The following is a 57,671-nucleotide window of genomic DNA, read 5'->3' as shown; positions in this document are numbered from 1 at the left end:
GCTGGAGCCTACATTGGCCCTCTTAAATATTTTGGCAAAAGTAACAGATTGTAAGCCTTCTTCAGTAATTAAATCAAGGGTTGCCTGAAGAATATCATCGCGTTTACCCATCATTACACCTCACTAGCGGAAAAATCATTCTATAAAATAGTACAACCCCTGCAAGGAATTGTCAATTAACAGAATTTGTATTCCACTTCCAAGTATCAAAAAGATAGATTTTGTGGTGAATTAGACAATAGGAAAGCTATATTTTAGTCATTATTCTGCAAAAAGGAATTTCCATTCCGAACACACTTAAAGTTTAATTATTCTCTTTCTGAACTATCAATAGAATAAATATTCTATTTCTTAAGTTTATCTAAGGGCAATCAGTACTAGCGATCAAATTGACTTTCAGATCGTTAGGCTTTATCTTCAGTACAGGGTTTACCTAGAGTCAGCAGAAGAGAGACAGGGAGTGGGAGTGTGGTTATGGAACAGGCAATGTTTGCCGGAGGCTGCTTCTGGTGTATGGTTACACCGTTCGAAGAGCTTCCCGGTATTCACGGAATCGTATCAGGTTACGCCGGAGGTACGGTAGAGAACCCTACTTATGAGCAGGTGAAGACCGGTACAACCGGTCACTATGAGGTAGTGCAGATCACTTATGACCCTGAATTGTTCCCTTATGAACGCCTGCTTGCGCTATTCTGGCCGCAGATTGACCCGACGGATGACGGTGGACAGTTTCAGGACCGGGGAACGCAGTACCGCACGGCGGTATTCTATTATACGGAAGAGCAGCGGCTGGCTGCACTTGCTTCCCGGGAGCAGGTGGCAGTCAGCGGCAGATTCGAGCTCCCGGTGGTGACGGAGATTCTGCCTGCGCCGGTATTCTATCCGGCAGAAGACTATCATCAGGACTATCATAAGAAGAATCCAAAGCATTATAAAGAGGACCGTGAGCAATCCGGACGGGATACCTTTATTTCGCAGCACTGGCACAAGTGATTCGTGAATATCCGTTAGACAAAGCCTGTGATTACCCGGCATCTGGGAATTGCAGGCTTTTTACTATTTTCGCAGCATCCTGTGGGTTAAGCTATAGATCATTATGCCAAAAACCAAAATATGGGAACCTAAATCCGAAATTCCGTGCCTACTCAATTGCCGATTGTGCAACTATAATCATATTTGTAAACGGATACAAGCATTGGTAATTCTGGTTCTGATGCAGGCGGGAAGAGGGAAGAGAGAGGAGGGAACAGGGGATAGAATAAGCAGCTCAGCGAAATAAAGATTGTTCTATAGCTCCTGTAGTTGAAGGGAAGTGCTGCAATGCCAATATTATTCAGGAGGAATCTAAGAATGTCCAAAAAATGGCTAATGACGATGCTTGCGTTCGTGCTTCTGCTCTCTTGCCTGCCTTTGTTCAATTCCAAAGCAGCCGCAGCTGATTATACCCAAGGGGTAGATCTGTCGGGAACCTCAGCTACCATCTGGTTCAAATCTACGGTCAGTACCAGCTGGACCGATGTGCATTACAAGGTGAACTCGGGAACCCAGCTAAACTACCGAATGACTTATAACAACAGTAAATCGCGTTATGAGCAGGTGGTTACAGGCGTCGCCAGCGGCACAGCACTCTCGTACTTCTTCACCTACAACAATGGGACTCCGGCTTATGATACCGGCTGGTTCAACTACACTGCGGGAACTGCGCCCACTGCAGCGCCGACTACTCCGCCTTCCGGGTCTTCCGGTTCCATCTATTCTATCGCTGCCTCTTCTATTCCTACACCGCCGGGAGGCTCCGTGTCTGTCAAAGTCATGAACGGAACGGGAGGCGCTTACCCCGATAACCAGGTCTATTGGGGCGTCATCGGCATCAATCCGGCCAACGGTAAATGGAGTTATCTGGATCTTAGCGGCAATCTCATTCCGATCTCGAATGCGCTGAATAATGCTTCCGGCCATCTGACCAAGAACGGGGTCAACTATGCCAATATTTATCATACGGTTAGCCAGACCAACTGGGTAACGCTGCCCAAAATCACCTCCGGCCGCATGTTCCTAAGTGTCGGCACGCCGTTGTATATTAAGACCTATGACGACGGCTTCGCCGGACCGGATATTGATAATCCGACCGATCCTAACCGCAATCTCTATTTCGACTTCGTTGAATTCACGGTGGATGCTACAGGCTATCATGGTAATACCACCCGTGTAGATGCCTTCGGCTTCCCGATCCAGCACCGGCTGGTCGGCTTGTCCGGCGGTTATGACAAGACGGTAGGCGAGCTGGAATCGGAGACACGGGCCGGAATTTTCACCAAATACCAAAATGAAGTTCCCGCTGCCTTCAAATCACTTGCAACCGATCAGGCGCCTTACCGGATTATTGCTCCAGTCCATGGATCGTTCAAGGCCGGCGGTGCCAACGCGAATTACTTTGCAGGCTATTCCAGCTACAGCACCCAGGATATTCTGCGCAATGACGGTTCGTTAATCGATGCCGCCACTTCCGCTGCGATCAACCGCCATGTGTACACCACTAGTAACTGGAACAACGTAGCGAACTATTACAATGCGGCTCCCGCCAACTTTTATGCAAAATTCTGGCATGACCATAGCATCAGCGGACTGGCTTACGGCTTCCCGTATGATGATGTCAACGGCCAGGCAGCTTATCTGGAAGTCGGTGACCCTAAGGGCCTGATTATCCGCGTGGCCTGGTAAGCACGAAGCCGATGGCTTCAAGCAGCACAGCTTCCTCAATCATCAGCAAATGAGGGATATCGCATATAGAGCCGGTCCTGAATATAAGCAGGCAACCGGCTCTTTCACATGTCTATTCAATCCAAAGAGACTAAAAAGGCTAATCTATAGAAAATAAACAGGAAGAAAGGTATGATAGATAGCAATTGCACACGAAGGGAGCATCCGGGAGAGATGAAGGACAGCTTGAAGCACATCTTATTTGATCTGGACGGCACATTGACTGACCCAAAGGAAGGCATTACCAAAAGCGTGGAGTATGCGCTTAACCAATTCAGCATCGAGGTGGAGCACCCTGACCTGCTGATTCCTTACATAGGTCCGCCGCTATATGATTCTTTTATTGAAATTCAGGGCTTCACGGCGGAGGCAGCGGCACAGGCTGTGGAGTTCTACAGGGAGCGATACCGGACGCTGGGGATGTTCGAGAATCATGTGATTGCAGGCATTCCAGAGCTGCTGGAGAGCTTGAGGGCCAAGGGGTTCGAGCTGTATGTGGCGACCTCCAAGCCTATTGTATTCGCTGAGCAGATTCTGCGCCATTATGAGCTGGACGGATTCTTCAAGTATGCGGCAGGCAGTAATCTGGACGGGACACGCTCGAAGAAGCGCGAGGTCATTCAATACGTGCTGGACGAGAATAATCTTCTTGCTTCGCAGTCGCTGATGATCGGGGACCGGGAGCATGACATTATTGGGGCAAAAGCCTGCGGTGTAGCCTCTGTGGGCGTGTTGTTCGGCTATGGTTCCGAGGAGGAATTATCGGCGGCCGGAGCGGATTTTATTGCGCATACGGTGGAAGAAGTAGGGGATATTATTCTGCGGTTGCAGCGGACTGAGCTTAACGGATAAGGCCCGCGGGCTGAGGGATTAAGGGAGTTAAAGTTAAAAGGATTAAGCGGTCGAGCGGGAAGCGGATTTTAAGTTTTTTTCTGCGCGGTATTGACTTCTGACGAAGACCGTGCGTATTATGTAACCAGCAACACCATAACCAAGGCGATGACCAGAGACAGGATATCCCGTGAGGACTGACCAGAGAGAGAAGTGCAAGGTGAGAGCTTCTTACAGAGACCAGCCGGATGTTACCCCTCTATAGCCGTGACACTGAACCCTCCTGCTGTTAGCGAGGCTGTAAATGCCACCGACCCATCCCCGTTAACGGATGCCATGAGGATTGTACTGATCACGTTTCCGCCGAACAGCCGGGGGTGAAGTGACGTATAGTCGAATTAGGGTGGAACCACGAGCTTAAGACGCACTCGTCCCTTTCCGGGATGAGATGCGTTTTTTTGTGTTCACATATACGAATATACACTGAAGAAATGGAGGCCATAATCATGGAGATTCAAGCGCAGCTGCCGGATGGAGCAAATAGGAGGTATTCGCGTAACACCACAATTGCGCAGATTGCGGAGTCGATTAGCGTAAGTCTGAGGAAGAATGCAGTAGCCGGCAAAATCGATGGCAGACTCGTTGACCTTGATTGTCCGGTTGAAGGGGACAGCCTCGTGGAGATTGTGTTAGCAGACAGCAGCGACGGGCTGATGATTCACAGACACAGCACAGCCCATGTGTTGGCCCAGGCAATTAAACGGATCTATGGAGAACGGAACGTGAAGCTGGGCATTGGTCCGGTGATCCAGGACGGCTTCTATTACGACATAGATATTGACCAGCCTCTGTCCAGCGAGGATCTTGCTGCGATTGAGCGGGAGATGGGGAAGATCATCAAGGAGAACCTGCCGATCCGGCGCTGGGTGGTCAGCCGGGCGGAAGCGGTGCAGTTCTTTGAACAGCTGGAAGAGCCGCTGAAGCTGGAGCTGCTCCGGGATATGCCGGAGGACGCGGTCATCAGCCTGTATGAGCAAGGCGAATTCACGGATCTGTGCCGGGGGCCGCATCTGCCCTCCACTGGCCGGATTAAGGCGTTCAAGCTGCTTAGTGTAGCGGGTGCCTACTGGCGCGGGGATGCTGACAATCAGGTGCTTCAGCGGATATACGGCACGGCTTTCCTGAGCACAGCTCTACTTGAGGAGCATCTGCACCTGCTGGAGGAAGCGAAGAAACGGGATCACCGCAAGCTGGGCAAGGAGCTGGGCTTGTTCATGTTCTCCGAGGAAGCGCCGGGCATGCCGTTCTACCTGGCCAAAGGGATGCTCATCCGCACAGCGCTGGAGGATTTCTCCCGCAGGCTGCAGCGCGCAGACGGGTACGAGGAGGTCCGCTCGCCGCTGATGATGAACCGCCGTCTGTGGGAGCAATCCGGGCACTGGGATCATTACAAGGATGAGATGTATTTCACGAAGGTGGATGAGACAGACTTTGCGCTGAAGCCGATGAACTGTCCAGGACACATGCTGATCTACAAGAACAGCCTCCGTTCCTACCGGGATCTGCCGATCCGCATTGCGGAATACGGCCAGGTTCACCGCCATGAATCCTCAGGTGCGTTGAACGGGATGATGCGGGTCCGTACTTTTTGCCAGGATGATGCCCATTTGTTCGTGCTGCCGGAGCAGATTGAATCTGAGATATCGCGGGTGCTGGAGCTGATCGATCAGTTCTATTCGATCTTCGGATTCGAGTACAAGGTCGAGCTGTCTACACGCCCGGAGGACTATATGGGGTCCGAAGAGCTCTGGGATCAGGCGGAGGAGTCGCTGGAGCGTGTATTGAAGAAGAATGGAATAGAGTACCGCGTGAATGCGGGGGATGGCGCTTTTTACGGACCGAAGATTGATTTCCATGTCCTCGATGCCCTGAAGCGGAGCTGGCAATGCGGTACGATTCAACTGGATTTCCAGATGCCTGAGAAGTTCGACCTGACTTACATTGGCGAAGATAACAACAAGCATCGTCCGGTTGTCATCCATCGTGCGGTGTTCGGCTCTATTGACCGGTTCATGGGTATTCTTACAGAGCACTATAGCGGAGCATTTCCGCTGTGGCTGTCTCCGGTGCAGGTCAAGCTGCTGCCAGTCTCTGTGGTTCATGACGAGTACGCCGAGCAGGTCAGAAGACAGCTGGCAACAGCCGGACTGCGGGTGGAGGTAGATTCCCGGAATGAGAAGCTGGGCTACAGAATCCGTGAAGCTCAGCTGGAGAAAATCCCTTATATGCTGGTACTGGGAGATCAGGAGCAGAATGACGGAACAATCTCGGTACGAAGCCGTGCGGAGAACACATTATTCACACTGAGCGCCCAGGAGTTCATTCAGCAACTGACAGCTAAGATTGACGGTTGGGAATAAATCGCTTCATATATAATAGTTGAAAAGCATAACAGGTAAAAAGATATAGGGGGAAGTCAGTTGAGAGTAATAGAAGCAGGCCAGCTTGCAGGCAACGTAATCCGGCTTGTGCCTTTGGCGGAGGAGCATAAGCTTGAGCTTAAGAATTTGCTGCACAATCCGCTGATCTGGGAGTACACCTGGAGGCAGATCAGCTCAGAGGAAGAGGCAGGACAACTGGTGGATACGGCTCTGGAGAATCAGGCGGCAGGCAAGGATATGCCTTATGTCATGATAGAGCAGCCATCCGGCCGGATCGTAGGGACCACGCGGTTGATGCATCTGGACCGTACGCATCGCAATGCAGAGATCGGCTGCACCTGGATTTCACCGGAATACTGGAGAACTGCGGTGAATACAGAGTCGAAGCTGCTTTTACTGCAATATGCCTTCGAAGTGCTGGGCCTGATCCGCGTGGACTTCTCCATTGTCAGTCACAATCTGCGCTCCCAGCGGGCCATTGAGCGAATTGGAGCGGTCCGGGAGGGCATTCTGCGCAAGCATAGGATCACCGCTCAAGGCGCTGTTATGGACAATGTGCTGTACAGCATTATCGATGAAGAATGGCCTGCGGTGAAGAAGAATCTGCAATATCTGGTGAATGAGAAATACAAATAGCTGTGTGCTATGATGTGGTATGAAGTAGCTTTAAAATATAGAGGGGGCCCAGCGCGGGCGCCTCTATTTTTTTTGCAAATAGCCATATCTATGAAACATTGATATAATAGAATGACATGAGAATAGAAACATACATTCCCATTATCTCGGGGTTCTGAGCATGAACAAACCGTCAATAACTGTGTATGTTCCGGCCCAACCTTCACCCTTCGGTGCGGATATGGGTTTATGTTATGTTGTAGGGAAATTATGAAGTGATGGCGAGGTTGGCAAGAGCATGAACTGGAATGATTTCGGAGAACGGAACAAGCGGCTGAACCCCTTGTGGAGTCTCGGTGCAGGCATGAATCTGGGTGAGCTGCAGCCGTATAAGGAAATGATTGCGCTTAGTGTGCTGCTGCAGGTCTATTATCTGGAGCTGGAATCGAACGAACAGCGGGCCAGGGAGGACCTGGTGGATCTGGCCTGGAGCTCGTTGGAGCGCTTCGGCATAGAGAAGCTCGGCAGCCCGGAATCGGTTGAACGGCTGGTAGACGGACTGCTGTGGAGCGGCAGCGGCGGGGATTTCGAGTCCCATTATTACGATGATCACACCCGGCAGATCGGGGTCCAGAAATACAAGTATTTCACTGTGGACGAGGATGCTACGCGTATCAGCTGGGAGGAGAACGGGACGACCATTTACCGGCTCTCCGAGTATGCGATGGAGCTGATCTTCATGAGCCACGAGATTATCGATGAGTTCCAGGTCAGCATCAAGCTGCTGGAGATTCAGATGCACATCAAGCATGGACGGGTTACCCGGGCGATGCAGGATGTGAATGAGCTCATCTCCCGCGTGCGCAAAATGACTCAGCAGCAGCAGGAATACCGCAATGCCCTGCGCCGTAATCCGAAGCATATCTTCAGCGAATACGGCACTCAGCGGCACGAGCGGCTGGAGGAGATCCACCAGCAGTTTGACGAGGAACGTAAGCATTTCGATAATATCCACCGCTCGCTGGCCCGGCTGGCCAATGATGAGAAGGATGTCATTGATTTCAATGAGCTGCGTCAGCTCTCCGAGCGGGTGGAGCTGTCCCGGCGGGTGCATGACGAGCTGGCCGAGGTCGTGCTGAGCATCTTCGAAGCGGAGACGAATCTGCGGCTGAACTTCCCGGAATTATTCTGGGGAGCAGCGGGCTTTAACTTCCGCACCCATGTGTGGGAGGAATGGGTGAAGCCCGAAGGGCTGCGGGATGGGGATAGCCTGGAGACGCTGATCAGCGGGCTGTTCTCGCCCAGCCAGGATTTCATCTATCCGCTGGCCTGGGCCTGGGAAGAGCAGGAGGTTGGCTTCCTGCCGGAGGATACGCCGGATGTGACGGAGGAAGCTGGGGAAGACGAGGACATCCATTATGTGCCCAGAGGTATTCCCTGGACCGAGGTATGCGAGCTGTGGCTGCCGGTCATAGCCGGAGTGGCTGCGCACGGCAGCTTCACCTTCACTGCCGAGGTGTTCACGGAGCAGGAGCAACGGCGCTGGGCGGATTGCCCGGATGCCGTGGATTTGTGGGTGCAATTTTTCCATACCGTAATTACTGTCGAGGAACAGGAAGTAGAGGGCCACGGGGTGGCAGACGAATGCCAGAAGCTGCTTCAGCGGCTGATGCTGGACCACCCGGAGCTTGCGGTGCTGCGCGGCGCAAGGCTGCGGACCACCATCTCTTCACAGCAGCAGGACCGCATCCGTATCCCTGGTCTTGAGATCAGCCCTTATACCATTACTATAGTAGAGAGAAGTGAGATGATTCGGATATGAGTTATTCCCTAGAGCAAGTTCAGCAGGCTTCCCGGCTGTTCTTCGACCTGCTTAAGCGCAAGGTGATTCCGCTGGATGATCCCGCTGCCGCCGAATGTCTGCAGGATACCGCCGCTTATGATGCCTTGCAATACGTAGCCAAAGAAGCCGGCTGCCGGATTATGAATTCCGGTCACCGCCTGCACCTGCTCGTGAGTCCGATCGGCTCCGGATTCGCCAGCAACTTCACTCAGCTGCGCAATAAGTATTCACGGATTGAGCGCAAGACGCATCTACATATCATTAACGTTATTATCCTCGTCTTTCTGGCGGAGATGGACCAGGATGAGCAGCACTTCAAGCCGGGACAGGACAGCATGTCCTATATTCAGTTGTCGGATCAGGTATCCGAGCTGTTCCAAGGCTGGATCGGCATGGATGAAGACGGCAGCTTCAGCAAGCAGTGGCGGCTGGATATCCAGGCGATGCACAGAGTGTGGACCAGCCTCTATATGCAGACCCGCAGCCAGGAGGAGGGTGATTCGCTAACCCGCGGCGCAGGCTCACGGATTGGCCTCATCCACGAAGGGATGAAGCTGCTGGAGGAGGAGCATCTGGTGTTCATTTCCGAGAATGAGAAGCGGATTTTCCCAAGGGAAGAGCTGTACGAGCGGATGCGTTATCTCTACCACGATGTGGACCGGTACAAAGAGCTGAAGGCTCTGGTTGGCCGCACACTCAGCGAACAGGAAGGTGAAGCCCATGCCGCGCATTGAGCGAATCCGCATCGCCGGACTGAAATACGAGAAGATGCTGAAGAAATATGAGGATATGATCCTTGATCTCTGTAATGAAGAAGGTCCGGCCAATACCCTGATTACGCTGATGAACGGCGGGGGGAAGGGCGTGCTGCTGCAGTCGATTTTCCAGTTGCTGATGCCTAGAGCCGCCTGGGGTAAGGATAATGAGAACCAGGTCGAGGCCTTCTTCCATAATCACAAAAAACAGCTGAAGCCCTACACCTTCCACGTGGCGATCGAATGGCGGCTCGACGATAAGGAGCGGACGGAGTATGTCACCACCGGGATCGCGATGACTGCGCAGCATTCCATGGACCAGCTTGAGATCAAAGTGGATTATCTGCTATACGCGCTGCTGAAATATGAGGAGACGGCTGAGCTTACACTATCCACCCTGCCCTTATATGATCATGAGCTGAATACGCCTGCGAGCTTCGAAGCGATTCAGCAGTTTGTGCGGGAACGGCGGGGTGAGATTAATGTCTACGGCAGCAGCAGCTCCGATCTGAAGAAATACTATGCCTACCTGGCTGACCATGATATCCATATTGATGAATGGCGCAATATGCGCAGAATCAACGGGGAAGAGGGCGGCATCAAGGGCTATTTTCAGAAAAATGACGCCTTCACCAATCATAATCTTTTTGAGCGGCTGATTATTCCAGAGATTGGTTCCAGTCTTGGGGGAAGTATGCGCGAGGATGAAGGCTCTCTTCAGCGGATGTTCGTGGATACCGCTACGGTTGCACAGCGGCTGCCGATGCTGGAGCAGCGGGAGCGGGCTTTTGCCGAGTTCACCTCTCTTGCGGCTCCTCTGTATGAAGCGGTGAAACTCGGAACGGAGGCGGACCTCAGCTTCCGGGAGACCGAGAGGCTAGGAGCGCAGCTCTATACCGTTATTCATGATGAACTGAAGCAGGCGGAAGACAAGCGCCGCAGAACGGCGGATGAGCTGGCCGGACATTATCTGGAAGCGAAGACGCTCAGATTCGAGAGCGATAATCTGAAGTACCTGCGGCTGAAGGAAGAGCATGACGGCAAGCAGGAGCACTTCAGAGCGGTCTCGGACAATCAGACACGGGCCAAGCAGCGTCTGGAAGAATCCAAGCAGCGGGAGAAGTCGCTGGAGGTTGCCCATTATCTGGCCCGGCGCAAGCTGCAGCTCCGCCAGATGGAGCAGTGGCAGAAGGAGATTGAAGCCATCGAAGGGTCGCTTGCGATGAAGGAGCGCCAAGAGGTGATACAAGGGGCCAAGCAGGAGCTGCGGGTACAGTGGGAGCAGGTCTACCGGCTATGGCAGGCGAAGAGCCTGTTCTACAGCGGACAGCAGCATTCTCATGCAGCGGAAGAACAGATTCTACGCAAGGGCAGGGAGGAATTGTTGCTGGAGCTTGGCAGGCTGGATGGGAAGCTCCAGGAATTAACAGCCATGATCCGTCAATATACGGAGGAGCTGGGTGTGTTCGCTTCCCGCCACGGACAGGAAGCCGCCCACTCACCGGCAGCCGCCCTACAGCGGACGCTGATTGCGGCCAGAGGGCTGACTGAGCAGATTGAGGCCTTGAACGAACAGCGTAAGACCGCTGAAGACCAGAAGCTGCTCCTGCATACGCAGCATACCCGGCTGGCTGAGAAGCTGCTGGGGGCCGAGGCCCAGGCAGAGGAGCTGAGCGGACGCATCGAAGCCCAGATGAACAAGGAATCACAGCTCTGGTCACAGCTCGTAGTGCTGCTGGAGATGTATGAGGAGCATCAGCTGCTGGGCGCGACAGCTCTATTCGAAGCGAAGCCTCTAATCCAGGAGCGGTTCATTCGCAGGCTGGAGGATACCGAGCAGCAGACGAAGCGGCTGCGGCGGGATTATTATCAGCAGCTATTGGATGTCGAGCTGCAGCAGGAAACCTACTGGCTGCCTAACCATGATATCGTAACGGTGAAGGATACGCTGGATGCCCTCAAGATTAGCTCCATGACCGGCACCATGTATCTGAACGATCAGCCTTATCTGGTCCGCGAGGAGGAACTGGAACGTCATCCGCTGCTTCCTTACGGCCTGATTGTCACGAAGCGTGAAGCGGATAAGCTCCAGCCGGAGCTGCTTAAGGAGCTCCTGCTTAAGGCTCCGGTCCCGATCTTCGTGCGCGAGGAGATGGCGGAGGGCGGTACAGACGCCTTCCTGCTGCTGGCGCATCAAGGGCCGCAGATGGTCTTGCAGCCGGATCATTTCCAGGAGTGGAAGCGGGGGATGGCCTCCAGACTCCGTGAGCAGGAGGAGGAGCTTCAGGCGGAGGAAGCGTATCTTGCCAAGCTGAGATCCGCCCGGCAGGAATATGAACGCCTGCATCAGGGCGAGCATACCGCAAGTCTGCGGATTAGACAGAAGAGTGCAGAGACCCTGCTGCAGGAGCTTCGGAGCCAGCTGAATGAAATGAATGCAGAACAGGCACGCTATGAGGAGGTTCTGGCTGGAATTTCCAGAGACCTGTCAGCCTGTGAAGCGGAGAAGTCCGAGCAGGAGACCCGGGCGGCGGCGCTGCGGGAGTGGAGTGAGCGGAGCCGGAAGCACGAGCAGAACTATACAGACAAGCACAAGTCTGTGGAACAGAAGAATAATCTCAGCAAAGAGATTGCGGTGAAGGACCAGCAGCTCGACCGGCTGAAGGCGGAGATGGACAGTCTCGCCTTGCAGCGCGAGAAATGGATCGGGGATGCCCGCTATTCTGTATTCCCGCGGCTGCAGAACTGGTTCCCGGACATAGAGTTCCCCGGTGAATTTGCGGGTGCGAAGGTTCAGGGTGCTGATGCTGAGGCGGATGTTAAGGCAGATGAAGCTGCTGCCGATGAAGTACTAAATGAGGCGGTACAGGACAAGCTGCTGCAGCTGCTCAGTACGGTTGAGAGTCTTCAGCAGTCGCTAAGCCAGAATGAGCTGGAGATCCGCACAAGAACAGCCCAGATCAAGGCGGCCAGAGAACAGCTGGCTGAGCTGGAAGCTGCTGTGCAGCAGGTAGATGCCGGATGGCCGTCTGCCCCTGAGCCGCAGGAGTCACCGGATATGATTCAGTCCGCCAGAGTCCGACAGAAGAGCGACACGATGATTCTGGACGAGGACTATCAGCAGCTCCGTGATTCCTTCATCCGCTGCCAGACCGAGCTTGACAGCCTGCGCAAAGAGCTGGGCAAGTCCGAGAAGGCGATCAAGGAGAAGCATGAGCGGACGGTAGAGCTGTGGCATGAGCCGCTGGAACAGAAGGAAGAAGAGATCAGTCTGCGGGTCCGGGAGAATGAGCATCTGCTGAATACCAGTAAGCAGGTGCTGGCTTCTATGGATCAATGGCTGCTCGTTCTCGGCAATCAGAGCCGGATCATGGCTACCCATGTCGAGCACCGTGTGCCGCTCCGGGAGGTGCCGGAAGAATTGCCGCTGAATGTGCGGGAGAGCTGCGAGACGCTGGTGGAGGATTGGCTGCAGCGCAGCAAGACCAGCCGCAGCCAGCGGGCGGAGATCTCCCGTAAGGTGAAGGAAGAGAAGACTGAGCTAAGCGGCAAGGTGGCCAAGTCCGGCTGGAATGCGGAGCTTGAGACCAAGATTCAGGAACGCCTGAACAATGTTCACTGGGACGATTTCGCTATCGCCTTGCAGGTGCTGGATTCCATGCTTCAGAGCTCGCGTGATCAGATGGAGAGCATCCGCAGCGATAAAGAGGATATGGAGCTGTCCCGCAAGCTGTGGGTAGGCCGGGCAACCAAGCGTGTGGTGCAGATCGTTGATATTCTGAAGCGGATGGAACGCCGGATGATCATTCACAATGAGAACGGCCATGCCTTCCCGCTGGTTAAGCTGAATTACAGGAATATTAACGTTCCACGGACGACCGATGACATCGAACCGCTGGTCAGCGAGTACTTCAACCGCTGCATCAGCAGCCTGCTGGAGCGGTTCCCGAAGATGGAGCAGGTTCCGGCTTCAGCTGTCAGAGAGCTGATTAACGATGGACGCATGGTGTATGCTGCACTGCAGAACCGCTTCCCGGTGTTGCAGGTGTATAAGCCGGTGACGGAGAATTACTTCCTGTATGCCGCTCCCGAGGACTATCATTATTCCGATTGGGAGGTCATCAACCGCGGCGCGCTGGATGAGGCGGTGGGCAGCGGCGGACAGCGTCAGTCTGTTCAATTGCTAGTGGCGATGATGATTATGACTCACAAGCGCGTTAACCGGGAAAACAAAGGCTGGACGGTCTTCCTGTACGATAACCCGTTCGGTGAGATGGTCTCGAATAACGTGCTCGATCCGGTCTTCGAGATCTCGAAGGCGCTGAAGTTCCAGTGGCTGATCGTCACGCCGCCGGAGCTGGTCAAGAATGATGTCAGCATCCGCTTCGGCGTGTACTGGCAGCTGTATTTTGGCGGAGATAAAGGGGATGCCCTGGATTCGACCCTGATCAAAGGCGGGCGCAAGCTGATCCCTGCTTCATTATTCTAGTTAATCTAACCAATCCAATAGACAGGTGGTAGTGTGATTATGATGAACTTAAAATCGGCAACGAAATTAGCTAACGGTGTAGAAATGCCATGGTTCGGGCTGGGTGTCTTCAAGGTACAAGAGGGCCAGGAGGTTATGGATTCGGTCAAAGCAGCCATCAAGGCCGGTTATAGAAGTATTGATACGGCATCCGTCTATGGAAATGAAGAAGGGGTCGGACAGGCTATCCGTGAATCGGGAGTTGCGCGTGAGGAGCTGTTCATCACCACCAAGGTATGGAATACAGAGCAGGGCTATGATTCTACGCTGGCTGCATTTGACCAGAGCTTAAGCAAGCTGGGACTGGATTATGCCGATCTGTATCTGGTACACTGGCCGATCCGGGCCAAATACAAAGACACCTGGCGCGCACTTGAGAAGCTGTATGCGGACGGTAAAGTCCGTGCCATCGGAGTATCCAACTTCCAGATCGATCATCTGGAGGATCTGCTGGCCGACGCCACCGTGAAGCCGATGGTCAACCAGGTGGAGCTGCATCCGCTGCTTAACCAGCAGGAGCTCCGCGAATATTGCAAGGCACAGGGCATTCAGATTGAAGCCTGGGCCCCGCTGGCCCAAGGGCATCTGCTAGACAATGAGGTACTGGCTGATATTGCAGCCCGACACAACAAAACACTGCCGCAGATCATCCTGCGCTGGGATCTGCAGAACGGAATCGTGACGATTCCGAAGTCGGTCAAGGAGGAGCGGATTATTGCGAATGCCGATATTTTTGACTTCGAGCTGTCTGAAGAGGAGATCAGCCGGATCAACGGCCTGAACCGCGATCAGCGCTTCGGCTCTCACCCGGACCGGTTCAACAACGAGTAAAGGGCCCGGCGGTCTCTTTCGAATATTTGCTAGATTCGGACATACACATAAGAGAGATGGAACTATAAGTCCATCCTATGCGTAACCGATATAGTAATAGAAGAGAATTGAGAAGCCGGAGGGGTAACTATGAATCGTAAAAGTATACAAGCAGCACTTACCGCCATCCTGATGATTGTGCTTCTGCTGCCGCTGGCACCCGGGCGGGCGGAGGCTGCTGTTCCGAAACATTCAGAATCATTCTATGTGAATGACTTTGCAGGCGTAATTGATGAGAAGACAGAGAATTACATGGTCAACTATGGGGTGAAGCTCTATCAGGAGACCGGGGCACAGGTAGTGCTGGTCACCGTGGATTCGACGAACGGTGTCTCTATGGAGAAATATGCGACCTCGCTGTTCAATTCATGGGGAGTCGGCTCAGCAGACAAGAATAATGGACTGCTGCTGCTGCTCTCCATTAAGGACGATGATTACTGGGCGGTTCCCGGCAAGGGACTGGAGACAGAGCTGAACAGTGGTGTGATCTCGAAGATTCTCTCGGCATCGCTGGAGCCGGACTTCGCTGCCAAGAAGTATAGCGCCGGTGCTTATAAAACCTATGGCTCCTTCATTCAGAAGCTCGGCGGAAGCTACTCGGAAACGCTAGGCACCCGAAGCTATGTGTCGGACAATGCCGGAATCTTCCCGCAAGTTACCAAGGATTATCTGAACCAGTCGAGTAACCGTTACGCGGCTACCACCGGGAGCGGAATCTATGTGGTAACTGTTAAGAATACTGGCGGCAAGAGCCTGCAGGATTACACCTATGCGAAGTTCGCCGGGGTTGCTGCCGGTCCCAGAGATGTGATGCTGGTGCTGGATATCGGCGGGGATAACTATCATGTGCTACAGGGCAAGTCGATCGACAGAGTGCTGACGAATGAGCGGATCAGCGGGATTCTGAATACAGTGCTGGAGCCTAAATTCGCGGCAAAAGATTACGCTGGCGGTGCAACCGGGACGGCGAATGCCTTCTACAGCTTCTTCCTGGCCCGTGCAGATGCTGCTTCGGGACAAGCCGCAGGCAACTCCACATCTACAGCAGCCTCCACCGTCAGCAAAGCACCTGTGAAGGCAAAAGAACCTGTGGAGCTGGTGCCTGTCTCCAGATCGAAGGGGATGATGATTCTCGGGATTTTCCTGGTTGTTGTCGCGCTAATCAGTCTCGCGGCTGCCGCGCGCAACCGTTATGTTGCCCGTTACGGGATACGGCTGAATCCGCATAACCCTCGCAATATCCGGCGATATGGCGTCTGGACCGGCCAGCCCGGCTATGGCTACAGCCAGAGAAGAAGATACCGGCGGCCGCACCATCACTCCTCCTCGGGGAGCGGCTCATCCAGCTCCAGCAGCTTCTGGGGCAGTAACTCCGGGGGCGGCGGTTCTTCGAGCGGAGGGGGATCGGGGCGGTATTCCTCGCGTGACGATGATGATGATGACCGGAATCGTGGCGGTGGCGGATACTCGGGCGGCGGCGGAGCCGGCCGGTATTCCTCCAACGATGACGACGATGATAGCAATTCCGGCGGTGGCGGCAGTGCAAGCAGCGGCGGCGGTGTCGGGAGACATGGGTGAGCCTGGTACTCTGACCCGTTAAGGGTTAGGCATTGTTCGTCAACATTCTGAAGTGTAACACGCATAGTATGGACAAGAAGGGGAAGCCGTGCAGGGATGCGCGGCTTTTTTTCAAAAGCACAGTGCAACTGGAAAGGAAGGATTGACTTTATGAGTACTATAAGGGTCCGCCGGATGAAGTCCGAGGACATTACAAGGATACATGAAGGGCTGGCCCCGCATGATGTCAGCAAACCGTTAGCGTACATTGAACAGTGTTGGAAAGAAAACGAAGGGGAGAAGCGGCTTACGCTATTAGCCTTCCATGAGAATCTGTTTGCAGGCTGGGGACATATCGTGTATACCTCACACTATCCTCATTTTGCAGAGAATCACATCCCTGAGATCCAGAATCTTGATGTGATTCCTACCTTACGGAAATGCGGCATTGGCAGTGTGTTGATGGACGCTCTCGAAGCAGAAGTATTCGCCAGATTTGACACAATTGGCATTGGTTTCGGATTATATGACAGCTACGGTACGGCCCAAAGGCTGTACACCAAACGCGGCTACATTCCGGATGGCCGGGGACTCATGTATGACAACAAGCCTGTGGTTCCTGGAAGTCAGGTGCGGGTGGATGATGAGCTTACTCTATACTTGACAAAATCAAGGTAGAGCACAAATTACCATTACTATAGCGGCAGTCAGGGATATTAATGTCCGGGCTGCCGCTATTAGGTTTCTTTAGATTTCAGCATCATAGCGTGCCAAAAATTCAGAAACTATTTCAGGATTTGTCATAAGCGCCACCGATTCATTCTCTAATTCCTCAGCCAGCTCATCGTCGGTCATGGATACAAAGAAGGTAATGTCCTCTTTGGTTTGATTATATTTTGTGAATAAATCGTCCTTGGTTTCATTAACAACCTTGGCAATGATTTTGACCATTTCATCTTTATATTGGTATACATTATCCTCTGCATATAAAAAACGGCTGATATGATTGAAATGCGAATGCTCACCATATTGAAATTCGGAAATTGCCCATTTGTAATAAAGCTCTGTTTCAGCATCATCACATAAGCCTTCACTTGTCATATCGGCAATATGTCTGGCAAGTGATTGCTCAGTATTGACAGCAAGGAACAGAGTGACAAAGTCGCTATCGGTCCCGATTGCGCAGACATATACCTTCTCATGTGCTACTTCGGCCAATATAGCTTCAAGGTCAGCCACCAAGCCCTCGTGAATCCGTTGTTCAAATTCAGTAAGAAAAGCGTTCATTAAAACCCTCCTTATATTACGATTAAGTATGACTTCACTTATAGAATAGTGGCGTTGCGTATAGGAATGCAAGCACCTGTCCTTATTTCCGGTTTGCGTCCGTAAGCGCATTCTCCCGGATCGTATTCAACTCCTCCACACTGAACAATCCGGCCCGGTACAGATTAACGAACTCGTCCGACACACTCTGGTCAAAAATAATCATATCATCCGTATTCACCGTGACTGTGACGCCATAATCATAGAGCTTGCGGATGGTATGTGACCCATAATCAGCCACCCGGGAGAGCAGAATATTGCTGGTGGGGCAGATGTTAAGCTGGATATGATGGTCGGCAAGCCACTTCATCGTCTCTGGCGATTGTGCGGCTGCGATGCCATGCTGAACCTGATCCAGCTCCAGTTCCTCCACCGCTTTTTTTACCAGATCAGATGTACCAAATTCCCCTACATGCGCTTTGAGAATCAGCCCTTTCGCCTTCGCAATGCGGAACGCCTGCTTAAACCCCGGAACAGCAGACTCATCGCCAAAAATATCGAGCGATCTAAAGTAGTTATACTCCAGATATTGTTCGAGCCTCTCAATGGTTTCTTGGATTGGTGTATGAGTAAGAAAGGCAAGCTCCGGCACAAAATGAATCTCCGGCGCAACCCGCTGGTGAATGTCCTGAATGGTCTGAATCAGTGTTGCTATAGAGCCGTCAAACCACTCTTCTTCTCCCATCGTCACACTCATATGCAGCAATTGAACACCGTCGGTCTTCGCTTGGACAAAAGCGGCCTCAATCCGCTTCTCATACCCGATTCGTCCGGGCAGCAAAGGCTTGATATAGCGGGTATTCCAGCAGTTCATCTCCCCAAGATCCTTAAATGTTGGACATTCCGGTATAGCCGTATCGCACCAAGCACTTATATACCGTTTGTTGCCTCCCCGGGTGATATGGTTGTGCAGATCGCCTTTGGGTATTTGCCGTATCAACTCCCGATTGTTCTGCTCCAAGGCTGTGATGAATTGCTGTTTCATGCCGCTGTCCTCCTAGGTTTTAGGCAATAAGATTCTAACCAAGAGCGATATCCTCATAGGGCACATACCTGTCGGGCTGAATTTCCGTATACACCCGCAAATGCGTTGCTGTCCAAGTGGGAAATGGTGTTAATTCTGTTCTTGCCAGCTCTTGCATCTCTACTAATTCAGCAGCGTTCAGTCCCCACCAAGTTTGTCCCAAGGTTAGGTGAGGAAGGTAGCTGTCGAGCTCAAAATAACGGGCGATAAGCTCTGGTGGCGGTGAAACAGCTTTTACAATTCTAGTATGTAACTCTGATAAATGCTGCGAACGAACGCCTAAACCTATGACAGAATCTCCAATACATATCGGAGCAGTCAAAGATAACTCAAACGGCGAACATGAGGAACAAACCTTTTTCACATACTGCAACCACTCTAAGTCCGGATATAATCCGCCCTGAGCTTTCACTGTGATATGAGGCTCAACTACCTGTTGCAAGCGGTTATTGGACCAGCGGTTCTGAAACTGGATAATTCTTACGGTGAATTTCTGTGGCGGCACGATGCCTATGAAATACTGCATTCAAGCTCCTCTTTTCCTTTGTATCCTTTTGCTTAGGATATAACTTCAATCTACCATAATTTAGTCGTAACTTAACTATATAAATTGAACTGAAAATTTAAGTTGAAGGAAAAGTGGCGGAGGGGAATTTTGGAACTGGAGGAGCGGTAGCGACCGCCTGAAAGCTTTCCGCAGGAAAGCTCGCATCGGAAGCATAAGCAGTCTACGGATTTCAACCGCTAATAACGGTATAAAATCATGAAATCTGTAGACAACAGCGGCCGGAAGTCCAAAACTTCTCTGGAGTCACGGCTAATCCAAAACATAAAAACATAGTTCAATTTATATAGTTTACAGTTTCTGGACAGAGTTAAACAAACTGAAACTTTTAAAACAGAGATTTCGTCTATCATGGAAGTTGTGAGTTTATAGACTTAACCATTATCAGTTTGTTAGGGAGGATTTCAGAAGTGAGCTCTTTACCACAACGTTCTACTGTACGTAAGAAGAAGAAACCGGCGCCGAAGCGCAAAAAAAGAGGTTTCTTCCGCACACTCTTCAGGGTGTTCATGGTCTGTTTCATTCTGGTTATAGCAGCCGGAGGCTGGCTCTATTTTGCACCGTCGGCCCAGAATACGCGCTTCCTGATCGCAGATACGCTGATTACGACTCAACACCGGCACTGGGCCAAATATATTATCGGCGAAGAGGAATTGAAGCACCGCGTCAGCGATTATACCAAGCGCTTCGAGGAGATGGGCGACGAGGTAGATACCCATGAGATCAAGCCTGAGCCTGTAAAGGAAGCCGAACATACTCCGCTCGTCCAGATTGAAGAAGTCACGGGCAGCGGCTATAGCGGATATGTCATGATTGTGAACGATCCCAAGAAGGTGCGCCTGGGTGTGCCTAGCAAAATCGGCTCCGGGGAAAAGGTATCCAGCATGGTGGCGCGGACAGGGGCTATCGCCGGGGTGAACGGCGGCGGCTTCGCCGATCCGAACTGGAAGGGTAATGGCTTCAAGCCGATCGGGCTGGTGATCTCGCAAGGGAAGCTGTTCTACAATGGACTGGGCGGCAAGAAATCCACACAGATTGTCGGCATCGATAAGGAAGGCAAAATGGTCGCCGGTAACTACACTCTGGATCAGCTCAGCAAGATGGGGGTGCAGGAGGCGGTTTCTTTTCAGCCACGGATTATTGTGAACGGTAAAGGCCAGATTAAGAATGCCGCCGAAGGCTGGGGCATCGCGCCAAGAACGGCTATGGGCCAACGGGCGGACGGTGCGCTCATCTTCGTAGTGATTGACGGGCGGCAGCCGGGCTACAGCATCGGGGCGAACCTGTATGATGTGCAGCAGATTATGCTGAAGCATGGGGCGGTCATTGCGGCCAATCTGGACGGGGGATCTTCGACGGTGCTGGTGAAGGACAATGAGATTGTCAACAAGCCCTCTTCGCAGTATGGGGAGCGTTACTTGCCGACGGCATTCCTGGTATTCGATGACCCCGAGAACGCGAAGATCAAGAATATCTGGGAAGGGCTGGACCCGGCCAAGATCGACGCAGGCAAGAAGCGCACCCAGTAACATACGCTAGTTTCCCTGCTTCATAATCAATAGTAGATCAGACGCTGCAGGTGTGCTAGGATAACAAGTAAATTCTTATTTTGCTGAACCTGCCAGGTGAAGTCCATGATCGGAGGGGGAAAAGGTTTGACTTTGCAGCAGCTCCGCTACGCAATTGAGATTGCGAACAGCGGCTCTATGAATGAAGCGGCCAAACGGCTATTTGTGTCGCAGCCCAGCCTCTCGAATGCTATCAAGGAGCTGGAGAACGAGCTTGGCATCACGATTTTCGAACGGAATAACCGGGGGATCAGTATCTCGGCGGAAGGCATGGAATTCCTGGGCTATGCCCGGCAGATTATTGAGCAGACTGAATTCATGGAGAACCGCTATACCGGCAAGAAGCGCAGCCCGATCTATTTCTCGGTATCTACACAGCATTATGCGTTTGTTACGGATGCTTTTGTGAAGCTGATGAAGGAGAGCAAGGTGCAGGAATACAATTTCAGCCTGAGAGAGAAGCAGACCTATGAGATCATCGAGGATGTGCGCACCCTGCGCAGCGACATCGGGATTCTGTATATCAATGAGAGCAACTATAAGATCATGAACAAGCTGTTCAGTGACGGGAACCTGAAGTTCACCCCGTTGTTTAATACGAATCCGCATGTCTATGTGCGGGCAGGGCATGTATTGGCTGCAAAAGAGTGGATCACGGCGGAGGACATTCATCCGTATCCTTACATTACTTTTGAGCAGGGGGATAACAATTCGCTGCATTTCTCGGAGGAGATGCTTAGCTTCACACAGATTGAGAAGAATATTAAGGTGACCGACCGGGCCACACTGACTCATTTGCTGCTCGGAAGCGATTCGTATACCGTGGGGACCGGGATTATGGCCTCTGAGCTGGATGATGCGGGGCTGATCACGATTCCTTTTGACAGCAAGGAAGTGTTCTCTGTCGGCTGGATCGCCCACAAGGACCGCAAACCTAGTGAGATTATGTCTACATATATCGATATTCTGAATGATCTGGTGTCGGGTAATGTTTTCAAGCTTGAATCTTTCTTACTATAAGAGCAGGAGGGACGTATGAGCAGTCCAGTGATCGGATCGACAAGAAATGCACCGCCCTTCCGCTACGACATTGTCGGGAGCTTCCTGCGTACAGAGGAGATCAAGAATGCACGCAACCTGCATGTGGAAGGTGAACTAACCGCGGGACAGTTGGCGGAGATTGAGAATATAGAGATTGGCAAGCTGCTTCAGCAGGAGAAGGCGCTTGGGCTGAAGGCTGTGACCGATGGCGAATTCCGCCGCTCCTGGTGGCATCTGGACTTCTTCCTGGGGATTGAGGGTACTGGAAAGATCACTCTTGGCGGTACTCCCGGCGCTTCCAAGGAGCAGACGAACCGGGCGGAGAGCTTCAGAATTACCGGTAAAATCGCCTTCGGGGACCATCCCATGGTCGCGGAATTCCGTACCTTGCAGCAGATGGCCGGAGAGACGCTGGCCAAAATGACGATTCCTTCACCCTCTTTGTTCCATTTCGTGCAGGAGTATAACGGAAACGAGATTTATTCCGATACCGAAACGCTGTACGGAGATATCATTCAGGTGTACCGGACGGCGATTCAGGCCTTCTATGATGCCGGTTGCCGTTATCTGCAGCTGGACGATACCACCTGGGGGACGCTGTGCAGCGGCAGACATCGTGCTCATCTGCGCAGCAGGGGCGTTGACCCGGATCAGCTGGCAAAAGATTACGTCCGGCTGATTAATGAGAGCATTGCCGGCCGCCCGGCGGACATGACCATTGCCCTGCATGTATGCCGGGGCAATCTGCGCTCCACCTGGTTCGCCGCCGGCGGGTACGGGCCGGTCGCCGAGGAGCTTTTCTCGAATACGAACGTGGACGCGTTCTTCCTCGAATACGACAACGAACGCTCCGGCGACTTCGAGCCGCTGCGCTTCATCAAGGATCAGTTCGTCGTGCTGGGTCTGGTGACCACCAAGCATGGCGGGCTGGAGAGCAAGGAGCAGCTTATTGCGCGTATCGAAGAAGCTGCCCAGTACGTAGACATCAACAAGCTGTGCCTAAGCACACAATGCGGCTTCGCCTCCTCGGAGGAAGGCAACATTTTAACGGAAGAAGAGCAGTGGGATAAGCTGCGGCTGGTGATTGAGACGGCGAATGAGGTTTGGGTGTAACGTTGGATGGATCGGGATTAATTGGTGTGAATTGGGGAGGATTGCCCGGTGTGGCGATCCTCCTTTTTGCGGGGGGCGCTAGGCAGCGGGCTGTGGCGGATCATAGGTGGATTTCCTCCACTTGCTGATGAAGGAATGGACTTTGCCGGGACAACAGTTGGATAAAGGACACTTAATTTCTTCCACATTCCGCAGTAGCGGCATATCCCGATGCAGTAGTTGTTGTTTTTCCACTTGTTCACCTTAAAGGATTAGAAATCACGAAATTAGGATACATTATTCCACTTGTTTCGGAGCTGCGAAGGCTCAAGTGTTCTTGTGCTTGCTGTGATAGCCTTTTTCTTTAACCATTCTATACCAACCGTAGAGATTCCCTCCACAGTATAATGTTGGGAGAAGTTTGAATGCTGAAACTAGATCTTTGGAGGGAATATGATGGTTATTGAACTAAGGCCTGTAACGGCCGAGAACTGGTATGAATGCACATTGCTGAAGGTGAAGCCAGAACAACAAAGCGTTTTTCCTGCTCCGGTGGTTAATTGGATTGCTGAGGCAAAATTTGTGCAGGAGTTTGAACTTCTGGCTATTTATTCAGGAGCTGTGGTGGTAGGATTTATTGTTTTTTGTACAACTCCCGATGAGGAAGGTAACTGCTGGATACCTGCCCTTATGATTGATGAACATCATCAAGGACAGGGGTATGCCAGACAAGCCATGGTGAAATTAATACAGCATATGCGAAATGAAGGGTGTAGCCGATTAATGATCGGGCATAGACCCGACAACCGGATTGCCGGAATGTTGTATGAATCGCTTGGATTCCAAAAGGTCAGTGAAGAGTTATACGACGGTGAGGTTGTACGTTGTCTGGAGCTTAATCAATGCATTTGACCACAAATAGCCCTCCTGCAAAGAGGGCTGATCGTTTGGCCATAGGAGCCGGAACATTCGATTCTATTAGTCGCATAGACCTAAATCGCATTTTTTTTGCTATTCCTGTTACATACTGTTGAGAGCTTTTTCTATTTTTACTCCAAACTTTGTTTCGTTCAGCTTGGGTGTTCTAGTTTTTGAATCGACGAGGGCGTAATACAGAACTAAATATTTTCCAGATTGGTAGACAATTGGTGCGTGGGAACTAAGAAGCTGAATACTTTCTTCAAAGTGCTTTATTCCACTTTCTCGTTTCTCCTCCGATCCGAAAGCGTAAACTTTTATAATTTCCTCATTACTCAGTTTATAGCTAACAGGTTGAATACCCTCAAGAATATAGTCGTCAGGTGATTCAATTTTTGTAATGTTTTTTTCAAGGGACATTATTGCTTCATTCACGTTAGAATATTCTTGTTGAGAAGAACAAGCAATAAGAAATAAAAAGCTAATGAAGGTGAAGAATAGATTTTTTTTCATGAATAACCCTCCTTTTTTGTTCAGGACACAGATAAGAAGAGACGAGACCCACCTAATGCAGAAGTTACTAACAAAATTGAGCTTGCCATGTATTCCTTATGATTTTATCAAAAATAGCGAAGAAAAGTATGGCATGGGCTTAGGGTGATGAATTTTCTGGAGTTCTGTCTTTGGTTCCAGATGCTCAAGCGAAATACCTGACAGCTATTAAAGGTTATTTTAAACTTAATAATTGACACATTCTCCCTCCCGCAGTATTATTGCAAATAATAACGTACAACAACACAAGCAATGAAGAGAAGAGTAAGCAGGCGGCAGCGTTCACAGAGAGCTCCAGAGTGGTGAAAGGGAGCAGCGAAGCGCCTGATCTGAAAAAAGTCTCCGAGCTGCATAGGGAATTGGGCACAAGTGTCCAAGGATAGTATGCCGGGTTCTCCCGTTACAGAGATAGGGTATAAGCGTCATGGCCGTACCTGAAGAGGCGGATCAGGCAACTTGTCCGTGAACAGAGGTGGTACCACGAAGCTTATCCAAGCTCTCGTCCTCAAGATATTGATCTTGAGGGGCGGGAGCTTTTTTGCGTTCACAGGCGGGCAGCTCCGAGCGCAGTCAAGCAGGCTCCAAGTAAGATTCATACTATCAGTAGAGGTGATTCATTGTGCATTGGGCAGAAAAAATTTCAAACCGGTTAATCGCGGAGCATCCGCAGCGGCAGACGTATGTATGTGCATCCGGGATCAGTCCGTCCGGGTCCGTTCATATCGGGAATTTCCGCGAGGTGGTAACGACTGCATTTGTGGCGAAGGCACTGCGGCAGGCGGGGAAGGAGGTACGGTTTATTTTCTCGTGGGATGACTTCGACCGGTTCCGTAAAGTTCCGGCCCATATCGATCCCGGCTTCGCTCAGTATATTGGGCTGCCATATTCGAAGGTGCCTTGTCCGTATGGCTGTCATGCTTCGTATGCGGCACATTTCGAGTCGGAATTCGAGCAGGCGCTCCAGGTATTTGAGATCGAGCCGGAATTCATTTATCAGAGCCGGGAATACCAGTCAGGCCGTTATCATCCGCAGATCCTGCACGCTCTGCGCCGCCGGGGTGAGATATACGATATCCTGATGTCGTTCAAGACAGGTGAGAGTTCGGCGGATGAGCGGGCGGCATTCTATCCCATCCATCTCTATTGCGGGCAATGCGGCAAAGATTCTACAACCATTCTGGATTATGACGACACGGCGGAGACCGTGGCTTACCGCTGCGGATGTGGTCATTGCGATACCGTACATATTCCTCAGGCGGACAACATCAAGCTGCACTGGAAAATCGACTGGCCGATGCGCTGGCAGCAGGAACAGGTCGTGTTCGAGCCGGGCGGCCGGGACCATTCGTCAGAGACGGGAAGCTATAATGTGGCTGCAGTAATCGCAGAGCAGATCTTCGGGTATCCGCCGCCGGTGTATGAGCCATATGAATTCATCAGCATTAAAGGCAGCTTCGCCAAAATGTCCAGCTCCTCCGGGCACAATTACACTCCAGATGATCTGCTCCGAGTCTACGCCCCGGAGAACATTCTGTTCCTGTTCGCCAAATACCAGCCGAATGCCGCCTTTCATATCGGGCTGGATGAGGATGTGCTGCGCAACTATGCGGAGTTCGAGCGGTATGCTGCGGGAGCACGGGCAGGCACGCTAACGGGCGATCTTGCAGGTGCGCTGGAGCTGTCTCTGCGAAGCGACTCCCCGGTGAGTGCTGTAAGCAACGTTAGCTTCGGCCAGGTAGCCAGTCTGCTTCCCTTAATCAACTTCGACAGGGACAAGCTCCGGGAGATGTTCAACAGAAATAATGTGGAGATTGATGAACTCCGGCTTCAGAGGGTGGCGGACCGTGCGGAGTACTGGATCAGGAACTGGATGCCGCACAAGCTGGTGACGATCCAAGCTTCGCCCAACTATGCATATTATCACTCCCTTACTGGAGTGGAACTGAGATGGCTGCGGAGCTTGTGCAGTCTGCTGCGGAGCAGGGAGCTGGACGAGACGCAGCTGATGACCGAAATCTACGCCATTTGTCATCATGAAGACAAAAAGACGATGCGCATCCAACAAAAAAGACTGTTCACCATCATCTATCAGCTGGTGCTTGGTGCAGAGGAAGGCCCGCGTCTGCCTTGGCTAATCCAGGCAGCCGGGACGGAGCAGATGCTGAATTTGCTGGATTTGTGAAGGAGTGTGGACTGCCCTTTACGGGATCGATCGAACAGAGGTATAATATACAAGACTGTTTTTAATCAAATGTTGGAAAGCGAGCGGTAACGATATGGGTCGTAAATGGAATAATATTAAGGAAAAGAAAGCGTCCAAGGATGCGAATACAAGTAAGGTCTACGCCAAGTTCGGGGTAGAAATCTATGTGGCGGCGAAGAAGGGCGAGCCTGATCCGGAATCCAACCGGGCGCTGAAGGTCGTTCTGGAGCGTGCCAAGACCTACAATGTACCGAAGGCGATTATTGACCGTGCCCTGGAGAAAGCCAAAGGCAGTGGAGATGAGACCTACGTTGAGCTTCGCTATGAAGGCTTCGGTCCAAGCGGCTCGATGATTGTAGTCGATGCGCTGACGAATAACGTCAACCGCACGGCTCCGCTGGTCCGTTCCACGTTCAGCAAGAACGGCGGCAACATGGGCGTCAGCGGATCGGTTACGTATATGTTCGATCCGACAGCGGTCATCGGGGTGGAAGGTAAATCTGCGGATGAGGTGATGGAGCTGCTGATTGAAGCAGACCTGGATGTCCGCGATGTGCTGGAAGAGGACGAGGCGGTCATCGTGTATGCTGAGCCGGACCAGTTCCATGCGGTACAGGAAGCCTTCCGCGGCGCGGGAATCACGGAATTCACCGTAGCCGAGCTGACGCTGCTCCCGCAGAACTATGTAGCTATTCCTGAAGATGCGCAGGCTCAGTTCGAGAAGCTGATCGATGCGCTCGAAGAATTGGACGATGTGCAGCAGGTCTACCACAACGTGGATTCGGAAGAATAGAATAGCGGTAACTTGAATGAGCGGGCAAGCCGATTTCCAGGCTTGTCCGCTTATTCTTTCGTGTTGTTGTACAGGAAACTATAGTTTCCTCCTGTTGTGGACCCAATGTATGTGAAAAACAGCATACAATGGCCTATCAGCTGGCGCATGGCCCAAATGTATATGGAAAACAACATACAATGGCCTATCAGCTGGCGCATGGCCCAAATGTATATGAAAAACAACATACAATGGCCTATCACGCTGGCACATGGCCCAAATGTATGTGAAAAACAACATACATTGGCTACCAAGCTGGCGTATGGCCTAAATGTATGTGGAAAACAACATACACTGTATTAGCGCGCAGGTAATCCCTTTCATCCGTAAGGGTGGTTATGTGCAGCGAGAGTAGAGAGGAAGAATTGGAATGGAAGTCTTTCGATTAGTCAGTGTGGTTCATGTATTTCTGATTAAGGACGGGCAAGTCCTGCTGCTGAGACGGAAGAATACAGGACATCATGACGGGGAGTATGGATTGCCTGCCGGGAAGCTGGATGGCGGCGAGCCGCTTCATACCGCCGCCATCCGCGAGGTCCGGGAAGAATGCGGTGCGGTTATAGCTCCCGCCGAGCTTACCCTGATCGGAACGATGCACCTGCGTACCTCAGGGGATGAGCGGGTGGATTTCTTTTTCAGAGCGGAGCAGTGGAGCGGAGTGATCCACAACATGGAGCCGGACAAATGCGATGAGGTATGCTGGTTCCCGGTGGATGCGCTACCGGAGAATATCATCCCGTTCGTACAGGAGGCCTGGAATACATTTAGGGACGGCGTGTGGTATGCCGCTCACGGATGGAATTAGATTAGAGTAGCGGGGGGATGGCGCAGTAATGGAAGACTGGACGCTCAGTATGGTTCTTATATTGGTGGTATGCGGATTTTTGGCCGGATTAATTGATTCTGTAGTGGGCGGCGGCGGACTGATCGCGATTCCGGCGTTGCTGGCGGTAGGGATTCCGCTTCCGCTGCTGCTGGGCAGCAGTAAATTGGCCGGTTCGATGTGCTCGCTGACCAGCACCGCCTCGTTCGTGCGTTCCGGCAAAATCAATTTCAAGCTGGTGCGGACGCTGATCCCGCTGTCGATCATTGGAGCGATGGCCGGAACGCTGACTGTCCGTCAGGTGCCTTCCGAGTTCCTGAAGCCGCTGGTGATCGTGATGCTGGTGGTCATTACAATCTACACCTTGTTCAAAAAAGCCTGGGGAGACGTCTCCACCTTCTCTGCCAGCAACGGTAAATTACGTCTGGCCGGAAGCATGGCAGCGCTCATAATCGGTTTCTATGACGGGTTCTTTGGCCCGGGAACGGGGTCGTTTTTGATTTTCGCTTTTCTGATGATGGGGTTTGAATTTGTAACTGCCGCAGGGAACGCCAAAATCCTGAATTTCGCCAGCAATATCACAAGCCTGCTTACGTTCATTGCCCTGGGCTCTGTCAGCTACACCCATGGACTGATTCTGGGGATTCCTATGGTGATCGGAGCCATTGTCGGCTCCCGGATGGCGATCCGCAAAGGGGCAGCGTATATTCGGCCGTTATTCATTACAGTCACTGTCATATTGATCGGCAAGCAAATATGGGATACGATGCATTAAGCACAACTAATGGAGTGGATGAGATGGAGATCAAGCTTATACATAATGAAGAAGTATGGAAGCTTAGGCATGAAGTGATGTGGCCTGAGCGGGAGCCGGATTATATTAAGCTGGCAGATGACGATCAAGGCAAGCATTACGGGCTGTATGTGGGGGATCGTCTGGTTTCTGTGTTATCCCTCTTCGTCAACGGCACAGATGCACAGTTCCGCAAATTCGCTACCCTGGAGCTGGAGCAGGGCCAGGGCTATGGCAGCAAGCTGCTGAAGACGGTTCTTGCGGAAGCGGAGCTGGCGGGGGTGCGGCGGATTTTCTGTAATGCCAGAACGTACAAGGCAGGCTTTTACAAGAAATTCGGCATGAAGAGAACGGATGAAGTGTTCAGCAAAGGCGGCAAGGATTACGTGGTCATGGAGAAATTCTTCGGACCTGCAACGGATGCGAATGGGGGAGCTTAAGGGATGACCAAGAAGCTATATTATGATTCAGCATATATTCAAGAATGGAGTACCGTGATCACCTCTGTGATGGAGCGTGAAGACGGAATCTATGTAACGCTGGCAGAGACAGCCTTCTATCCCCATGGCGGTGGACAGCCGTGTGATACGGGAACCATCGGCGGGATTGCTGTACTGGATGTGGTGCTGGAGGATCAGGAGGTACTGCATAAAGTAGCGCAGCTTCCCGGGCAGACTGAAGTAGACTGCGCCATCGACTGGAGCCGGAGATTCGACCATATGCAGCAGCATAGCGGCCAGCATCTGTTGTCGGCGGTATTCCGCGAGCTGTATCAGGCACTGACACAGAGCTTCCACCTGGGCAGCGATTATGCCACGATTGATCTTGATCTGCCGGAACTATCTGCGGCGCAGCTGGCGGAGGCTGAACAAGAGGTGAACCGTCAGATCTATCTGAACCGCGCAATTACCAGCTACTTCGTGACCGCAGAGGAAATGGCCAAGCTGCCGCTGGTGAAGCTTCCTAAGGTAACGGAGGACATCCGGATTGTCGAGATTGAAGGTGTTGAGCATAACGCCTGCGGCGGCACCCATGTGTCTTCGACAGGGGAGATTGGGATGATCAAGCTGCTGCGGTCCGAGAAGCAGAAGGGCAATATCAGGATTACCTTCAAATGCGGGAGCCGGGCGCTTGCGGAATTCAACGATCAAATGCAAATCCTGAGTCTGTTGTCGGCCAAATTCAATACGAACAAGGACGAAATTATGGACCGGATCAGCAAATGGGAGCAGGAGCAGAAGCTGCTGGTAGCAGAGCTGGCTGCCGTGAAGGAGCAGAACGACAGCTATCTGGCCCGGGACCTGTTAGCTTCTATGGAAGAGGGCAGCCGGGTGCTCACGCATATGTCGGACGGGAGAACGCTTAAGGATCTACAGAGTCTGGCTGCGAAGCTGACGGCGTTGACCGACCTTCCGGTGCTGCTGCTGAGTGCGGCGGAGAATAAGGCCGTACTCGCGCATAGCGGCTCTGCGGAATTCTCGTGCGGGGCATTTTTCAAGGCTCATCTGGGCGGATACCAGGGCAAGGGCGGGGGCAGCGACAAGCTGGCTCAGGCCGGATTCCCGGCATGGGAAGACGCACTGGCATTTTACAATTTTGCTAAAGGGCAATTCTGAGGTAGGGCAGTTAAGGAGCTATGGAGCGTTTATTCCGTAGCTCTTTTTGCTGTTTTCATAAGGTGAGCAAGGATTGGACCGACTTAAGGATTATTTAACATTTGAAGTCTTATAATCAGGACAGAGCTTGACGAAGGGAGAAAATTAACGTGTTCCTGACTATTCTAAAAAAGGATTTGCGGCGTAAAAAGGTGATGAATACCGTTCTGCTGATCCTCATCATCCTGGCCTCCACACTAGCTGCAAGCAGCTCCAGCCTGATGTATTCCACCTCCAGCGCCTTGGGCAGCTTCATCGAAGCCAGCAAGGTGGCGGATCTTAATATCACGCTGGCCAATGACCCTGGCTATAACTCTGCAGTAGAAGACTGGGTCAAGCAGGAAAAGAAGGTGGAGACAGCTTATACAGAACGGCAGCTCAATCTCTTACTGAATCAGGTTACGATGCCAGAAGGCCGCAAGAGCTTCTCGGGAAATGTAAGCTTCGTGCTGTCCGCCATTCCTGAGCAGGTGAACCTGGTCTTCGGTGAAGACAATGAGCGATATTCACTTCGCCCAGGGGAGATCGGTCTTCCGGCCAGCCTGATGCTAAGCAGTGGTATCGTACCGGGAGAGCAGCTGAAGCTTAAGTTCGGTGAGATTACGAGAACGTTCACGGTGAACGGTTACTTCAAGGATGCGTTCATGGGGGCAGATCTGCTGGGACTGAAGCGCCTCATGCTGTCAGCAGAGGATTTCAAGGAAATAGAGAAGCTGGTGCCCGAAGATAAACGGATGAATCTATGGAGCTTTGTGGCGGCACCGGGTGTAGCGTCTACTGAGATATCATCTTCTTTTGCGAACAGTGATCTGCCCATCAGCTTCGAGGTGGATAAGGCGCTGGTCAAGATGACTTATATGACGGACCGGATGATCTCGGCCATGATGTTTGCAATTAGCGTGTTTCTGATCTTCATTGCTTTTCTGACCCTGCGCTTCACCATTGTCTCCACTCTGCAGGATGAATACAAGGAGATTGGCGTTATGAAGGCCATCGGGTTCAGGAACCGGGCGATCAAGCAGCTCTACCTGACAAAATATACAGGGCTGGCCTGTCTCGGCGGCGTTCTCGGACTCGGCATCAGTCTCCCATTGACTGCGCTGATGTCCCGCAAAACCTCGCAATATATGATTTTACCCGGAGGCAGCACCAATATAATGATCTCGGCGCTTAGCACGGTGGTTATGATCGCATTCATTCTGCTGTTCTGCTTACTCTGCATGCGCAAGATTAACAAGGCCTCGGCCATCGATGCAATCCGGCAAGGCCAGACCGGCGAACGCTTCAAGGCATCCCGGCGCATTCATTTACACAAAAGCCGTTTCCTCCGGCCCCCGTTCTTCCTCGCGCTGAGCGATGTGCTGAACCGGCTCAAGAGCTACACTTCGCTGATCCTGACGCTGATCCTAAGCTCCGCGATCATTCTGATCCCGGTCAATCTGACCAATACCATTGTAACTCCTAAGTTCCTGGAATATTTAGGTACAATTGGTGCGGATTTTTATAGCTCAACCGTCGTGGCAGAGATACCCGTTGAGAAGATCCAACAGGACAAGGCACTCCTGTCCAAGCGGCTGAAGGATCAGGGCTTCGAGGTCACGCTTACAGCGAATTATACGGTAAGTACCAAATATATCTCCGATAACGGGCAGGCCAACCGGCGGATCAACGGCCAGAAGAATGATCAGAACGGGTCTGTTGAGATTCTGGAGGGAACGGCCCCGCTGCTGAAGAATGAAATTGCGATTACGACCATCATGTCCGGGAAATACGGGAAGCGGGTGGGCGACAATATTACTTTTGAAATCGGCGGGGTTCAGGGGACCTTCATGATCAGCGGACTGTTTCAAAGTATCTCCAACGAAGGGTACGCGGTCTGGATTGCACGGGACTATGAGCTGAAGACAATACCCGCTTACATGTTCTCCGGCGAACTCCATGCCCCGGAGCAAGCGAAGGCAGGGATGATGAAGGAAATTCAGCAGCAGTTCCCGGAACAAGGCTTCAAAACCTCGTTTGAACTGCTGGGAGAGATCACGGGCGGCTTCATGGGCCAGCTTCACAGCATCAATGGGCTGCTTACGGCTATCATCTGCCTCATTACGTTCTTCATCACCAGCCTGTTCGTCCGATTGATGATTGCGAAGGAGGTTCACGGCATTGCTGTCATGAAAAGCATCGGCTTCACGAATGCCGCAATCCGGCAGTGGCAGGCGCTGCGCATTCTGATTATTATCTCCGTCTCGCTGGTGTTGGGCGTAATCGCTGCGAATACCCTTGGCAGCCGCCTGCTGGGTCTCATTTTCCGGATCTTCGGACTGACCAGCCTCCAGTTAAATATTCTTCCGCTTCAGGTCTATCTGCTGTATCCGCTGCTGATCCTTGCCGTGGTCATGCTGGCAGTGTATACCAGCTGCGGCCAGATCAAGCGTGTGCAGATATGGAATATGAATAAGGAATAGGCGATTGGATTCTAGAATAAGAATCACGGGAAATAACAAAAAGCTAAAGGAGCGGAGGGGAAATTTGGAACTGGAGGAGCGGTAGCGTCCGCCTTTAGGTTTGGATTTCTACCGTGAGCAGCGGTCCAAATCAGGAAATCCAAACCTAACAGTGGCCGGAAGTCCAAATGTTCACCGCAGCGACGATTAAGCTCAATGTTTATAACTTTGTGATTCTTGTAAATAGATCCAAGCGTTTATATTAAAAGAAAAGAAGGAGTGGCGAAATGGCAGCAGTACTTGAAGTAACCAACCTATGCAAGACCTATATCGTCAATAAAAGTCAGAATAACGTGCTGCGGAATATCAATTTCACGCTTCATGCAGGAGAGTTCGTGTCTGTCATGGGGCCGTCCGGTTCGGGCAAGTCTACGCTGCTCTATACCGTCAGCGGGATGGACCGGCTTACGGCGGGCGAGGTGGTCTTTGACGGGGAGAGTCTCTCGCAGCTCTCTGAGAAGGGCATGGCTGAACTGCGGCTGCACAAAATGGGCTTCATCTTCCAGCAGATGCATATGCTGAGCAATCTCTCGGTTTATGATAATATTATTCTATCAGGCTATGAGTCGCTGAGCGGCAAGAGAGGCGGACAGGGACGCAGCCGCAGCGAGGTGAACCAATATGCCGATGAGCTGATGCGGAAGCTGAACATTATGGAGACGGCAGCCCATGACATCACAGAGGTATCCGGCGGACAGCTGCAGCGGGCCTGCATCTGCCGGGCGCTCATCAACAAGCCGGCTATGCTGTTCGCAGATGAGCCGACAGGTGCGCTCAATTCCAAAGCCGCACAGGAGGTCATGTCCGAGCTCTGCCGGATCAACGGGGAAGGAACAACGCTGATGGTGGTTACACACGATGTGAAGGTAGCCGCGCAGAGTGATAAGGTGCTGTATATGGTGGATGGCAATATTCAGGGCGAGCATGTGCTGGGCAAATATATACCGGAGCAAGGTCCGAGGGAACGTGAACGCAGCCTGACCGGCTGGCTGATGGAGATGGGCTGGTAGGAAGCTGCAAGCAGCAGGAGGAGAGAGCCGTGGCGGACATTCTGATCATTGAGGATAATGCGGAGCTGGCGGAGGTGATGAAGGATTTTTTGCAGGTGGAAGGATATTCTGTATGTAGTATGGCCTCCGCGGAAGAGGGCTTGGCTTATTTGGAGACGAATGCCGTCAAGCTGCTGCTGCTCGATATTATGCTGCCGGGGCTGGACGGCTTCGCCGTATGCAGAATCGCCAGGGAGAAGTTCAATCTGCCGATTCTGATCATGAGCGCACGCCACGGGGATGAGAGCAAGATTATCGGGCTTGAGCTGGGTGCGGACGATTACCTGGAGAAGCCCTTCTCAGCTCCTCTGCTGACGGCGAAGGTCAAGGCGCACCTGCGGCGGAGCTATGAGATGAACGAGAACAAGCTGCTGCTGACGGATGGCGAACTTACAGTGAATCAGACCGCAAGAGTAGTATATAGAAGCGGGCAGCCGCTCGGGATGACAGCCAAAGAGTACGAGCTGTTGGTCTTGCTGATGAGCAACAAGGGCAAAGCACTTCGCAAGGAGTGGCTGTTCCAGCAGGTATGGGGGGCAGACAGCTTCAGTGAGCCGTCCACGTTGACCGTACATATGAACAAGCTGCGGGACAAAATCGAACATAACCCCAAAGATCCAAGGCGCATCGTTACCATCTGGGGAGTGGGATATAAATATGAGGGCATTTAACAGGCTGATGCTCTGGGCGTTACTTCTCGGGCTGACGTTCATAGCGGCTCTTAATGGATATGTATCCTCCAGGGAGACAGGGACGGCCGGGAAGGCTTACCGGATAGAGATCAACCGAATCTATGAGCAGGTGCAGCGAGGAATTCCTCCGGAGGAACTGCTGTCTGATCTGAACAGGTATACCTACGTGAACGGCTTAAGCTGGATCGGGAAGGAGGCGGGGCCGGATGAGGTTCAGCGCTTTTTTGCCGGTATCGGGGTGGAGGACAGCAATGAATTCATGGTCAAGCCCTTGTATGCGGATCAGCAAAGCGCAGGATACTTAAGGTTCTCTTACCGGATGCCCGGGCCGGATGTTCATGCGCTTCTGGTTCTGAATCTGTTCCTGCTGGCCGCACTTGGAGCCGTGATGGTGCTGCTGTTCTACATCCGTAAGCAGATTCTGCGGCCGTTCCATACTCTGCAGGAGTTACCTTATGAGTTATCCAGGGGGCAGCTGAGCATAGGTATGAAGGAGCACCGTAGCCGGTACTTCGGCCGGTTCGTGTGGGGGCTGGACCTGCTGCGGCAGACACTGGATGCCCAGAAAGAGACGAATCTCCGCCTGGAAAAGGACCGTCAGACGCTGATCGCGTCCCTCTCGCATGAGCTTAAAACCCCAGTCGCCACGATCAGGCTCTACGCCAGCGCCCTGGCGGACGGCCTCTATGACAGCGAAGTCAAGCGGCAATCGGCCGCCCGGCTGATTGGTCAGCAAGCAGAACAAATGGAGCAGCTGATCGGCGGGATCATCACCGCTTCCGTCTCTTCTCTGCAGAATATAGAGGTGGCCCCGGGAGAGTTCTATCTTAGCGGTCTGGTCGGCAAGGTCATCCGTAACCATAAGGAGCGGCTGGAGCTTCTGAAGGTGGAGCTCACGGCAGGTGCTTATCAGGACAAGCTGCTGCTTGGAGACGAAGAACGGCTGCATGAGGTGCTGAATAATCTCATTGAGAATGCCATTAAGTATGGAGACGGCAGGTCGATCTCTATTACCTTCCGCGAGGAGGATTACCGCCAGCTGATTGTGATCGAGAATTCGGGAGAGCCGCTGCTCCTGAGCGAGCTGCCCCATATCTTCACCAGCTTCTGGCGCGGGTCCAATGCGGACGGCAAGCCGGGCAATGGCCTCGGCCTCTTCATCTGCAAGCAGCTGCTGCAGAAAATGGGCGGCGATATCTTCGCGGAGCCGCTTGAGCGGGGTATGCGGTTTGTACTGGTGCTGCGGTATTAAGTAGAGGCTTGAATGGAGGAGATCGCAATGAATGAGCTTAATGAGCTTAATGGGCTGATGGAGCTGCAACCTGGGAATTATACTGCGGTTTATGATTTTTACGCCGGTAAAAAGCAGTACATTCCCGCCTTATCCGTCCTGCTGGAGAACTATCCCGGGCGGGTATTTGCTGATCATACGGAAGCACCAACACTGGCTGTGGTATGGGCTACGGGGAGATGGATGTATGCTGCCGGAGATATCAGTACTGAGATCAACCGGCTGAAGCTGATGGTTTTTTTGCAGACGGTAGTCGTACCTGATTGCCAGCAGAGGCAAGAGAAATGGTTCGAGATCTATACGGATGATAGTGATTCATGGACGGAACTATTGAAGCTGGAGATTGCCGGGCTGAGCGTAGACAGACATATGGAGTCGGTCTATGAGTTCAATATCGAACGATTTGTTCAGCTAAAAAACAGGCGTGCTGCTATCCCCTTAGAGGGAGATCTATCTGTCGCCTACAAAGAATTTCCTGTTCTTACCCTACCGGAGCATAATAGGTCTGCAAGAGATGACAGGTTCGTTGGGCTGACTGCCACGGGTGCTGTAGTGAAGATTAGGGATAAGGTAGTTTCCTTTTGCAAAAATAACGGCTTCAGCGTGAATAACAGGTACTTCATTGATGTAGATACTTATGCAGAATCGGAGCGCGGGAAGGGCTATGCTACGCTCGCCGCTGTATCGTTAATTAGTCACTATCTCGTTCAGGGAATGCTTCCCTTATGGGAAACAACGCATGAGAATATGGCTTCACATAAGCTGGCGCTGAGGCTTGGCTTCGAGCCGGTGGAGAGTTATCCGGTATTTGCTTTTGTCATGGAAGGATAATAACTATTAACGTAGAGGAGCGGTATTGATGAAGAGGTTAGCAATCCTTACAGTCGGTAAAACGCATAGCGGGAAGACCACATTTGCCAGAGAATTAGAGCGGTGCTTACCTGAATCGGTTGTCATTGACCGGGATGATCTGGCTGGATTCATCAATACCCGGTACGAAAGTCTGCTGCCCAAGCAGGGGGCGAATACGCTCAAGGATGCTCTGACCCGGACGTTAGTGGATTATGCCGTCCATGAATCGGAGAAGCACATCATCATGTGTAACAATTACTCCAATAGGGAAGGCCGACTGCGAATGCTGGATTGGTTTCACCAGAAGGGATTGGTTAGTGTGCTGGTATATTTCAATCTGCCCGATGAGCTGCTGTATTCGCGTATAGCGAGTAGTGAACGGAGCACAGCTATCCTTAGAAAATCAAAGAGCTTCGATGTAGTGCTGACCCGGCAAATCGCGGATTTACAGAAGGGGCACGCTGAGCCGTCAACGGAGAGGGAGTCGGAGTATCTGTTTGTAATCAACGACAGCGATGAAGTACCCGGCACGATTCAGAAGATCGTCCAGATCGCAGGCGGGAAGTCCATGTGAATGTTGTGTTCACCACAGTGATGGCCAAGCTTCGAGTGAAATCCGGCTGCCAACTGGACCTGACCGCCCAAACCCTTCATAATTAAGAAGAGTTGTGAACGGTTCCACACAAACTCATAAACGGAGGTTCATAGAATGAAATACCGCGAACTGGGAAACACGGGTCTGTCTGTCAGTGAGGTCAGCTTTGGCACTTGGGCGATTGGCGGGGACTGGGGGAATAGCAAGGATGAGGACGGGCTGAGAGGCTTGCAGGCGGCGATGGAGCAGGGCGTGAATTTCTTCGATACGGCAGATGTCTATGGCGGAGGCCATGCGGAGGAGCTGCTCGCCAAGGCGACCCGGGGCAAGCAGGATGAGATACATATTGCCACGAAGTTCTGCCGCGCCGGTGATATCCATGACCCGGAGAATTACTCCGCGCGCCGGATCAGCGAATACTGTGAGCAGAGTCTGCGGCGTCTGGAGCGGGAAGCGATTGATCTGTATCAGATCCATTGTCCGCCGATGGAGATTCTGCGTGATGGGAGTGTGTTCGCGGCGCTAGACCAGTTGAAGGCCGAGGGTAAAATCCGTCACTACGGCGTCAGCGTTGAGACTATCGAGGAGGGCTTGCTCTGCTTGGAGTATCCTGGCGTTGCGGCGCTGCAGGTGATCTTCAATCTGTTCCGCCAGCAGCCGGCACAGGAGCTATTGCCGCAGGCTGCTGCCAAGGGTGCAGGCATCCTGGTGCGCCTGCCGCTGGCCAGCGGTCTCTTGACCGGCAAATTCACGCCGTCCAGTACCTTCCAGGACAACGACCACCGCAAGTTCAACGCGAACGGGGAGCAGTTCAATGTGGGCGAAACCTTTGCCGGGCTGCCTTTTGTTAAAGGTGTAGAACTGGCGCAGAAGCTGGAGTGGATCACTGAAGGACGTGGCAATATGGCACAGGCCTCTATGCGCTGGATTCTGGACCATCCGGCCGTCAGCTGTGTGATTCCGGGCTTCAAGAATGAGTCTCAGGTGAACGATAATCTGGCCACTCTGGATGTACCCTCCTTCAGCCCAGGGGATATGGAGCGCTTGGCTGCCTTTTACCAGTCAGAGGTGGTTCCGCATATCCGTGGAGAGGTGTAGCGGTACTCTATGAATATAACTGTCGGACTGCTCGCCCATGTAGATGCCGGGAAGACGACCTTCGCCGAGCAGCTGCTCTACCATACCGAAGCCATCCGCAGCAGGGGGCGTGTGGACCATCAGGATACGTTCCTGGATACCCATGAGATTGAAAAAGCACGCGGGATCACCGTCTTCGCGGATCAGGCGGAGTTCACCTATAAGGATGCCCGCTATTTCCTGCTGGATACGCCGGGCCATGTCGATTTCTCCCCGGAGATGGAGCGTTGTCTGCAAGTGCTGGACTATGCAGTGGTGATTCTCAGCGCGGTGGAAGGTGTAGAGAGTCACACCGAAACGCTCTGGCAGCTGTTGCGCCAGCACCGGATTCCGACCCTGTTCTTCATTAACAAAACCGACCGTGCAGGCAGTGATCCTGAGCGGGTCCTGGAAGAGATCCGGCAGCTGCTTAGCGGCGATGCTTTGTTGTTGCCGGAGCAGCCGGAAGCTGCGTGGACCGAGGAGATGAAATCGTTCCTTGCCGAACGCGAGGAGACGCTGCTGGAACCCTATCTTGAAGGCACGCTGACGGACAGCGATTGCCGCAGTGCGCTGAGGTCTATGGTGAAGTGCGGAGAGATTTTTCCGTGTATGCAGGGCTCTGCGCTGCTGGACCAGGGCGTGGGTGAATTTCTGGAGGTTCTGGATGCGCTCACGTTCACGGAGTACGATTATACGCTGCCTTTTGCCGGGAGGGTCTACAAGATCCGCCACGATGCCAGAGGCACCCGCATCACCTACATCAAAGCCCTTCAAGGCGTGCTGAAGAACCGTGAGTTCTTGACGTATGGACCCGAACCAGAACAAACCTCCGAACGGATTACCGGAATCCGCAAGTACAACGGTACTGCTTATAGCGCTGCGGACTGGGCTGCCGCCGGGGAGCTGTTCGCCGTTGTCGGCCTAAGCTCTGTGCTGCCGGGTGCGGGAGTGGGTGCACTTCAGGACGCGCAGGGCAGCGGACTGATTCCCACCTTGAAATCCAAGGTGCTCTTCAAGCCGCCCGTGCACCTGAAGGAGCTGATGCATGCCTTCGGACAGCTCGGCGCGGAAGATCCGTCACTGAATGTAAGCTGGGATGAAGATCTTCAGGAGCTGCATATTCAAGTGATGGGCGGGATACAGCTTGAAATTCTTGAACAGATTGTGGCGGAGCGGTTTCAGCTTAAGATCTCTTTTGGCGCGCCGGAGATTCTCTATAAGGAGACTATTGCCGGTACGGTCTATGGCTGCGGGCATTTCGAGCCGTTGGGCCACTACGCCGAGGTTCATCTGATGCTTGAGGCCGGGGAACGCGGGAGCGGGATCACCTTCATTAACCGCTGCCACCCGGATGATCTGGCGGCAGGCTATCAGCATCAGATTGAGCAGCATCTGCTGGAGAGCGGCCATCACGGCCTATTGACCGGTTCCCCGCTGACGGATCTGAAGATCACCCTGCTTACGGGAAGGGCGCATAATAAGCATACGAGCGGCGGCGATTTCCGGGAAGCGGCTTACCGCGCGTTGCGCCAGGGGCTGGAGCAGGCAGAGAATCTGCTGCTGGAGCCGGTCTACGACCTGAAAATCCGGATAGATCCGGACGATGTGGGAAAGGTTATGAGTGATATCCAGCAGGCTGGAGGCCGCTTCAATCCCCCGGATATCACACCGTCCAAGGCCGTAATTACCGGCACAGTTCCGGCGGCAAGCTTCATGAATTACGGAGTGAGACTGGCAGCGATGACGCAGGGCAAGGGATCGATGTCGCTCAGAGTAGCCGGATATGAGCCCTGCCATCAGACCAAGACGGTGGTGGAGCAGCGGAATTATAATAAAAATGCAGATCCGGCCTACTCCTCGGCGTCTATTTTTTGTGCCAAGGGGGAGGGATATGCTGTACCCTGGGAAGAGGCCGGACAGCATATGCATATTCAAGCAGCAAGCAGGATCGGGTACACGGTTCTTAAGAGAGCAATACCGTTTCATTGTGAAGTAGAAGGAAAGGTGCAGATTGACAATGACTAATGTAATAGATAAGGTAGCCTGGATTTACGTCGTAGACGGCAAGGTGCTGGGCGCGCGATCCAAAGGTAAAGACACTTATTATTTTCCCGGCGGCAAGCGGGAGCCCGGCGAGAGTGATGCAGAGACTCTGATCCGTGAGGTTGAGGAGGAGCTGTCCGTTCAGATCCTGCCGGAGACGATTGCAGAGTTCGGAAGCTTCGAGGCTCCGGCCCATGGCAAAGCGGAAGGCGTGCTCGTGCGGATGACCTGCCTTACCGCAGATTTCACAGGCGAGCTTGCCCCGGCTTCGGAGATTGAAGAGCTGGCCTGGTTAACCTATAAGGACATCGACCGGGTATCGGCGGTCAGCGTCATCATCATGGACAAGCTGCGGGAGATGAGCCTCATCTCCTGAATATAGAAGAGAGAGTAAGCCCGTTTTGAGCCGGAACCCGGCCTGAAACGGGCTTGTTGTCTCTTTAACAGGGCGATGCAGGCGGCGAGGCGAGTACACTTTTACCAAATAGGACATATGTCCTTCCACAATCCGGCGAACTGGCTTTTAATAAGTACAGAGAAGCAAAAAGAGGAGAGAGACAGATGAAAGGAATACTATTCGCATTTTTGGCCGGAGCCTGCATTACACTTCAGGGGGTAGCCAATGCCAGAATCAGTCAGGATATCGGCACATGGCAGGCGGCAACCATTACCCAGCTTACCGGATTCATTATGGCGTTAGCGATAGCGCTGGTGGTACGGGACGGCAAAAAGCACGGCTTCCGTAAGGTACATCCGCTATACATCAGCGGCGGCGGTCTGGCCGCCTTCGTGATTTTCAGCGAGGTGACTGCGATTCAGAACATCGGGGTTACGCTGACGATCTCGGCGCTGCTGATTGCCCAGCTCTGCCTGACGTTTATCATTGACATCCGGGGCTGGTTCGGAGTCGTCCGGCAGAAGATGAAGCTGCCGCAGTTTATCGGCATCGGGATGATGATTCTCGGGGTAGTTGTACTGAAGTTCTAAACGAAGGGGGCAAAAGATATGTTAACAGGTTTAGTACTTGCACTGATCGCGGGGGCGCTGGTCAGTTTACAGAATATTTTCAACGCCAAGGTTAATGAGCACACAGGCTCCTGGTCAACAACTACACTGGTGCTGGGTATGGGCTTCGCCGCCTCGCTCGTCATGGGGCTGATTATGGAAGGGAAAAATATGTTCACGCTGCAGCACATGCAGCCCTGGTACTGGTTAAGCGGAATGATCGGCGTGGGGGTCGTGATCTGCCTGGTCCAGGCCACCAGAATCCTTGGCGCCACCTATGCCATCTCGATTGTACTAACTGCCCAGCTCGGCTTCGCCTTGCTCTGGGATTCACTGGGCTGGCTGGGCCTGGCAAAGGTTCCGTTCTCGTTCAACCAGCTGATCGGCGTGCTTATTATCGTAGGCGGGATATTGGTGTTCAAGCTGGGTGGCAAAAGTGATGCCAGAGAGCCCGCCGGGAACTCAGATTCCGGCAAGCCGCAGGGAGCGCTGCATACGGATTAACGGAAGCATTTGCATTAACGGAAGTATTTGCATTAACGGAAGAGAGTGTGCCCCGCAGGAATGCGGATGGCACGCTTTTTTGGGATGTGTGTGGAAAACCGAATACAATGGGGAGCTGCTACTGGTGCGCGAACCGGATACTAGCCAAGGGGGTGAATCAGGTGCAATATTGCACCTGATTACACCGAATACCCTTACACACTCCACGCTCACCCCTGCCCGAGTGAAGCGACCCTTCTGCCCGCCAGTGTGTGCTGCCAGCGCTGGTAAGTCTCCCAAGCCCGCCCGTTATCCAGCAGAGGCTTGCAGGTATAGACGCCTTCCTCAATAGAATTCACACGCCCGGCGGCATGCAGTCTCGCAGCGGCGTTCAGCAGCGTCTGGTTGTAGTAGGCCATGTGCCCGCCGCCTTGCAGGACCTCTTCTGCTATATGGAGCTGCCGCAGAGCCGTCCACTCCTGCTCCTCAGGCAGTGTCACCTCCAGGCCAAGCGAGTCGGGGTCGATGATATCCAGCTCCGCCGCACCGTCCTGAATCCGGTATACGCGGTTCGGCCGGTCAATGTACAGATCCTCCGAGCCTTCCACACCCTGCACCACCAGTCCCCGCTGATAGCCGAGCTTCACAATGAGCCGGGAGATCCGGTCGAATACCGTATTATGGAATATCCCGAATACAATAAACGGCGAGCAGGAATAGTCGATCAGCTTCTCAGCCGTATTAAAAATCGTCCGCATCCCAATATCCTCACGGAGTCCGCGAAGCTCCCCCAGCGGCGGGCACCACTGCTCCGACTTCACGAACAGAACCCCGCTGGCTTCAGCGGCATGAACCGCGTCACTGCGGCTCAGTCCGTCTATATCCACTCCACCGGCCCGGATAATATCCTGTAGCGTAATGCCCCATTTGGGCGGCAAGCCCGCTGAACCATGCAGGGTAACCGGCAGACCTGCGGCTGACAGCAGAAAGGCCGTGGGGAAGGTAGCGATGAAGGAATGCACTCTCCCGTCATACGGACCGGCGCAGTCGATTCCCTGGTGAACAGGCTCACGGAAGGCGTATTTACGACAGACTGCCACAAAAGCCTCCAGCTCCTCCAGGCTCTCCAGCTTCATGCGCTCTGCGATCAGGAACGCGCCGATCTGGACCGGTGAAGCAGCCCGGGTGAGTATGGCTTCCGCCGCATATTCGGCTTCTCCGTAGCTTAAATCCTTCGCACCGCGTTTGCCGCGGGCAACTTCCTTGAGAATATTAATCATAGGGCGTTCTCCTTAAGTTTGATCCTGCAGCATCTGGTAGACCTTGACTATGGAGGTAGCTACATCCACGATCCGTTTGCGTTCATTCATCGCCTGCTTGCGCAGCAGGTCATAGGCTTCCGATTCGCTGATATTCTTGGCCTTGGACAGAATGCCCTTGGCCATATCGATCCATTTGCGTTCTTCGATCCGGGAGAGAAGCTGCTCCCGTTCCTTCAGCCATTGCTTACGCTCGAAGCATTGCCTGGCACTGAAATGCAGCATCCAGTGAATCTCCGGCGGCTTCATGGCAGGGGACAGAATGCCGTCCACCATAATATCGTCGCCGCAGGCAGAGACGGAGAGGTTAGCGGTATGCGGGGTACACCACCAGATTACCGGCGCGATCCTTTGCCGCACCAGCAGGGTTCTCCAGTGGCTGATATCCGTCACCGGAAGATTGAGGATGAAGGCGTCGGCATCGCCGATGAACGGAGCGGCCTGCTCCGGTGACGCTGCGGTTCCAACTACATAGCCGCAAGAGCTTAAGATGTGATCAGGCCCATCAGAGGAGCGCGCTTCTGCGGAATTCTCTGTTCCGGCAGGTTCAATAACCAGCAGGGAATGCATGGGGGACGACGCTCCTTTTGCCTAAGAATAGAGACATCTTGTATGATTGCTGACAACCCAATTTAGAAAATAGATTATGTTATATTATATAACACGAATTCAGCGTTATTGTCGATAAATTAAATTAATTAAATTTTATATGTCATAATTATTGACGTATCGTAGACGGCTGTAGTATAGTCGTTTTAACAAATTCAACAATTCACGAATACAACGATGTATTCGGCTGAAGCGGCAATGGCGCCTGCTCTCACTTATATCGCTTACGGGAAATGTATCTTTTCCGGGCGGGGTGAAGCGGGCTATTTCTGTTGTGCACCTGGAGAGGAGAGAGATACAGATGACAGTGAAGCGTAAAAAACTGATATTAGTCGGCAATGGGATGGCGGGGGTCAGAGCCATTGAGCATCTGCTCAAATTGGCGCCGGAGGCGTACGAGATTACGATTTTTGGTACAGAGCCTTATCCCAATTATAACCGCATCATGCTGTCTTCTGTTCTGGCAGGCGGGGCAAGTCTGGATGAAATCGTCATTAATGATCTCGCGTGGTACCAGAGCTTCAACATCAAGCTATATACCGGACACACAGTGACTTCTATTGATACTGCTGCACGTACAGTCTATACGGATAAAGGAGTTACCACCGCGTATGACGAGCTGATTCTGGCGACTGGCTCCAATCCCTTCATGCTGCCGATTCCCGGAACGGAGAAGGAGGGCGTCATTGCCTTCCGTGACATCAAGGATACTCAAATCATGCAGGACGTCTCACAAAAATACAGCAAGGCGCTTGTTATCGGCGGCGGTCTGCTTGGATTGGAGGCGGCCAGAGGGCTGCTGCATCTGGGGATGGACGTCTCGGTGGTTCACATCCACGAATATATTATGGAGCGTCAATTAGACGAGGCGGCATCCCGGATGCTGCGGGGAGAGCTGGAGGCTCAGGGCATGAAGTTCCTGCTGAAGAAGCAGTCGGAAGCCATTCTCGGCAAAAAGAGAGTCAAAGGCCTGCTGTTCGCAGACGGCGAGATGGCGGAGGCCGATCTGATCGTGATGGCGGTCGGCATTAAGCCGAATGTTATACTTGCCCGCAGCAGCGGGATTGAGGTGAACCGGGGCATCGTGGTGAACGATTATATGGAGACCAGCCTCCCCGGCATCTACGCCGTCGGGGAATGTGCAGAGCATCGCGGCATTGCCTACGGCCTGGTAGCGCCGCTATATGAGCAAGGCGCTGTGCTGGCCAAAAGACTGGCAGGCGCTCCCACTGAGGGCTATGCCGGTTCAGTCACCTCAACCAAGCTGAAGGTATCTGGTGTAGATGTCTTCTCAGCGGGACAATACAACGAGCAGCCCGGAACAAAAGCGCTCCGGTTCCAAGATGAGACGGAGGGGATCTACAAGAAGCTGGTCATCAGCGAGGATAAGCTGATCGGCGCTGTCCTGTTCGGCGATACGAATGACGGCGCGCAGCTCTTCTCGATGATCAAGAAGGGCGAGAATATCAAGGGACGCGAGAAAGAACTGTTGCTCGGCATTCCGGCTGATGCGCTGGCTTCGTCGAAGGGCAACCGGCTGGAAGGGATGCCTGATGACGAGATCATCTGCGGCTGCAACGGAGTAACGAAGGGAACCATTGCCGAAGCGATTACCGCCGGCGGCTGTACCAGTGTCGGACAGATCAAAGCCTGCACCAAAGCATCCGCCTCCTGCGGCGGCTGCAAGCCATTGGTAGAGGGACTGCTCCAGCTCTACGCCGGAGAGGCGGCCGTTACAGTCAAGGAGGGAATCTGTGGCTGCACTACGCTCGGGCGGGATGAGATTGTCGCTGAGATCAAGCGGATGAAGCTGACCACGGTGAAGGAAGTCATGCATGTCTTGTCCTGGAGCAATGAGGAAGGCTGCCCGAAATGCCGACCTTCGCTGAATTATTACCTGGGTATGCTCTGGCCGGAGGAATACGTGGATGAGAATGAATCCAGATATACGAATGAGCGCTACCATGCCAATATCCAGAAGGACGGAACTTATTCTGTGGTGCCGAGAATCTACGGCGGGGTTACTTCTCCTGCGGAGCTGATCAAGATAGCAGAGGTCGCGGTGAAATACGATGTGCCGCTGGTCAAATTCACCGGCGGGCAGCGTCTGGATCTGCTGGGTGTGAAGAAGGAGGATCTGCCGAAGATGTGGGAGGAGCTGGATATGCCTTCCGGCCATGCCTACGGCAAGACGCTGCGCACTGTGAAGACCTGCGTAGGCTCCACCTTCTGCCGGTTCGGGACCCAGGATGCGCTGGGGATGGGAATTCGGCTGGAGAAGGCTTTTGAACGGCTGAATGCTCCGGGGAAGGTGAAGCTGGCTGTATCCGGGTGTCCGCGCAACTGTGCGGAAGCGACAATCAAGGACTTCGGTGTGGTCGCGATTGACGGCGGCTGGGAGCTGCATGTCGGCGGCAACGGCGGCGTTCATGTCCGGGCAACCGATCTGCTCTGCGTGGTGAAGACAGATGATGAGGTCCTGGAATGGGCAAGCGCGTTCCTGCAGTATTACCGCGAGCAAGCCGGATGGAACGAACGGACCGCACAGTGGATCGAGCGCGTGGGACTGGACAGCATCAAGCAGGCGCTGGAATCCCCGGAGGAACGGGCGGCGCTGGTGGAGAGAATTCAGAAGACGCTCAGCCTGACTACAGACCCATGGAAGCAGATTGTGAATACACCGGAGCTGCGCAAAAATTTCGAACCGATCTCTTTGCCAGAGACGGTATAAGGAGGCCCCCAGGATGACAATGACAAAACTGCTGATTGGCAACCTGAATGATGTGGATCTGAAAGGATCACGGACAATACGGATAGATGACCTGGAGATTGCCTTGTTCCGGCTAAGCAGCGGAGAGGTGCTGGCGGTGGAGAACCGTTGTCCGCACAAGGGCGGCTTGCTCTCGGAGGGCATGGTCTGTGGCTCCAAGGTGCACTGCCCGCTCCATGACTGGCGGATCGAGCTGCATACAGGCGAGGTGCAGGCCCCCGATACAGGACATGTGACCACCTATGAGGTGGAAGTCGATCACGCCACAGGCAGCTTGTACTTAACGATCTGATTCATTCATACATGGACACGTATAAAGGGGGATTCATAATGGACTATGTCAAACCAGGCGAAGTGCTGGGCTCCATGATTGAAGCGGGAAAAACCAAAGCAGAACTGGGCATCATGCAGCTCATTGTCCGCGGCAGTCTCGGCGGTGCCATTCTGGCATGCGCCACCACACTGGCCTTCACCGCAGCGGCACAGACCAAGATCCCTATGGCGGGCGCGATTCTTTTTCCGGTAGGCTTCGTAATGATTATTCTCCTCGGACTGGAGCTGGTTACCGGAAGCTTCGCCTTGATTCCGCTGGCCGTGCTGGAGAAGCAGACCACCATCGGGCGCATGCTGGGGAATTATTTCTGGGTCATTCTTGGACATTTGATCGGGTGTGCCATCTATGCCGCATTATACGGGCTGACGATTACGAAGATGGGGACCGATCTGTCGAATCCCATGGTGCAGACGCTGATTACGGCAAGTGAAGGGAAGACGATTGCTTATCAGAGCCTGGGGGCAGAGGGGCTGGCGCTGGCCTTCATCAAGGCGATGCTCTGCAACTGGATGGTTACGCTGGGTGCAGTGATGGCGATGACCTCGAAATCCACCTCCGGCAAAATCCTCGCCATGTGGCTCCCCATCCTGACCTTCTTCGGACAGGGCTTCGAGCACACGGTTGTCAATTTCTTTGTCATTCCGGCGGGGATGATGCTTGGAGCGAATGTGACTATGGCGGACTGGTGGATCTGGAACGGCATTCCGGTGCTGCTCGGCAATTTCGCGGGGGGTCTGCTATTCACGGGCCTGCTATTCTATTTATCGCAAAAAGGCAGCAGGTCGCAAAAAGGCAGCAAACCCGGAGCAACTGCGGCAGCAGAGCTTCCGGGACGCGGAGAGGCGGGGCTCGCGGGCACACCTGCCCTGGAGAAAAGCGTATGAAGCAGGGCAGCATATCTATTGTAGGCGCAGGTCCGGGTGATCCCGAGCTGATTACATTGAAGGCGCTGCGGCGCATTCAATGTGCCGATGTCATTCTGTATGACCGGCTGGTGAATGAGGAGCTGTTGGATTATGCCAGGAGCGATGCCGTGCGCATCTACTGCGGCAAAGCGCCGGGCCTGCATTCGATGCCGCAGGAGACGACAGAGCGCCTGATGATCCGCCATGCCGCAGCCGGAAGCCACGTGGTCCGGCTGAAGGGCGGCGACCCGTTCGTGTTCGGCAGAGGCGGGGAAGAAGCGTTGTCCGCAGCTGCAGCCGGTATTCCCTATGAGGTGATTCCGGGAATCACCTCGGCGGTGGGCGCAGCCGCTTCTGCCGGCATTCCACTGACTCACCGCTGTGTGGCGGCCTCCTTCGCCATCGTGACCGGCAGCCGCTGCCAGACCCAAGATTCGCCGCTGCGCTGGGATGCACTGGCCCATGGTGTGGATACGCTTGTGATCTATATGGGCGTAAGCAAGCTGGGGGAGATCTGCCAGGAGCTGCTGGCTCACGGCAAAGACTCGCAGACCCCGGTTGCATTAATTGAGAACGGTACAACGGTGCGCGAACGGATCGTGACCGGCACGCTTGGCAATATCGACAAGGTCGCCGCCGCGATGAAGATTAGCAATCCGGCCATGATCATTATCGGTGAGGTGGTCCAGGTCAGAGCGGAGCTGCTGAATCTGGAGGAAGCCGTACGTTCGCAGATCGGGTGAAGCAGAATAGGGCAGGCGCCCACATCTCCGGGCAGTGAGCCGGGTTATGGCAGCGCCTGTTTCTGTGTTATATTCAGGAGGGAGATTATATCGATGATGTGGCATGCTGCGCTGAAAGTCATATTTTCACATTCACAGTGACTGCTGTCACACGGGTCTGCGCAGATTAGGGACTATACTTGTCGCCTACAGATACAGCATAACGGACAGGTTGTCCTGAAGGGAGAGATTACAGATGCAGATTGAGCTTAATGCAATGACCCGCGAACGGCTGGAGCAGAGTCTGGCCGGGAAGCCCGGGCAATTCAAAATGTTCTACGATACGGAGGACTGCGGCTGTAATGGCGTGCTAGTGATCCGGGTAGTTAGCGAGCCTTCGCCGACAGATATTGTGTTTCAGACCGAGCCCTTTACCTTCCTGTGTGACCGCCAGCAGGAATTGCTGTTCGATGACGTTATGCGCCTCGAAGCAGAGGCCGGGTATCCGGCCTACAAGCTGACAAGTAATTCCACCTTATTCGGGAGCAATATCAGGGTGCAGGATGCACGGAGCTGAAGCAATAAAGGTAGTTTAAGAAAAGAGGCCATCTTCCCGTAGCATGCGGGGGATGGCCTTTGCTAATAAGCCGTCCATCCGCCGTCTGCGGTAATGACTGCCCCATTCACAAAGCCTGCTTCCTCTGAAGCCAGGAACAGAGCGAGCTGTGCGATTTCTGCGGGCTGGCCCATCCGTGGATTAAGCGCCATGCCCGGCTGTGTACGTTCCATGCCAAAAGGATTGATATGGGTCATGGTTGAACCAATATTGGTCTCCACACCGCCCGGCGCAATCGCATTGCAGCGGATTCCCTTGGCAGCATACATGAATCCGGTATTCTTCGTAAAGCCGATAACTGCATGCTTTGAGGCTGTATAAGCCGCCCCGGCACGGGCACCGAACAGACCGCCTACCGAGGCAACGTTAATGATAACACCCTGTTGTTTTTCCAGGAAAATAGGCAGTACCTTGCGCGTAGCACGCATCACCGAAGTTGTATTGACAGCGAGAACACGCTCCCAGCTCTCATCCTCAATATCACCCGCCGGTTCAAAGTTATCCATGATCCCCGCATTATTCACCAGAATATCTACTGTGCCGTAGGTGTTGACTGTACTGTCGATCAGATTCTGAATATCAGACTCATTTGCAACATTGGCTTGTACCGCTAGGGCTTCCCCACCGCCAGCTTTAATGTCACCGGCCACCGTCTCCGCAGCCTCCAAATGAATATCCGCCACTACGACCTTGGCCCCTTCCTTCGCATACAGGACGGCAATCGCCTTCCCCATCCCGGATGCCGCCCCGGTTACTACAGCTACTTTGTTGTGAAGTCTCATATATGTACCTCCGTGTATAGTTATCTTTCTCTGGTCTAGTATCTTTTGCTTCATAGTGTTTTATGCGCCTGGTTGACGCTGTCCTTCGCGAAGGATTAACATATGGGCTATACAACAGGGAAGAGGATGGAGCCTATGATTACGGCCGGACTAGATATCGGAACCACATCCATCTCCGGGCTGCTCTACGATCTGGAGAAACGTACGATTCTGCATAGCCTTACGGAAGCACAAGCGAGCCTGCCCTTCAGCCTGAATCAGGAATGGGAGCGGCTGCAGGACCCGGAATTGATTGTGAAGCATGTGGAATATATACTTGACCGTCTGCTGGCGCAGCAGCCGGAAGTAGCAGGAATTGGCCTAACCGGGCAGATGCATGGGATTGTCTATTTGGATACAAACGGGAGAGCAATAGGTCCGCTGTATACCTGGCAGGATGGACGGGCGGGACAGCTCACCGGAGGGACGGGCAGCCCTACCTATGCGCAGCAGCTCAGCAATAATACCGGGTACACTGTAGCTCCCGGCTATGGACTCGCGACCCATTACTATAATGTGTGCCGACAGCTTGTCCCTGAGCATGCAGTCGGCTTCTGCACGATTGCGGACTATATTGCGATGAGGCTGGCGAACAGTGATGTGCCGCGGATCGATGCAACGCAGGCGGCGGGGATCGGGGGCTTCAGTCAGGGGACAGGGGATTTCGATAGAACCGCGATTCATTTAGCCGGGATCGACCCTTCGTTTTTGCCACAGGTCGTCCCCTCCGGGACGGCAATCGGTAGCACATCACAAGGCATTTCCATATACACTTCGCTCGGGGATAATCAGGCCAGCTTCCTGGGCAGTGTGCCCCAGCCCGGAGAATCTCTGCTGCTGAACATTGGCACAGGGAGCCAGCTTTCGGCCTGGTTGCCAGACTGCGCCAAAGCTCCTTCCGCGATGGAGGTACGACCGTTCCCTGGCGGCGGGGTGCTGATGGTTGGCGCAGCTCTGAGCGGCGGCAAGTCTTATGCCCTACTGGAGGGATTCTTCCGGCAGTTGATTACCGCATACACCGGAGAAGCGCCGACAGATGTCTATTCCCTGATGTCCAGGCTGCTCAGTGAAGAGATTCCGGGAAGCGGCAGCACAGGGCTTACGGTGAACACACAGTTCCTGGGGACAAGGACAGACCCGGAGAAGCGCGGCAGTGTGGAGGGAATCACGCTGGAGAATTTTACTCCCAGCGGGCTGGCCCATGCTTTTTTGCAAGGGATGGTAGATGAACTGCACGGCTTCCTGGCAGATCTGGAACAGCAGGGCGCGGGCACATTTAGCCGTCTTATAGGCTCAGGTAATGCGCTGCGGGCGAATCCGGTGTTGTGCGCCAAGGCCGAAGCGGCCTTCGGGCTACCGCTTGAGCTTGGTGAACATGCTGAGGAAGCGGCGGTGGGAGCGGCGCTCTGTGCCGCTGTCGGCGGCGGGGAAATCGCAAGCTTCAGAGAAGCAGGGGCTTATCTTAGAGCAGAACCTAGTTGAGTTAACGGGAAGGGGGCTGTCTCAAAAGTGATTTTCTATGAGCGGCGATAGCCCTTTGCAGAAATCTCCCGAAACCCCGGTTGTTCTTCAGTTCTCGCTTAAACAGCAGAGCGGGCAGAACGATTGTGTACAAGCGAAGCGTTCGCCTTTGAGTCCGGATTTTCACCGCTAAGGGGGATGAAAAAAAATCTGGACACAACAGCGATGGGAACAACGTTCTGTTTGCGGAGCGTCCACCCAAGTGCTAACGTAGATTCTTCCCATTCTCCCCACCTTCCCTGACACCGTCTGTCAGGGGAGTTTTACTATAATAGGCTATATCAAATAGTGATGGGAGAGTTGCAATTATGCACAACAGACAAGCTTATCTATATGTATTCAATACGATGTCAGACTGGGAATACGGGTATTTAGCCGCATAACTGAACACAGGCCGAATTCTTTTCCAGCTAATGGGCTCGTTAGATCAGGGATAAACAGGAAATATTGTAACATCTATCATTGACAAAAAATATTTTATATGCTATAATTTACATATTAATAGTTTGTGTATATAATAAGGTTCTCCTGGCCAGGGGAATCTTATTTTTGCATGGAGGAACCATCAATGAAGCAGAACAAGTCCAGCATGACTGCCTTAGTGGCCGCTTTTGGCCGAGCTTATCACAGTCAATATGACAATCCCAAGATATTCAATGATGATGTGGCGCCGAAGCTGATTTCACCGCAGGAGTTCGCGGATATCCGCAGGAATATGGTGCAGGGAATTGCATTCTTCAGTCCCGAGATCGCGGAGAGGTACCCGGATGATCCTGAAGCCATCTTGAGATGGATTGTCCAGGTCCAGTTATCGCCCACACCGTTGGCACGTGCTGCCTACTGTGAGGCTATTGTGCTGCATGAGGTGAGTCTCGGGCTGAAGCAGTATGTGATTCTTGGGGCGGGGCTGGACAGCTTTGCCTACCGTTATCCTACGCTTATGGAGCGGCTCACGATTTTTGAAGTCGATGCTCCTGCTACTCAGGCATCCAAGCAGCAGAGGCTTAAGGACGCACAGCTTGAGGTTCCGGGCAATCTTCATCTCGTCCCCATCGACTTCACGGGCGAATTCTCGTATTCCAGTCTGCTTAATCGGGGATTCGATCCCGAAGCTAAGACATTGTTCAGCCTGCTGGGGGTATCCTACTACCTTACCAAGGAGGAGAATGCCCGCCTGATTAAGGAGCTGCTCGCAAAAGTTCCCTCAGGTAGCTCTATCGTTCTGGATTATGCAGATGAGTATTTAATGGAAGAGCAGGGCGTGTCCGGCCGGGTGGCTAAAATGGTGCAAATGGCTGCTGCCAGCGGCGAGCCCATGCAATCCTGGTTCAGCTATTCGGAGATAGAAGATCTGCTTGCCGGGGCCGGGCTGCTGGTCTACGAGCACCTGTCTCCGGTTGAGATCAACGAGAGGTTTTTCAGCGGCCGGAGTGATGCTCTAAGCGCTTTTGAGACGATCCATTATGTTCATGCGGTTAAGCGGTAGCTTCCTCTCCATAAATAAAAGCCTCCACCTCCGCTACCGCGACATTCCGGTCGGGATGGGAATTGTCGATCTGCGCCACCTGTGCAGGCGGGAGCGGCCAGGCTACGGTACGGGGGCCTAGAGAAGCGCTGAAGTTCTCCCAATGGGCGAACTTCCAGGTGTCGAGCGCGGAATGCCTGCCTTCAAGCCGTTCACGGAACATGGCTGCATCCGCAAGTCCTACCAGGACTACCTTGACCTCGACTTCCTCCAGTGTGCGCCCGATGCGCGCCAGTTCGCGGCCGATCCACTCCGGATCGGCCGCTTCTTTGGTAAAGGGACCCACCACGTAGATATCGCTGGACAGACCGATATTATCCAGCGCTGCATCCATAGTAATGCGATAGCCGAGGTCGCGGCATAGTCTTTTATACTCATCAGAATCCCTGTCGTCAGGGTCAAGGCCATGCATAGTCATGATCGCGGTTGCTGCCGGACGCAGCAGAATGTCCATATCGAACACTGCCGCCGGACGCCGGGCTGCAACAGCCTTTGCTAGTGTGGTTTTGCCCGCCCCTCCGGGTCCGAGGAAAAATACCAGCTTGTTCATCTGTCTCACTCCTTAAACTCCCATAGTTACGCTGCCCAGAAAAGCTAGGTTAGTCATATAGTTTAGTAGCATGTGAGCTGTCACGCGAATTTTAGTATAGCAGGAAGGGGCGTAGGCGGAAAGTCTATGAATAATCTCCCGGATGTGTGTGGTATGACAATACCATTGAGCGATATACGCTAAAAATAAGATCTTAACTTTACTATTTATTCCAAAGAAATAGTTTCAATATATTACATAATATGCTATGTTATTATCTGTAAGATAGTTCCTACAATAAAATAAAAAGGATCTGATAATTTGTCTAAGCTAACGGTAATTTTGTGTGCAAGCCTCTTATTAACCTCAGCTCTTGGGGGTGTTTCTGCTAGTGCTTCTGCTAGTGAATCAATTGTTGATACAAATTTATTACAACTTTCATCTCCAGATATCACTTATCCTGCTCTCAACCAAACCAATTCATTTTTGTCAGAAAACGACCAAACAAGATTGATTAACTTTGGGTTTACAAAGGAAGAAATTGATAGTTTCACACTAGAACAGTACACAACGTTTAATGAAAAAGTTGGGAAGGATACAACCGGAGAAGTTATTGACACGGATACTACGTATTACAAAATTACAAATCATCAGGTAACTGAAGTGACTGAACAGGAATTAAATGAAGGAGTCGCAGCAACAAATGCATTAAATAAATTAAAAGACAGCCTGTTTCTTACTGCAGCTAGTGACAATACTGCTGAAACCAATTGGATGGTTATGACGCTAAGCACTACTAAATTATCAACTGGAACATATAATCTTAAAAATTCTTTTAGATGGAAAACATTTCCTACCTACAAATTAACTGACGTTGTTGGTATAACTATTAATCCGAATCTAACTTATGTTAATAATTCTGAATATGGGAGTTACCAAACTACTTCAGCTGATTTCTCTCATGTCATTGATACCTACGCTTTACATGCCACAAAAAAGGATGTACCAGGTTTAGGATTTCCCGTTGACTTAAGAGCCTATAGTTCAAATGGTGCTGGCACTGGCGAACATAGCGGCTATGTAGCCTTCCAGGTTCAAAGAAATAATAGCAGTGCATTATCAACAAATGCTTATGGTCACTACGCACATTTATACAATACTATTAATTACAGTATTAATTTAACAAACCAAGCTATGTCCATTAGTGGCTCCACCCAGACAGATTACATGAATGATACATCACTTAGCTGGACTTTTTAATAAAAAATTCAGTAAAGACCTCTTGGCACAATGCAAGAGGTCTTTTATTTTAGTAAAGTAATAATGAAGGAAAGGGTAGCTTGTTAACCTTTAATAATCAGTTTCAAATATTTTTTTGTTTTCAATACTTAAGAAAGTGATTTTTAGTTGAGCGGTAGGATTCCATATTCTATTATCCTTGATGATTAGATATTTCTCTCCTCCGTATTGATACTCTCTAGTTTTGCCATCTATGAGTACTGTATAAGTCTTAGCATCTCTCAAGACTTGTAAATTATTTATAATGAGTCCTATTGAGCCCTTTTCTAAACCGCCGATGACAATCCCTTCTTTAATTAATCCGGTTGATTTAACATAATCAGAGGAGTTTCGATAAATATAAACATAAGGTGAGCTAAAAATATAATACTCGTTGTTATCTAATTTCTGTATTGACACATGATCGAGGTTCTTACTGTTAATAAATTGATCAATTTCTTGTTGGGTGATAGCTCCTCTATCGTTACATCCAACTAACAGTAATAATAAACAAAAAAAGATTAGGTTTCTCCATTTAAATTTCATGTATCCTCCAACTATTTTATTGAAAAAAATGTAATGTATTTACTCTTAAAGTATAGACACACAAATTGGATTTTACAAGGTCACCTACTATTACTACTCTGAGCAGTACTTATCATTGTGACAGCAATCAGCAGCAAATGATATGATAGGTTCACTATACATCGAAGCAGGAAACGAAGCAGATAGAGAGTAAAAGGAGGACTACCATATGATTACCATCCGTCCCATTGAGCGCAGGGATAATGCAGCCATTGAGGGGATTATCCGGGAATGCCTGATTGAATTCGGCGGCAACCGCGAAGGCTTGGCTTGGGCAGATGATAGCCTGCATGACTTATATACCTATTATAATAGCGCGGCAAACCGGGCTTACTGGATTATTGAAATGGATGGGCAGGTGCTGGGCGGCTGCGGGATTGCGGCTTTTGACGAAGCACAGCAGATCTGTGAATTGCAGAAAATGTACCTGTCCGCAGCCATCCGCGGTCAAGGCGTTGCAGCAAAGCTGCTGGATACGGCGCTTGCCTTCGCTAAGCAGCATTACCGCAAGTGTTACCTGGAGACGCTGCTGACGATGCAGGCTGCTGGCCGGTTCTATGTCAAGCACGGGTTCAGCCCGCTGGATGGCCCGCTCGCCTGTTCCGAGCATTATGCGTGTGATGCTTGGTATATTCGAGAGTTAAATATCTGATTGCTGTGGAAATATGGACACTATGAAGAATTCACTTCTATAAACTTAATGGAAAATAAATCCGATAATAAAGGGATATGTATATCATTTATGGGTATATTTTGAATCCTAATATTGTACATTGGAATCCATTCTGGAGAAGGAAGCAGGGATCATAGTGTCTTCCACGAAGCTAGTATTTAACGAAGATGAAGTCAGGCGCCTGCAGTCGAAGATTGGCCAGGTGAGTCAGGACACCAACCGGTTATATCTTCAATTGAAGGGCCAGTCCAGTAGCTGGGGCGGCATTCCCATGGGCGACCATCTGGTCAGGGCCCAGGTCATGATTAATGAATTAACCGTAGAAGCGGAGAAATTAGAGGATATCATCCGGGTGGCCCTAAGAGGCGTATCGGAGCTGCAGGAAGAGAATAAGCGGCAGGCGGACAAGCTGACAGGTCAATTTAATCTGTTGCTCGCGGCCTTCGGCAGCTTGGGGCTGCAACCAGCCGCCGGACGGGTCTCCATTCCTGAATTTGTGCAGCGAAGTGCGACGAATCTCATCACTTCGATTGCTGCTCTATCAGGAAAAGATGAACTCAGCAGGGACCCGGTGGTGCAGCAGCTTAGGAATGTTATTCAGACCTCCGGTCTGCTGAGCGTAGAGAGTATAGCTGCGCAAAGTAAGCTGAACGATATCTTCGCGGCGCGCAATGAGATCGCCAAGGCACAGACGGCTTTCAGGGTGTATCAGGCGTTTGGAAATCAGGCGCAGATGGAGGCTGTCCACGCGCAGGCCGAAGAAGCCCGGCAGAAGCTGGCTTCTCTAGGCGTAGCCAAGATCTACTATGAATCCGGCAAGGATATAAGCGCCCATTATAAGCAACCAGCGGTTACCGCATGTGAGTATGATCCGTCAATTACGGCGGAGAAGGTCCCCTTACTACATAACGAAGAATATTTACTGCTTTTGCGGCTGGCCATGGAGAAGACCGCCGCCGGAGCGTATGCGCGGAGTCAGCTTGCGGCGAAGCGGCAGGAAATTCAGATCGCAGCGGCTCTGAAGCAGGTTCAAGAGCAGATCGAAGCAGAGCGGCGGTTGAACGGCCCGCCGCTCACGCTGCCGGACGGCACGCCAATTACCGCAGACAACAAGGAAAATGAGACTACGTGGGACTTTTATCAGGCGAAAGTCTATGTGCCGAATGAATATCTCACCCCGATGTACACCAGTTATCTGGGGTGGCTGGATAACACGTACGGCCTCACGAAATGGGAGAGCAA

The 57,671-nt window shown here is 52.4% G+C and carries 51 protein-coding genes and 2 pseudogenes (1 of these 53 running past the window's edge); 43 read left to right on the top strand and 10 right to left on the bottom strand.

What is annotated here, in order from left to right:
* Positions 1-111, bottom strand: the beginning of a protein-coding gene (locus C173_RS22305) for a TetR/AcrR family transcriptional regulator (RefSeq protein ID WP_036728667.1). Its footprint begins 447 nt before the window's first position; 111 of the gene's 558 nt are visible here — the first part of the coding sequence; its start codon is at positions 109-111; the stop codon falls past the left edge of the window.
* A gap of 363 nt (positions 112-474) precedes the next feature.
* Here C173_RS22305 and msrA point away from each other — a divergent pair, with 363 nt between their 5' ends.
* From msrA to C173_RS22250, 11 genes are all read left to right on the top strand, one after another.
* Positions 475-993 carry a peptide-methionine (S)-S-oxide reductase MsrA gene (gene msrA, locus C173_RS22300; RefSeq protein WP_036728665.1) on the top strand — a complete coding sequence of 173 codons (519 nt, stop codon included), beginning with the start codon at positions 475-477 and terminating at the stop codon, positions 991-993.
* Between the two features lie 357 nt (positions 994-1,350).
* Positions 1,351-2,721 carry a glycoside hydrolase family 64 protein gene (locus tag C173_RS22295; protein WP_036728662.1) on the top strand — a complete coding sequence of 457 codons (1,371 nt, stop codon included), beginning with the start codon at positions 1,351-1,353 and terminating at the stop codon, positions 2,719-2,721.
* Between the two features lie 171 nt (positions 2,722-2,892).
* Positions 2,893-3,612, top strand: a complete 720-nt coding sequence (locus C173_RS22290; RefSeq protein WP_235191985.1) for an HAD family hydrolase — start codon at positions 2,893-2,895, stop codon at positions 3,610-3,612.
* A gap of 485 nt (positions 3,613-4,097) precedes the next feature.
* A complete protein-coding gene (gene thrS, locus C173_RS22285) occupies positions 4,098-6,011 on the top strand; it encodes a threonine--tRNA ligase (protein ID WP_036728657.1) in 1,914 nt (637 codons plus the stop codon).
* A 60-nt stretch (positions 6,012-6,071) separates the two neighbouring features.
* The gene (locus C173_RS22280) at positions 6,072-6,668 is read left to right on the top strand and encodes a GNAT family N-acetyltransferase (RefSeq protein ID WP_235191984.1); all 597 of its coding nucleotides are present in this window, start codon (positions 6,072-6,074) and stop codon (positions 6,666-6,668) included.
* Between the two features lie 277 nt (positions 6,669-6,945).
* Positions 6,946-8,469 (top strand): hypothetical protein, encoded by a 1,524-nt coding sequence (locus C173_RS22275; protein ID WP_036728655.1) that lies wholly within the window; start codon positions 6,946-6,948, stop codon positions 8,467-8,469.
* Positions 8,466-9,224, top strand: a complete 759-nt coding sequence (locus C173_RS22270; RefSeq protein ID WP_036728653.1) for a DUF6063 family protein — start codon at positions 8,466-8,468, stop codon at positions 9,222-9,224. The genes C173_RS22275 and C173_RS22270 overlap by 4 nt, the downstream gene beginning before the upstream one ends.
* Positions 9,211-13,734, top strand: a complete 4,524-nt coding sequence (locus C173_RS22265; RefSeq protein ID WP_036728650.1) for a hypothetical protein — start codon at positions 9,211-9,213, stop codon at positions 13,732-13,734. The genes C173_RS22270 and C173_RS22265 overlap by 14 nt, the downstream gene beginning before the upstream one ends.
* 39 nt (positions 13,735-13,773) lie before the next feature.
* A complete protein-coding gene (locus C173_RS22260; protein WP_036728649.1) occupies positions 13,774-14,604 on the top strand; it encodes an aldo/keto reductase in 831 nt (276 codons plus the stop codon).
* Positions 14,605-14,733: 129 nt separating this feature from the next.
* Entirely contained in the window at positions 14,734-16,221 is a 1,488-nt protein-coding gene (locus C173_RS33035; protein ID WP_051478288.1) for a TPM domain-containing protein, read from the top strand.
* 150 nt (positions 16,222-16,371) lie between these two features.
* On the top strand, positions 16,372-16,878 hold the full coding sequence (locus C173_RS22250) for a GNAT family N-acetyltransferase (RefSeq protein WP_036728647.1): 507 nt from the start codon (positions 16,372-16,374) through the stop codon (positions 16,876-16,878).
* Between the two features lie 69 nt (positions 16,879-16,947).
* On the opposite strand, the gene C173_RS22245 is transcribed toward C173_RS22250, so the two are convergent.
* The 3 genes from C173_RS22245 to C173_RS22235 all read right to left on the bottom strand — a co-directional run bounded on the left by C173_RS22245 (position 16,948) and on the right by C173_RS22235 (position 19,076).
* Positions 16,948-17,487, bottom strand: coding sequence for a DUF4303 domain-containing protein (locus C173_RS22245; protein ID WP_036728645.1), 540 nt, complete (start codon positions 17,485-17,487; stop codon positions 16,948-16,950).
* 82 nt (positions 17,488-17,569) lie between these two features.
* Complete coding sequence (locus C173_RS22240) at positions 17,570-18,511, bottom strand: adenosine deaminase (protein WP_036728643.1); 942 nt, start codon at positions 18,509-18,511, stop codon at positions 17,570-17,572.
* A gap of 34 nt (positions 18,512-18,545) precedes the next feature.
* Positions 18,546-19,076: a 2'-5' RNA ligase family protein gene (locus C173_RS22235; RefSeq protein ID WP_036728642.1), complete on the bottom strand. Its 531-nt coding sequence runs from the start codon at positions 19,074-19,076 to the stop codon at positions 18,546-18,548.
* 449 nt (positions 19,077-19,525) lie between these two features.
* Here C173_RS22235 and C173_RS22230 point away from each other — a divergent pair, with 449 nt between their 5' ends.
* The 4 genes from C173_RS22230 to C173_RS22215 all read left to right on the top strand — a co-directional run bounded on the left by C173_RS22230 (position 19,526) and on the right by C173_RS22215 (position 23,728).
* Positions 19,526-20,644: a phosphodiester glycosidase family protein gene (locus C173_RS22230; RefSeq protein WP_036728640.1), complete on the top strand. Its 1,119-nt coding sequence runs from the start codon at positions 19,526-19,528 to the stop codon at positions 20,642-20,644.
* Positions 20,645-20,770: 126 nt separating this feature from the next.
* Entirely contained in the window at positions 20,771-21,703 is a 933-nt protein-coding gene (locus C173_RS22225) for a LysR family transcriptional regulator (protein ID WP_036728639.1), read from the top strand.
* Between the two features lie 15 nt (positions 21,704-21,718).
* On the top strand, positions 21,719-22,837 hold the full coding sequence (locus C173_RS22220; protein WP_036728637.1) for a 5-methyltetrahydropteroyltriglutamate--homocysteine S-methyltransferase: 1,119 nt from the start codon (positions 21,719-21,721) through the stop codon (positions 22,835-22,837).
* Positions 22,838-23,272: 435 nt separating this feature from the next.
* Complete coding sequence (locus C173_RS22215; RefSeq protein WP_036728636.1) at positions 23,273-23,728, top strand: GNAT family N-acetyltransferase; 456 nt, start codon at positions 23,273-23,275, stop codon at positions 23,726-23,728.
* A 108-nt stretch (positions 23,729-23,836) separates the two neighbouring features.
* Here C173_RS22215 and C173_RS22210 read toward each other — a convergent pair whose 3' ends face one another.
* Entirely contained in the window at positions 23,837-24,247 is a 411-nt protein-coding gene (locus tag C173_RS22210; protein WP_036728634.1) for a hypothetical protein, read from the bottom strand.
* A gap of 658 nt (positions 24,248-24,905) precedes the next feature.
* Between C173_RS22210 and lysS the strand changes: the two genes are divergently transcribed.
* From lysS to C173_RS22120, 17 genes are all read left to right on the top strand, one after another.
* Entirely contained in the window at positions 24,906-26,468 is a 1,563-nt protein-coding gene (lysS, locus tag C173_RS22205) for a lysine--tRNA ligase (protein ID WP_036728632.1), read from the top strand.
* A 94-nt stretch (positions 26,469-26,562) separates the two neighbouring features.
* Positions 26,563-27,282, top strand: a complete 720-nt coding sequence (locus tag C173_RS22200) for a YebC/PmpR family DNA-binding transcriptional regulator (RefSeq protein WP_036728630.1) — start codon at positions 26,563-26,565, stop codon at positions 27,280-27,282.
* A gap of 409 nt (positions 27,283-27,691) precedes the next feature.
* Positions 27,692-28,126, top strand: coding sequence for an NUDIX hydrolase (locus tag C173_RS22190; protein WP_036728627.1), 435 nt, complete (start codon positions 27,692-27,694; stop codon positions 28,124-28,126).
* Between the two features lie 28 nt (positions 28,127-28,154).
* Positions 28,155-28,919, top strand: coding sequence for a TSUP family transporter (locus C173_RS22185; RefSeq protein WP_036728626.1), 765 nt, complete (start codon positions 28,155-28,157; stop codon positions 28,917-28,919).
* Positions 28,920-28,942: 23 nt separating this feature from the next.
* Positions 28,943-29,377, top strand: a complete 435-nt coding sequence (locus tag C173_RS22180) for a GNAT family N-acetyltransferase (protein ID WP_200869580.1) — start codon at positions 28,943-28,945, stop codon at positions 29,375-29,377.
* A 3-nt stretch (positions 29,378-29,380) separates the two neighbouring features.
* Positions 29,381-30,553 carry an alanyl-tRNA editing protein gene (locus tag C173_RS22175; protein ID WP_036728624.1) on the top strand — a complete coding sequence of 391 codons (1,173 nt, stop codon included), beginning with the start codon at positions 29,381-29,383 and terminating at the stop codon, positions 30,551-30,553.
* A 194-nt stretch (positions 30,554-30,747) separates the two neighbouring features.
* Positions 30,748-33,054, top strand: coding sequence for an ABC transporter permease (locus tag C173_RS22170; protein ID WP_235191983.1), 2,307 nt, complete (start codon positions 30,748-30,750; stop codon positions 33,052-33,054).
* Positions 33,055-33,320: 266 nt separating this feature from the next.
* Entirely contained in the window at positions 33,321-34,103 is a 783-nt protein-coding gene (locus C173_RS22165; protein WP_036728621.1) for an ABC transporter ATP-binding protein, read from the top strand.
* Between the two features lie 29 nt (positions 34,104-34,132).
* A complete protein-coding gene (locus tag C173_RS22160; RefSeq protein ID WP_036728619.1) occupies positions 34,133-34,813 on the top strand; it encodes a response regulator transcription factor in 681 nt (226 codons plus the stop codon).
* Positions 34,800-36,086, top strand: a complete 1,287-nt coding sequence (locus tag C173_RS22155; protein ID WP_051478287.1) for a sensor histidine kinase — start codon at positions 34,800-34,802, stop codon at positions 36,084-36,086. The genes C173_RS22160 and C173_RS22155 overlap by 14 nt, the downstream gene beginning before the upstream one ends.
* 27 nt (positions 36,087-36,113) lie before the next feature.
* A complete protein-coding gene (locus C173_RS22150) occupies positions 36,114-36,956 on the top strand; it encodes a GNAT family N-acetyltransferase (protein WP_036728618.1) in 843 nt (280 codons plus the stop codon).
* 28 nt (positions 36,957-36,984) lie between these two features.
* Positions 36,985-37,551: an AAA family ATPase gene (locus C173_RS22145; protein WP_036728615.1), complete on the top strand. Its 567-nt coding sequence runs from the start codon at positions 36,985-36,987 to the stop codon at positions 37,549-37,551.
* A gap of 135 nt (positions 37,552-37,686) precedes the next feature.
* Positions 37,687-38,670, top strand: a complete 984-nt coding sequence (locus C173_RS22140; protein ID WP_036728613.1) for an aldo/keto reductase — start codon at positions 37,687-37,689, stop codon at positions 38,668-38,670.
* Positions 38,671-38,679: 9 nt separating this feature from the next.
* Positions 38,680-40,716 (top strand): elongation factor G, encoded by a 2,037-nt coding sequence (locus C173_RS22135; protein ID WP_081751289.1) that lies wholly within the window; start codon positions 38,680-38,682, stop codon positions 40,714-40,716.
* On the top strand, positions 40,709-41,110 hold the full coding sequence (locus C173_RS22130; protein WP_036728610.1) for an NUDIX hydrolase: 402 nt from the start codon (positions 40,709-40,711) through the stop codon (positions 41,108-41,110). The genes C173_RS22135 and C173_RS22130 overlap by 8 nt, the downstream gene beginning before the upstream one ends.
* Positions 41,111-41,295: 185 nt before the next feature.
* The gene (locus tag C173_RS22125; protein ID WP_036728608.1) at positions 41,296-41,721 is read left to right on the top strand and encodes a DMT family transporter; all 426 of its coding nucleotides are present in this window, start codon (positions 41,296-41,298) and stop codon (positions 41,719-41,721) included.
* Between the two features lie 18 nt (positions 41,722-41,739).
* Positions 41,740-42,243, top strand: coding sequence for a DMT family transporter (locus C173_RS22120; RefSeq protein ID WP_036728605.1), 504 nt, complete (start codon positions 41,740-41,742; stop codon positions 42,241-42,243).
* Between the two features lie 209 nt (positions 42,244-42,452).
* Here the strand turns inward: C173_RS22120 and C173_RS22115 are convergent, their stop codons facing one another.
* Both C173_RS22115 and C173_RS22110 read right to left on the bottom strand, forming a co-directional pair.
* On the bottom strand, positions 42,453-43,502 hold the full coding sequence (locus tag C173_RS22115) for an anthranilate phosphoribosyltransferase (protein ID WP_036728603.1): 1,050 nt from the start codon (positions 43,500-43,502) through the stop codon (positions 42,453-42,455).
* A 12-nt stretch (positions 43,503-43,514) separates the two neighbouring features.
* Positions 43,515-44,111 (bottom strand): ANTAR domain-containing response regulator, encoded by a 597-nt coding sequence (locus tag C173_RS22110; RefSeq protein ID WP_036728600.1) that lies wholly within the window; start codon positions 44,109-44,111, stop codon positions 43,515-43,517.
* Positions 44,112-44,451: 340 nt separating this feature from the next.
* On the opposite strand from C173_RS22110, the gene nirB reads away from it, so the two are divergent.
* The 5 genes from nirB to C173_RS22085 all read left to right on the top strand — a co-directional run bounded on the left by nirB (position 44,452) and on the right by C173_RS22085 (position 49,458).
* Positions 44,452-46,881, top strand: a complete 2,430-nt coding sequence (gene nirB / locus C173_RS22105) for a nitrite reductase large subunit NirB (protein WP_036728597.1) — start codon at positions 44,452-44,454, stop codon at positions 46,879-46,881.
* Positions 46,882-46,900: 19 nt separating this feature from the next.
* Positions 46,901-47,212, top strand: a complete 312-nt coding sequence (gene nirD, locus C173_RS22100; protein WP_036730002.1) for a nitrite reductase small subunit NirD — start codon at positions 46,901-46,903, stop codon at positions 47,210-47,212.
* A gap of 38 nt (positions 47,213-47,250) precedes the next feature.
* A complete protein-coding gene (locus C173_RS22095; RefSeq protein ID WP_036728595.1) occupies positions 47,251-48,138 on the top strand; it encodes a formate/nitrite transporter family protein in 888 nt (295 codons plus the stop codon).
* Entirely contained in the window at positions 48,135-48,902 is a 768-nt protein-coding gene (gene cobA / locus C173_RS22090) for a uroporphyrinogen-III C-methyltransferase (protein WP_036728592.1), read from the top strand. Before C173_RS22095 ends, cobA begins: the two co-directional genes overlap by 4 nt.
* Before the next feature lie 235 nt (positions 48,903-49,137).
* Positions 49,138-49,458 carry an iron-sulfur cluster biosynthesis family protein gene (locus C173_RS22085; RefSeq protein WP_036728590.1) on the top strand — a complete coding sequence of 107 codons (321 nt, stop codon included), beginning with the start codon at positions 49,138-49,140 and terminating at the stop codon, positions 49,456-49,458.
* 62 nt (positions 49,459-49,520) lie between these two features.
* On the opposite strand, the gene C173_RS22080 is transcribed toward C173_RS22085, so the two are convergent.
* Complete coding sequence (locus C173_RS22080) at positions 49,521-50,279, bottom strand: SDR family oxidoreductase (RefSeq protein ID WP_036728587.1); 759 nt, start codon at positions 50,277-50,279, stop codon at positions 49,521-49,523.
* 126 nt (positions 50,280-50,405) lie between these two features.
* Between C173_RS22080 and C173_RS22075 the strand changes: the two genes are divergently transcribed.
* The 3 genes and pseudogenes from C173_RS22075 (at position 50,406) to C173_RS22070 (ending at position 53,325) form a co-directional block, all read left to right on the top strand.
* Positions 50,406-51,800: a sedoheptulokinase gene (locus C173_RS22075; protein ID WP_235191982.1), complete on the top strand. Its 1,395-nt coding sequence runs from the start codon at positions 50,406-50,408 to the stop codon at positions 51,798-51,800.
* A 347-nt stretch (positions 51,801-52,147) separates the two neighbouring features.
* Positions 52,148-52,219 (top strand): annotated as a pseudogene (locus C173_RS35075) (glutamine amidotransferase); the annotation flags it as partial.
* Between the two features lie 188 nt (positions 52,220-52,407).
* Entirely contained in the window at positions 52,408-53,325 is a 918-nt protein-coding gene (locus C173_RS22070) for a class I SAM-dependent methyltransferase (RefSeq protein ID WP_036728585.1), read from the top strand.
* Here the strand turns inward: C173_RS22070 and C173_RS22065 are convergent.
* Positions 53,315-53,914: an AAA family ATPase gene (locus tag C173_RS22065; protein WP_036728582.1), complete on the bottom strand. Its 600-nt coding sequence runs from the start codon at positions 53,912-53,914 to the stop codon at positions 53,315-53,317. The genes C173_RS22070 and C173_RS22065 overlap by 11 nt on opposite strands.
* Before the next feature lie 300 nt (positions 53,915-54,214).
* Between C173_RS22065 and C173_RS34310 the strand changes: the two genes are divergently transcribed.
* A complete protein-coding gene (locus C173_RS34310) occupies positions 54,215-55,153 on the top strand; it encodes a hypothetical protein (RefSeq protein WP_155991611.1) in 939 nt (312 codons plus the stop codon).
* A 90-nt stretch (positions 55,154-55,243) separates the two neighbouring features.
* On the opposite strand, the gene C173_RS22060 is transcribed toward C173_RS34310, so the two are convergent.
* On the bottom strand, positions 55,244-55,717 hold the full coding sequence (locus C173_RS22060) for a hypothetical protein (protein ID WP_036728581.1): 474 nt from the start codon (positions 55,715-55,717) through the stop codon (positions 55,244-55,246).
* A 208-nt stretch (positions 55,718-55,925) separates the two neighbouring features.
* On the opposite strand from C173_RS22060, the gene C173_RS22055 reads away from it, so the two are divergent.
* On the top strand, positions 55,926-56,408 hold the full coding sequence (locus tag C173_RS22055) for a GNAT family N-acetyltransferase (protein ID WP_235191981.1): 483 nt from the start codon (positions 55,926-55,928) through the stop codon (positions 56,406-56,408).
* A gap of 121 nt (positions 56,409-56,529) precedes the next feature.
* Positions 56,530-57,671 (top strand): annotated as a pseudogene (locus C173_RS22050) (hypothetical protein); the annotation flags it as partial.

The sequence above is a fragment of the Paenibacillus sp. FSL R7-277 genome (assembly GCF_000517965.1).
In the GTDB taxonomy this organism is placed as follows: domain Bacteria; phylum Bacillota; class Bacilli; order Paenibacillales; family Paenibacillaceae; genus Paenibacillus_AQ; species Paenibacillus_AQ silagei.
This window is presented reverse-complemented; position numbering and strand designations above follow the sequence as displayed.

Coding starts and splice junctions, on each gene's coding strand:
- msrA (WP_036728665.1), top strand. CDS start 475: ATGGAACAGGCAATGTTTGCCGGAGGCTGCTTCTGGTGTATGGTTACA.
- C173_RS22295 (WP_036728662.1), top strand. CDS start 1,351: ATGTCCAAAAAATGGCTAATGACGATGCTTGCGTTCGTGCTTCTGCTC.
- C173_RS22290 (WP_235191985.1), top strand. CDS start 2,893: ATGATAGATAGCAATTGCACACGAAGGGAGCATCCGGGAGAGATGAAG.
- thrS (WP_036728657.1), top strand. CDS start 4,098: ATGGAGATTCAAGCGCAGCTGCCGGATGGAGCAAATAGGAGGTATTCG.
- C173_RS22275 (WP_036728655.1), top strand. CDS start 6,946: ATGAACTGGAATGATTTCGGAGAACGGAACAAGCGGCTGAACCCCTTG.
- C173_RS22270 (WP_036728653.1), top strand. CDS start 8,466: ATGAGTTATTCCCTAGAGCAAGTTCAGCAGGCTTCCCGGCTGTTCTTC.
- C173_RS22265 (WP_036728650.1), top strand. CDS start 9,211: ATGCCGCGCATTGAGCGAATCCGCATCGCCGGACTGAAATACGAGAAG.
- C173_RS22260 (WP_036728649.1), top strand. CDS start 13,774: ATGATGAACTTAAAATCGGCAACGAAATTAGCTAACGGTGTAGAAATG.
- C173_RS33035 (WP_051478288.1), top strand. CDS start 14,734: ATGAATCGTAAAAGTATACAAGCAGCACTTACCGCCATCCTGATGATT.
- C173_RS22250 (WP_036728647.1), top strand. CDS start 16,372: ATGAGTACTATAAGGGTCCGCCGGATGAAGTCCGAGGACATTACAAGG.
- C173_RS22245 (WP_036728645.1), bottom strand. CDS start 17,487: ATGAACGCTTTTCTTACTGAATTTGAACAACGGATTCACGAGGGCTTG.
- C173_RS22240 (WP_036728643.1), bottom strand. CDS start 18,511: ATGAAACAGCAATTCATCACAGCCTTGGAGCAGAACAATCGGGAGTTG.
- C173_RS22235 (WP_036728642.1), bottom strand. CDS start 19,076: ATGCAGTATTTCATAGGCATCGTGCCGCCACAGAAATTCACCGTAAGA.
- C173_RS22220 (WP_036728637.1), top strand. CDS start 21,719: ATGAGCAGTCCAGTGATCGGATCGACAAGAAATGCACCGCCCTTCCGC.
- C173_RS22215 (WP_036728636.1), top strand. CDS start 23,273: ATGGTTATTGAACTAAGGCCTGTAACGGCCGAGAACTGGTATGAATGC.
- C173_RS22210 (WP_036728634.1), bottom strand. CDS start 24,247: ATGAAAAAAAATCTATTCTTCACCTTCATTAGCTTTTTATTTCTTATT.
- C173_RS22200 (WP_036728630.1), top strand. CDS start 26,563: ATGGGTCGTAAATGGAATAATATTAAGGAAAAGAAAGCGTCCAAGGAT.
- C173_RS22190 (WP_036728627.1), top strand. CDS start 27,692: ATGGAAGTCTTTCGATTAGTCAGTGTGGTTCATGTATTTCTGATTAAG.
- C173_RS22185 (WP_036728626.1), top strand. CDS start 28,155: ATGGAAGACTGGACGCTCAGTATGGTTCTTATATTGGTGGTATGCGGA.
- C173_RS22180 (WP_200869580.1), top strand. CDS start 28,943: ATGGAGATCAAGCTTATACATAATGAAGAAGTATGGAAGCTTAGGCAT.
- C173_RS22175 (WP_036728624.1), top strand. CDS start 29,381: ATGACCAAGAAGCTATATTATGATTCAGCATATATTCAAGAATGGAGT.
- C173_RS22170 (WP_235191983.1), top strand. CDS start 30,748: ATGAATACCGTTCTGCTGATCCTCATCATCCTGGCCTCCACACTAGCT.
- C173_RS22165 (WP_036728621.1), top strand. CDS start 33,321: ATGGCAGCAGTACTTGAAGTAACCAACCTATGCAAGACCTATATCGTC.
- C173_RS22155 (WP_051478287.1), top strand. CDS start 34,800: ATGAGGGCATTTAACAGGCTGATGCTCTGGGCGTTACTTCTCGGGCTG.
- C173_RS22150 (WP_036728618.1), top strand. CDS start 36,114: ATGAATGAGCTTAATGAGCTTAATGGGCTGATGGAGCTGCAACCTGGG.
- C173_RS22145 (WP_036728615.1), top strand. CDS start 36,985: ATGAAGAGGTTAGCAATCCTTACAGTCGGTAAAACGCATAGCGGGAAG.
- C173_RS22140 (WP_036728613.1), top strand. CDS start 37,687: ATGAAATACCGCGAACTGGGAAACACGGGTCTGTCTGTCAGTGAGGTC.
- C173_RS22135 (WP_081751289.1), top strand. CDS start 38,680: ATGAATATAACTGTCGGACTGCTCGCCCATGTAGATGCCGGGAAGACG.
- C173_RS22130 (WP_036728610.1), top strand. CDS start 40,709: ATGACTAATGTAATAGATAAGGTAGCCTGGATTTACGTCGTAGACGGC.
- C173_RS22125 (WP_036728608.1), top strand. CDS start 41,296: ATGAAAGGAATACTATTCGCATTTTTGGCCGGAGCCTGCATTACACTT.
- C173_RS22120 (WP_036728605.1), top strand. CDS start 41,740: ATGTTAACAGGTTTAGTACTTGCACTGATCGCGGGGGCGCTGGTCAGT.
- C173_RS22115 (WP_036728603.1), bottom strand. CDS start 43,502: ATGATTAATATTCTCAAGGAAGTTGCCCGCGGCAAACGCGGTGCGAAG.
- C173_RS22110 (WP_036728600.1), bottom strand. CDS start 44,111: ATGCATTCCCTGCTGGTTATTGAACCTGCCGGAACAGAGAATTCCGCA.
- nirB (WP_036728597.1), top strand. CDS start 44,452: ATGACAGTGAAGCGTAAAAAACTGATATTAGTCGGCAATGGGATGGCG.
- nirD (WP_036730002.1), top strand. CDS start 46,901: ATGACAAAACTGCTGATTGGCAACCTGAATGATGTGGATCTGAAAGGA.
- C173_RS22095 (WP_036728595.1), top strand. CDS start 47,251: ATGGACTATGTCAAACCAGGCGAAGTGCTGGGCTCCATGATTGAAGCG.
- cobA (WP_036728592.1), top strand. CDS start 48,135: ATGAAGCAGGGCAGCATATCTATTGTAGGCGCAGGTCCGGGTGATCCC.
- C173_RS22085 (WP_036728590.1), top strand. CDS start 49,138: ATGCAGATTGAGCTTAATGCAATGACCCGCGAACGGCTGGAGCAGAGT.
- C173_RS22080 (WP_036728587.1), bottom strand. CDS start 50,279: ATGAGACTTCACAACAAAGTAGCTGTAGTAACCGGGGCGGCATCCGGG.
- C173_RS22075 (WP_235191982.1), top strand. CDS start 50,406: ATGGAGCCTATGATTACGGCCGGACTAGATATCGGAACCACATCCATC.
- C173_RS22070 (WP_036728585.1), top strand. CDS start 52,408: ATGAAGCAGAACAAGTCCAGCATGACTGCCTTAGTGGCCGCTTTTGGC.
- C173_RS22065 (WP_036728582.1), bottom strand. CDS start 53,914: ATGAACAAGCTGGTATTTTTCCTCGGACCCGGAGGGGCGGGCAAAACC.
- C173_RS22060 (WP_036728581.1), bottom strand. CDS start 55,717: ATGAAATTTAAATGGAGAAACCTAATCTTTTTTTGTTTATTATTACTG.
- C173_RS22055 (WP_235191981.1), top strand. CDS start 55,926: ATGATTACCATCCGTCCCATTGAGCGCAGGGATAATGCAGCCATTGAG.